The 56,433-nt window shown below is 56.9% G+C and carries 56 protein-coding genes (2 of these 56 running past the window's edge); 12 read left to right on the forward strand and 44 right to left on the reverse strand.

The window, feature by feature from the left end:
• Window positions 1-699: the 5' portion of an acyltransferase family protein gene (locus WC859_01385; GenBank protein ID MFA5974803.1), read on the reverse strand. Its footprint begins 357 nt before the window's first position; the window shows 699 of its 1,056 coding nt (coding positions 1-699); its start codon is at window positions 697-699; its stop codon lies off the left edge, out of view.
• A gap of 48 nt (window positions 700-747) precedes the next feature.
• Between WC859_01385 and WC859_01390 the strand changes: the two genes are divergently transcribed.
• Window positions 748-1,686, forward strand: a complete 939-nt coding sequence (locus WC859_01390) for a hypothetical protein (GenBank protein ID MFA5974804.1) — start codon at window positions 748-750, stop codon at window positions 1,684-1,686.
• Here WC859_01390 and WC859_01395 read toward each other — a convergent pair.
• Together WC859_01395 and WC859_01400 are read right to left on the reverse strand one after the other, a co-directional pair.
• A complete protein-coding gene (locus tag WC859_01395; protein ID MFA5974805.1) occupies window positions 1,664-2,059 on the reverse strand; it encodes a hypothetical protein in 396 nt (131 codons plus the stop codon). The genes WC859_01390 and WC859_01395 overlap by 23 nt on opposite strands.
• Window positions 2,060-2,208: 149 nt before the next feature.
• Complete coding sequence (locus WC859_01400) at window positions 2,209-3,510, reverse strand: excinuclease ABC subunit UvrC (GenBank protein MFA5974806.1); 1,302 nt, start codon at window positions 3,508-3,510, stop codon at window positions 2,209-2,211.
• A 23-nt stretch (window positions 3,511-3,533) separates the two neighbouring features.
• On the opposite strand from WC859_01400, the gene WC859_01405 reads away from it, so the two are divergent.
• On the forward strand, window positions 3,534-4,727 hold the full coding sequence (locus WC859_01405; GenBank protein MFA5974807.1) for a hypothetical protein: 1,194 nt from the start codon (window positions 3,534-3,536) through the stop codon (window positions 4,725-4,727).
• Here WC859_01405 and WC859_01410 read toward each other — a convergent pair.
• Window positions 4,717-5,607 (reverse strand): hypothetical protein, encoded by an 891-nt coding sequence (locus tag WC859_01410; GenBank protein ID MFA5974808.1) that lies wholly within the window; start codon window positions 5,605-5,607, stop codon window positions 4,717-4,719. The genes WC859_01405 and WC859_01410 overlap by 11 nt on opposite strands.
• A complete protein-coding gene (locus tag WC859_01415; protein ID MFA5974809.1) occupies window positions 5,594-6,964 on the reverse strand; it encodes a hypothetical protein in 1,371 nt (456 codons plus the stop codon). Before WC859_01415 ends, WC859_01410 begins: the two co-directional genes overlap by 14 nt.
• A gap of 250 nt (window positions 6,965-7,214) precedes the next feature.
• Here WC859_01415 and WC859_01420 point away from each other — a divergent pair, with 250 nt between their 5' ends.
• Entirely contained in the window at window positions 7,215-8,426 is a 1,212-nt protein-coding gene (locus tag WC859_01420) for a sodium:calcium antiporter (protein MFA5974810.1), read from the forward strand.
• Here WC859_01420 and WC859_01425 read toward each other — a convergent pair.
• Both WC859_01425 and WC859_01430 read right to left on the reverse strand, forming a co-directional pair.
• On the reverse strand, window positions 8,420-8,971 hold the full coding sequence (locus WC859_01425; protein ID MFA5974811.1) for an isoprenylcysteine carboxylmethyltransferase family protein: 552 nt from the start codon (window positions 8,969-8,971) through the stop codon (window positions 8,420-8,422). The two genes, WC859_01420 and WC859_01425, sit on opposite strands and share 7 nt — an antisense overlap.
• Before the next feature lie 20 nt (window positions 8,972-8,991).
• The gene (locus WC859_01430) at window positions 8,992-10,629 is read right to left on the reverse strand and encodes an NAD+ synthase (GenBank protein MFA5974812.1); all 1,638 of its coding nucleotides are present in this window, start codon (window positions 10,627-10,629) and stop codon (window positions 8,992-8,994) included.
• A gap of 286 nt (window positions 10,630-10,915) precedes the next feature.
• Between WC859_01430 and WC859_01435 the strand changes: the two genes are divergently transcribed.
• The 5 genes from WC859_01435 (at window position 10,916) to WC859_01455 (ending at window position 17,035) form a co-directional block, all read left to right on the forward strand.
• Window positions 10,916-12,763 carry a hypothetical protein gene (locus WC859_01435; protein MFA5974813.1) on the forward strand — a complete coding sequence of 616 codons (1,848 nt, stop codon included), beginning with the start codon at window positions 10,916-10,918 and terminating at the stop codon, window positions 12,761-12,763.
• 164 nt (window positions 12,764-12,927) lie between these two features.
• The gene (locus WC859_01440; GenBank protein ID MFA5974814.1) at window positions 12,928-14,082 is read left to right on the forward strand and encodes a hypothetical protein; all 1,155 of its coding nucleotides are present in this window, start codon (window positions 12,928-12,930) and stop codon (window positions 14,080-14,082) included.
• Window positions 14,083-14,095: 13 nt separating this feature from the next.
• Window positions 14,096-15,496, forward strand: coding sequence for a diguanylate cyclase (locus WC859_01445; protein MFA5974815.1), 1,401 nt, complete (start codon window positions 14,096-14,098; stop codon window positions 15,494-15,496).
• 37 nt (window positions 15,497-15,533) lie between these two features.
• Complete coding sequence (locus tag WC859_01450) at window positions 15,534-16,583, forward strand: NlpC/P60 family protein (GenBank protein ID MFA5974816.1); 1,050 nt, start codon at window positions 15,534-15,536, stop codon at window positions 16,581-16,583.
• A gap of 83 nt (window positions 16,584-16,666) precedes the next feature.
• Window positions 16,667-17,035, forward strand: coding sequence for a four helix bundle protein (locus WC859_01455; GenBank protein MFA5974817.1), 369 nt, complete (start codon window positions 16,667-16,669; stop codon window positions 17,033-17,035).
• A 110-nt stretch (window positions 17,036-17,145) separates the two neighbouring features.
• Here the strand turns inward: WC859_01455 and WC859_01460 are convergent, their stop codons facing one another.
• The 12 genes from WC859_01460 to WC859_01515 all read right to left on the reverse strand — a co-directional run bounded on the left by WC859_01460 (window position 17,146) and on the right by WC859_01515 (window position 32,503).
• The gene (locus WC859_01460; GenBank protein MFA5974818.1) at window positions 17,146-17,559 is read right to left on the reverse strand and encodes a hypothetical protein; all 414 of its coding nucleotides are present in this window, start codon (window positions 17,557-17,559) and stop codon (window positions 17,146-17,148) included.
• Between the two features lie 76 nt (window positions 17,560-17,635).
• Complete coding sequence (locus WC859_01465) at window positions 17,636-19,225, reverse strand: DUF2079 domain-containing protein (protein ID MFA5974819.1); 1,590 nt, start codon at window positions 19,223-19,225, stop codon at window positions 17,636-17,638.
• On the reverse strand, window positions 19,222-19,620 hold the full coding sequence (locus WC859_01470) for a hypothetical protein (GenBank protein MFA5974820.1): 399 nt from the start codon (window positions 19,618-19,620) through the stop codon (window positions 19,222-19,224). The genes WC859_01465 and WC859_01470 overlap by 4 nt, the downstream gene beginning before the upstream one ends.
• Before the next feature lie 122 nt (window positions 19,621-19,742).
• The gene (locus tag WC859_01475) at window positions 19,743-20,207 is read right to left on the reverse strand and encodes a zf-HC2 domain-containing protein (protein MFA5974821.1); all 465 of its coding nucleotides are present in this window, start codon (window positions 20,205-20,207) and stop codon (window positions 19,743-19,745) included.
• Window positions 20,204-20,878: a sigma-70 family RNA polymerase sigma factor gene (locus WC859_01480; GenBank protein ID MFA5974822.1), complete on the reverse strand. Its 675-nt coding sequence runs from the start codon at window positions 20,876-20,878 to the stop codon at window positions 20,204-20,206. Before WC859_01480 ends, WC859_01475 begins: the two co-directional genes overlap by 4 nt.
• A 17-nt stretch (window positions 20,879-20,895) precedes the next feature.
• Window positions 20,896-21,315, reverse strand: a complete 420-nt coding sequence (locus tag WC859_01485; GenBank protein MFA5974823.1) for a hypothetical protein — start codon at window positions 21,313-21,315, stop codon at window positions 20,896-20,898.
• Window positions 21,316-21,407: 92 nt separating this feature from the next.
• Entirely contained in the window at window positions 21,408-22,100 is a 693-nt protein-coding gene (locus WC859_01490; GenBank protein ID MFA5974824.1) for a VTT domain-containing protein, read from the reverse strand.
• Window positions 22,101-22,114: 14 nt separating this feature from the next.
• On the reverse strand, window positions 22,115-25,519 hold the full coding sequence (locus tag WC859_01495) for a UvrD-helicase domain-containing protein (GenBank protein MFA5974825.1): 3,405 nt from the start codon (window positions 25,517-25,519) through the stop codon (window positions 22,115-22,117).
• Window positions 25,516-28,737, reverse strand: coding sequence for a PD-(D/E)XK nuclease family protein (locus WC859_01500; GenBank protein MFA5974826.1), 3,222 nt, complete (start codon window positions 28,735-28,737; stop codon window positions 25,516-25,518). The genes WC859_01495 and WC859_01500 overlap by 4 nt, the downstream gene beginning before the upstream one ends.
• A 24-nt stretch (window positions 28,738-28,761) precedes the next feature.
• Window positions 28,762-29,553 (reverse strand): PTS sugar transporter subunit IIA, encoded by a 792-nt coding sequence (locus tag WC859_01505; GenBank protein MFA5974827.1) that lies wholly within the window; start codon window positions 29,551-29,553, stop codon window positions 28,762-28,764.
• 2 nt (window positions 29,554-29,555) lie between these two features.
• The gene (gene mgtA, locus WC859_01510; GenBank protein MFA5974828.1) at window positions 29,556-32,231 is read right to left on the reverse strand and encodes a magnesium-translocating P-type ATPase; all 2,676 of its coding nucleotides are present in this window, start codon (window positions 32,229-32,231) and stop codon (window positions 29,556-29,558) included.
• A gap of 86 nt (window positions 32,232-32,317) precedes the next feature.
• Entirely contained in the window at window positions 32,318-32,503 is a 186-nt protein-coding gene (locus WC859_01515; protein MFA5974829.1) for a hypothetical protein, read from the reverse strand.
• 174 nt (window positions 32,504-32,677) lie between these two features.
• Here WC859_01515 and WC859_01520 point away from each other — a divergent pair, with 174 nt between their 5' ends.
• Both WC859_01520 and WC859_01525 read left to right on the forward strand, forming a co-directional pair.
• The gene (locus WC859_01520; protein MFA5974830.1) at window positions 32,678-33,004 is read left to right on the forward strand and encodes a type II toxin-antitoxin system RelE/ParE family toxin; all 327 of its coding nucleotides are present in this window, start codon (window positions 32,678-32,680) and stop codon (window positions 33,002-33,004) included.
• The gene (locus WC859_01525) at window positions 33,001-33,327 is read left to right on the forward strand and encodes an addiction module antidote protein (protein ID MFA5974831.1); all 327 of its coding nucleotides are present in this window, start codon (window positions 33,001-33,003) and stop codon (window positions 33,325-33,327) included. The genes WC859_01520 and WC859_01525 overlap by 4 nt, the downstream gene beginning before the upstream one ends.
• Here WC859_01525 and murJ read toward each other — a convergent pair.
• A complete protein-coding gene (murJ, locus tag WC859_01530; protein ID MFA5974832.1) occupies window positions 33,324-34,985 on the reverse strand; it encodes a murein biosynthesis integral membrane protein MurJ in 1,662 nt (553 codons plus the stop codon). The two genes, WC859_01525 and murJ, sit on opposite strands and share 4 nt — an antisense overlap.
• A gap of 173 nt (window positions 34,986-35,158) precedes the next feature.
• Here murJ and rpsT point away from each other — a divergent pair, with 173 nt between their 5' ends.
• The gene (gene rpsT, locus WC859_01535) at window positions 35,159-35,449 is read left to right on the forward strand and encodes a 30S ribosomal protein S20 (GenBank protein MFA5974833.1); all 291 of its coding nucleotides are present in this window, start codon (window positions 35,159-35,161) and stop codon (window positions 35,447-35,449) included.
• Here rpsT and holA read toward each other — a convergent pair.
• From holA to WC859_01620, 17 genes are all read right to left on the reverse strand, one after another.
• Entirely contained in the window at window positions 35,408-36,439 is a 1,032-nt protein-coding gene (gene holA, locus WC859_01540; protein ID MFA5974834.1) for a DNA polymerase III subunit delta, read from the reverse strand. The genes rpsT and holA overlap by 42 nt on opposite strands.
• 8 nt (window positions 36,440-36,447) lie before the next feature.
• Window positions 36,448-37,116, reverse strand: coding sequence for an LptE family protein (locus tag WC859_01545; GenBank protein ID MFA5974835.1), 669 nt, complete (start codon window positions 37,114-37,116; stop codon window positions 36,448-36,450).
• Window positions 37,117-37,133: 17 nt separating this feature from the next.
• Entirely contained in the window at window positions 37,134-39,587 is a 2,454-nt protein-coding gene (gene leuS / locus WC859_01550; GenBank protein ID MFA5974836.1) for a leucine--tRNA ligase, read from the reverse strand.
• Entirely contained in the window at window positions 39,584-40,150 is a 567-nt protein-coding gene (locus WC859_01555; GenBank protein ID MFA5974837.1) for a TlyA family RNA methyltransferase, read from the reverse strand. Before WC859_01555 ends, leuS begins: the two co-directional genes overlap by 4 nt.
• A gap of 5 nt (window positions 40,151-40,155) precedes the next feature.
• Complete coding sequence (dxs, locus tag WC859_01560) at window positions 40,156-42,039, reverse strand: 1-deoxy-D-xylulose-5-phosphate synthase (GenBank protein MFA5974838.1); 1,884 nt, start codon at window positions 42,037-42,039, stop codon at window positions 40,156-40,158.
• Between the two features lie 114 nt (window positions 42,040-42,153).
• On the reverse strand, window positions 42,154-43,086 hold the full coding sequence (locus WC859_01565; protein ID MFA5974839.1) for a polyprenyl synthetase family protein: 933 nt from the start codon (window positions 43,084-43,086) through the stop codon (window positions 42,154-42,156).
• Window positions 43,087-43,089: 3 nt separating this feature from the next.
• On the reverse strand, window positions 43,090-43,317 hold the full coding sequence (locus WC859_01570; protein MFA5974840.1) for an exodeoxyribonuclease VII small subunit: 228 nt from the start codon (window positions 43,315-43,317) through the stop codon (window positions 43,090-43,092).
• The gene (xseA, locus tag WC859_01575; protein MFA5974841.1) at window positions 43,289-44,485 is read right to left on the reverse strand and encodes an exodeoxyribonuclease VII large subunit; all 1,197 of its coding nucleotides are present in this window, start codon (window positions 44,483-44,485) and stop codon (window positions 43,289-43,291) included. Before xseA ends, WC859_01570 begins: the two co-directional genes overlap by 29 nt.
• Window positions 44,482-45,288: a TIGR00282 family metallophosphoesterase gene (locus WC859_01580; protein MFA5974842.1), complete on the reverse strand. Its 807-nt coding sequence runs from the start codon at window positions 45,286-45,288 to the stop codon at window positions 44,482-44,484. Before WC859_01580 ends, xseA begins: the two co-directional genes overlap by 4 nt.
• A 2-nt stretch (window positions 45,289-45,290) precedes the next feature.
• Window positions 45,291-45,878 carry a 5-formyltetrahydrofolate cyclo-ligase gene (locus tag WC859_01585; protein MFA5974843.1) on the reverse strand — a complete coding sequence of 196 codons (588 nt, stop codon included), beginning with the start codon at window positions 45,876-45,878 and terminating at the stop codon, window positions 45,291-45,293.
• Complete coding sequence (locus WC859_01590; GenBank protein ID MFA5974844.1) at window positions 45,818-47,107, reverse strand: replication-associated recombination protein A; 1,290 nt, start codon at window positions 47,105-47,107, stop codon at window positions 45,818-45,820. Before WC859_01590 ends, WC859_01585 begins: the two co-directional genes overlap by 61 nt.
• A 121-nt stretch (window positions 47,108-47,228) precedes the next feature.
• Window positions 47,229-47,516: a cell division protein ZapA gene (locus WC859_01595; GenBank protein ID MFA5974845.1), complete on the reverse strand. Its 288-nt coding sequence runs from the start codon at window positions 47,514-47,516 to the stop codon at window positions 47,229-47,231.
• The gene (locus tag WC859_01600; protein ID MFA5974846.1) at window positions 47,513-47,764 is read right to left on the reverse strand and encodes a hypothetical protein; all 252 of its coding nucleotides are present in this window, start codon (window positions 47,762-47,764) and stop codon (window positions 47,513-47,515) included. Before WC859_01600 ends, WC859_01595 begins: the two co-directional genes overlap by 4 nt.
• A 32-nt stretch (window positions 47,765-47,796) precedes the next feature.
• Window positions 47,797-48,303, reverse strand: a complete 507-nt coding sequence (locus WC859_01605; protein ID MFA5974847.1) for a hypothetical protein — start codon at window positions 48,301-48,303, stop codon at window positions 47,797-47,799.
• Window positions 48,300-49,001, reverse strand: coding sequence for a hypothetical protein (locus WC859_01610; GenBank protein MFA5974848.1), 702 nt, complete (start codon window positions 48,999-49,001; stop codon window positions 48,300-48,302). The genes WC859_01605 and WC859_01610 overlap by 4 nt, the downstream gene beginning before the upstream one ends.
• Window positions 49,002-49,158: 157 nt before the next feature.
• Window positions 49,159-49,701, reverse strand: coding sequence for a hypothetical protein (locus WC859_01615; GenBank protein ID MFA5974849.1), 543 nt, complete (start codon window positions 49,699-49,701; stop codon window positions 49,159-49,161).
• Window positions 49,702-49,716: 15 nt separating this feature from the next.
• Entirely contained in the window at window positions 49,717-49,998 is a 282-nt protein-coding gene (locus WC859_01620; GenBank protein MFA5974850.1) for an SEC-C metal-binding domain-containing protein, read from the reverse strand.
• Window positions 49,999-50,197: 199 nt separating this feature from the next.
• Here WC859_01620 and WC859_01625 point away from each other — a divergent pair, with 199 nt between their 5' ends.
• Window positions 50,198-50,353: a hypothetical protein gene (locus WC859_01625; protein MFA5974851.1), complete on the forward strand. Its 156-nt coding sequence runs from the start codon at window positions 50,198-50,200 to the stop codon at window positions 50,351-50,353.
• Between the two features lie 19 nt (window positions 50,354-50,372).
• Here the strand turns inward: WC859_01625 and WC859_01630 are convergent, their stop codons facing one another.
• The 7 genes from WC859_01630 to infC form a co-directional block, all read right to left on the reverse strand.
• Window positions 50,373-50,801 carry a hypothetical protein gene (locus WC859_01630; protein MFA5974852.1) on the reverse strand — a complete coding sequence of 143 codons (429 nt, stop codon included), beginning with the start codon at window positions 50,799-50,801 and terminating at the stop codon, window positions 50,373-50,375.
• 209 nt (window positions 50,802-51,010) lie between these two features.
• Window positions 51,011-52,009: a deaminase gene (locus WC859_01635; protein ID MFA5974853.1), complete on the reverse strand. Its 999-nt coding sequence runs from the start codon at window positions 52,007-52,009 to the stop codon at window positions 51,011-51,013.
• Window positions 52,006-54,396, reverse strand: a complete 2,391-nt coding sequence (gene pheT / locus WC859_01640) for a phenylalanine--tRNA ligase subunit beta (protein ID MFA5974854.1) — start codon at window positions 54,394-54,396, stop codon at window positions 52,006-52,008. The genes WC859_01635 and pheT overlap by 4 nt, the downstream gene beginning before the upstream one ends.
• Window positions 54,397-54,399: 3 nt before the next feature.
• Entirely contained in the window at window positions 54,400-55,476 is a 1,077-nt protein-coding gene (gene pheS / locus WC859_01645; GenBank protein ID MFA5974855.1) for a phenylalanine--tRNA ligase subunit alpha, read from the reverse strand.
• A 171-nt stretch (window positions 55,477-55,647) separates the two neighbouring features.
• Window positions 55,648-56,007, reverse strand: coding sequence for a 50S ribosomal protein L20 (rplT, locus tag WC859_01650; protein ID MFA5974856.1), 360 nt, complete (start codon window positions 56,005-56,007; stop codon window positions 55,648-55,650).
• A gap of 25 nt (window positions 56,008-56,032) precedes the next feature.
• On the reverse strand, window positions 56,033-56,230 hold the full coding sequence (rpmI, locus tag WC859_01655; protein MFA5974857.1) for a 50S ribosomal protein L35: 198 nt from the start codon (window positions 56,228-56,230) through the stop codon (window positions 56,033-56,035).
• 13 nt (window positions 56,231-56,243) lie between these two features.
• Window positions 56,244-56,433, reverse strand: partial view of a translation initiation factor IF-3 gene (infC, locus tag WC859_01660; protein MFA5974858.1) — the 3' end only. Its footprint extends 359 nt past the window's final position; only the last 190 of its 549 coding nucleotides appear in the window; the start codon falls outside the window, past its right edge; it ends in the stop codon at window positions 56,244-56,246.

Raw genomic sequence — 56,433 nt, forward strand, 5'->3', positions numbered from 1 at the left:
TATTCCGCTGTTCCAGAGGGTCAAAAGAAATGTCCCCCCTGCGTTAAAAAGGATGATCGCCAACGACAGGAGAATCAGCCGGCCGGTTTTCCCCTCGAAGTAATGGGTCTGATCCAGAAAGTAACCGAGTACAAAATACCCCCCATAATTCAGAAGCGTGATCCCGGGAGCAAAACTGATATAGCCTGGGAAGAGAAACTGCAGAGTCAGAAAACCAAACCAGAGAACCAGCAGCGCCTGAATTTCTCCCGGAAGAGCGGCCTGAACCCATCGGCGCAGAAAAGGCGCAACAAGATAAAGCCCCAGGATCATGTACATGAACCAGAGGTGATACTCGGTCGGGCCCTGCAGGAACTGCAGAATGGCATGGGGCAGGGAAAAGTCGCTCCCGCGCATGCGGCATTCGTAGTAGGCGTAGATCAGGGACCAGGTGAAAAACGGCAGGAGAATCCCCGAATACCGTCTCCAGACAAAACGGAGATAGGAGTCTTCCCGGGAGGAGCCGAGGAGCAGTTTGCCGCTGATCATGACAAAGAGCGGCACGCAGGGCCGGATCCATGAATCGAGCAGGTTGAAAACCCACCACACGGAGCGGGGATAATCCATCATCGCGGCGCAGACCGGCGCGAAAACATGGCTCACCACCACCATGAGGATGGCGTATGAGCGGATCAGATCCACGTAGAAAACGCGTTTCACGGGATTTCATTTTAGATTTTTAAATGGTCCGGATGATATGCTTAGGCCATGCACCAAATGAAATGGAACGGTTTGTTATTCGCCTTGATGTTTGTGTGCGGGATGGCCCGGGCGGAAAAGGTTGTATTTACGCCTGAAGAATTGTTCCGCGTTCCTTTCGGCAGCGGCCGGGCCGAACTCGGTAAGCGGATCGAAAAAGACAATCTCATCATCCCGTGCGATTTCACGATGGATGGCGCGGGCCATTTCTACATCTACGATCCCAACAAGCACCGCATCGTCCGCTTTTCGTCCGAGGGGCGGTATGAGATGGAATTTCGCTACCTCGAAACCGCGCAGCAGATTTTCGCCCACCCGGATGACCGCCAGAATCTCTGGCTTCTGATCAGCGACCCTCGCCAGGGGCTTTTTTACGGGGTTTACGACTCGCGGGGCAAGTATCTTCGATCCGGTATTTTCTCGCAGTTCAACCGTTTCCGCTTTTATGTCGGCGACGACTATACGCTGCACGCCATCCTGTCATCCGATAAAAACCCGGCGCTTGTTCAGATGTATTTTCTGGATCCGGAAAGCCTCCGGATGAAAAAGGACCGCATGGCGCTGCCGCCTGAGGACCACCACCAGGTCCGCAAGAACGACCGGGTTTATTTCGTGGATGTGGTGCCGGATGCCGGGAAAGAGGACGCTCCGCGCGTGAACCGCATCACCGATACGTCCCGCCGCCGGCTGGCGGATATCAGGGGCACGGTGGTGTATATCACGGAACAAGGCGATGTGTACACGCGGGTGGGTGAGCGGGAGATCCGGGTCTATGATATCGGCGGGGCTTTAAAAGGAAAACTGCGTCTGACCGGGCTCAGCTCCGCCTGCGCGTCCATCCGGTTTGATTCGCAGGGGCACCTCTATCAACTCGACGGGATTCCCGCTCCGGCGGATGATCCGGTGAAAATGCCCGGCATGCGCCTTATCCGCTGGCAACGGCAATAAGGTCAGGGTGTTCCTTTTCCTTCTTCGTTTCCTCAGGAATCAATCGTAATTTCCGCTGGCTCTGGATCATGTCCAGCATCGCCCTGTCGAGCGATGACATCCGCAGTCTGTCCCCTCCGTCCCGAAGGAAGATGGCGATCCACGTGCCGATCCATCCGATGGCCAGCGTCATCACAACGCTGATCTTTAATGCCAGGAGACAGGCAAAAACCGTCAGGCCGAACAGAAAAAAACCGGCATAATCCCAAATATTTCTAGGATGTCCCCGCGTAATCAGAAAAACGATGCAGCGGGTGCAGAGAAAAGAGCCGTCACTCTGGCCGCGCGCGTGAATGGAATGAACGGGGGTTTGGCATTCTTTGCAGAAGGGCATTGATCGTTGCTCCGGTGATGCGTCTTGTACTGGTAAACAGCGTCCGCATTAAGTGGATAGTGAAATTGTACTTTTGAAAAATATGAAAATCCAGTTTTTATTGATTTTACGGAAGGATTTTCAATTCGTCGTTAACATTTTGTTTCCCATCAGGGCAGGAAGCGTTTGGCGCGTCGAAGGCGATGGAATGTGACGGCAAAACGGTGGGCCTCGTCGCGAACACGCTGGAGCAGAAGCAGCGCGGCGGAGTCTTTGGGTAAAGAGACCGGTATGTCCTGATCCGGAAGAAACACCTCTTCTTCGCGCTTGGCCAGCGCGGCCATGGCCGGCAGGGGGCCTTTGCGGAGAGCCGACCGGATAGCGTTCCGTGCGGCCGAGAGCTGACCTTTCCCCCCATCGATCAGGATGAAATCAGGCAAGGGACGTTGTTCCGCGCGCAGGCGGCGGTAGCGGCGGCCGACAACTTCGCCCATGCCCGCGAAATCATCGATCCCCCGGACCGTTTTAATTTTGAATTTCCGGTACTCGCTTTTTATTGGGACGCCCCGTTCGAAGACCACCAGAGAAGCGACCGTCTCCACGCCTTGACTGTGCGAGATGTCAAAACACTCCAGCCGCAGCGGCGGCCGCTTTAGTTGAAGCGCCTGTTGCAGCTCGGTCACTGCGCGGGAGCGGTCCACCCGGGCCACCACGTCGTCCAGATGGATCTGCCGCACCGTAACCCGTTCGTCCATGTGCCGCAGGGCGGATAGATTATCCCGCAGTTGGGCGGCTCGTTCATAGTTTTGTGTTTGAGAGGCTTCCCGCATTTCCTCTTCCCAGGTCCCGATCAGGCGTTTGTATTTCCCCTGGAAAAAGAACGCCGCCTCCTGAGCGATCCGGCGGTAATCGTCTTTTGAAATGCGTCCCACGCACGGCGCCGGGCACTCCCGGGTGTGATAGTAGAGGCATCCCCTGGCTTTCTCAATGGGGAGCGGGTGGGCTTCCGAAAAGTCATAGCGGCAGGGGCGCAGCGGAAAAAATTTATGGGTCCAGAGGTATCGCAGCAGATGGCGGATCGAACCCGTGTTCGGGTAAGGACCGAAATAGTTGGAACCGTCCCGCGTTCGCTGGCGTGTCAGAAAAAGCCGCGGGAAATCCTCTTTTGAGGTGAGTTTGACGTAAGGGTAGGACTTGTCATCGCGCCACATCGTGTTGAAATGCGGCTGGAGGCGGCGGATGAGCCCTTGTTCCATGACCAGGGCTTCGCGTTCACTGGCGGTCGGAATGTAATCGATATGATGGATCGACGCCACCAGCGCGGAAATCTTGGGCGGGTGATCGGCATTCCTGGTGAAGTAAGAAGACACCCGTTTGGCCAGGTCCAGGGCCTTGCCTACGTAGAGAATGCGCCCGGTCTGATCGCGCATCAAATAAACGCCGGGTGAGTGCGGGATCGAGTGCAGATCCATAAAAGGTAGTATACTTCCAAACAATGCGATCCACTCTTCGGATGGGGCTTATTTTCGGGGGTCAGGCGCTGATCTATGGCGGATTATGGCTGCTGGCCAAACCGCTGCCCGGGCCCGGACGGCTGAATCTGGCGCTGGCGTTCGCGACCGCTTTCGTCATCTACCGCGGGCGCTGGCGTTCGTTTGATTCACCTCCGCAAATCGTGCTGGCGGCTCTTTCCGTGGCCTGTTTTCTGCTCAATCCCCTCTTTTTCTCTTACCTTCTCTGGACGCCGGACAGCGCGGCTCTTCGCGATGCCTTTTTATCGGTTGTGTTTTGCGGCGCCCTGTTCTGGCTGGATCACTGGTCTGTTCTGATGCGGGCTGCTTTTCTGGCGGTCTTGTTCGCGGCGGCTTTGTGGCTGGGCAGTGCCGTGGTGTTCTGGATTCCGGTCGCCTTTGTCCCCTGGGTTTTATTCAATCGGCGGCCACCGCTGGCGCTGGGGTGCCTGTTCATGATCGTCGGCGGAGGCGCGGGGCTCTATAGCCTGAGCTGGGGAATTTTGGATGTGCTGATCCGGGGCCACGCTCCCTGGCCGGGCCCTTTCTTCGGGGCGATCCACCAGGAGGTTGGGCGCTGGGCTTTAGCGGTTTTATCCTCCGGATCGCACAAATATATTTTTTCCGGTGCGCTCCTGTCTCCGCTGGGATTTGCCACGTGGCTTTTCTCTCTTCCGCTGGTTCTTCTGGTTGTTCTGGTGACCGGGGTCCGGTTGATCCCCACCTTCCAGAATCGCCGGGCGGATGCGTTAACGTTTCAAATCGTTCTGATCTGGACGATCGCGCTTTTCTGGTTTTGCGATCTTTACGCGGGAGGCCCGTTTCGGGACGGCGATCTGATTTCCTGCGTGGCCTTGACGGCTTCCCTGCTGGTCCGGGTTGTCGAAGCGCGGAATCTCATTCTCAGCCGCAGTATCCGGAAAATATTAGTTGTCAGTGCTGTGATTGCGCTGGGCGTCACCAGCCTCAGTCTCTATCACACGTCAGCCGCTGTGCCGCCGCAAACGCCCTGGTTGGGTCTGGGGCTGAGCCTGGCGGGGCTTTTCCTGGCCTTTCTGGTGTCTTTTGGCATGGTGTCCGTTCAAAAGGTGAATGCGGGACTACGAGTGTCAGCGATTTTGGTCGGGTCGTATCTGGGGTTTTGTTTCGGTTTCTTCAGTCAGTTCTTCAGGCCGTAGTCAGCCGTTTCATCCACCGGCGCCACCGGGAGGGCTCCGCCGGGTACACATCTTCCACGCACTGGATCCGGTCCACGCATTCCCGCATGCCTCTCAAGTTACGGCGGTTTCCTTCGAAGAGCAGCACATCATTCAATATGCGCTGACGCAGAGAAAATAAAAAGTCATAAGTTTTTTGAAGGTCCTGCTCAATTTGTCGTCGAAAGATTTCAAAAAGGACCGGAGATTCCTGGCTCCTTTTTTCAAGGGTGATGGTGGCTTTGTAGAGCCGGCCCACCAGATGCGTGGCGGCTTGGCGCAGGGCTTGTAACTCCGACTCCAGTTGATGCTCGGTCAGAGTCTCCTGATGGACGAACAGTTCTTCCGGTTGCTTGCGGGCGCGGGACATGAGAAGGGCGCCGGCCCGTTCAGCTGTTTTGTCTTCGATGGCGCGCAGGGCGGCGGTTCGTTCCCCCAGCCGTTCCTGCCAGGTTTTGAGCGCGTCATGTAGCATATTCCGGCGGCTTTCGAGCCGCATACCTATGTCATACAGCCGTTGGTTAAACGGCAGCGCGGTTTGCGCTGCACGCTCAAACCAGTTCAGCGTTTTCCCCAATTGCTTGACGTGTTCGCCGGATTCGATCAGGCCGTCCATGTGCGATCGCCATTCGTCGATGCGGCGGAGGCGTTCGGACCAGCGGGAATCGAGCGTGGCCTGGGTTGAAGCGATGGTTTCAAGACGGGAGTGTCGTTGCTGCTGGAGCCGGGTGCGGGCATCCTGAAGATCCTGCCGGGCATACAGGAATTCGTCCGTTTTCGCTTCACACTCCCGGCGGGTTTGACGGGTTTGTGTGCACCACGTATCGAGACGGTCGTCGAGAAAAGGACTAGCGACCGGCATACGAAGGATCGAAGGGAGATTCGGTCTGGTCCGAGGCTTCGCTGATGAGAACATCCAGAACCGCGACTTGATTCTCGAGAGATCGCAGGCATTGCTCGAGGGAATTCGAGGTCAACCGGCTGGGTGAAGGGGCCGGGGTGGTTTGGATCTGGGCGAATTGAAGCCGGAGATTCGCCAGTTGCATCTTTTGCCGGGCCATTTCCGCTGCCCATTGCGCCTGTTGTTCCTGGAGCCGTCTTTGCGTTTGCTGAAGCGTGTGGACCCAGACGGCCTTGTCTTGTGCCCACAACTGCTCAAAATGCCGTTTGACGGTATCCGCGGAGTGGGTTGACGCCGCGGTTTTTTCATGGGCCAGTTGTCCGCGAAGCTGGTCGATTTCTTTTTGTTGTTGATCGCGCTGGGTTAACAGGGGGGCGATGGTCGTTTTTTCCAGAGCCCATTGCGCGCGGAGTTTTTCAAATTCTTTCTGCTGGCGTCCTCGATCCGCGAGGAGGGAGGCGGTGGCTGTTTTTTCCTGCAAAATTTGTTCGTGAAGTTGATTGACTTCTTTCTGGTGGCGTTCCCGTTCCGCGATCAGCGTGGCCGCGGAGGTCTGCTCCTGCGCCAGTTGTCTGTGAAGCTGGCCGAACTCCTTCTTGAGTTGTTCCCGTTCGGTCGTCAGCGTAGCCGCGGAGGTCTGCTCCTGCGCCAGCTGTCCGCCAAGTTGATCGAGCTCCTTCTGGAGCTGTTCACGTTCGGCGGCACGAGCGGTCTTTTCCTGGTGCAGTTGTTCGTTCAGCGCGTGGTTCTCGTTTTGGATCTGCTCCCGCTCGGCCGCCAGCGTTGCCCCTGTTGATTTTTCCTGATCCAATTCCTTTTGCAGTTGGTCGTGCCCGGCGGCCCGCACCGCGTGCATTGCTTTTTCCTGCTCGAGTTGATCCCGAAGACCCTGAAGCTCCCGCTGCAGTTGTTCGCGTTCAGCGGTCCAGGTGTTCTGCTGATTCTCAAATTCGGTTAAGCGGCGCTGCGTTTCACTGTTCCATAACAGTTTATCCCGCTGCCAGGCGTCATCCAGTTGGTTGAGCGCCTGCACCGCGTTCCGTTCGGTCTGGGTCAGTTGATTTTTAAATTGGTCTTCGAGTTCTTTGAATTTTTGTTCAAAATTCTGTTGCTGTGCCCGCCACTGGTCCTCTTCCTGCGACCAGTTCTGCTGCTTGCTTTCAAGCTGCATCTGGAGCTCTTTCTTTTCTTCGGCCAGGGTCGCTCGCCAGATGCCCATGGCCTGGTCCAGCTCCCGTTGGATGTTTTCCTGATCAGCTCGAAGTTGATCGATGGTCTTGGAAAGGTCCGCGACGGCTGGGGAGGTTTCGGTAATCATTGCGCTGACATTTAGTCTAAGAATTTCCGTCTGTGAAGTCAATTTAAAAAGGGTATAAAGGTCTCCCTCTTTTTTACCCTCACCCCAGCCCTCCCCCTCTGCAGGGGGAGGGAGTGCCAGATTTTCTACGGGGATCGTCCCCCTCTCCCTGTTGAGGGAGAGGGTCTGCCTGCCGGCAGGCAGGTCGGGGGTGAGGGCACGTGTTGTTAGAACTTAACTGATAAACAAAATCGTATAATTCCTGCGGCTTATGAATACCTCTGCACTCAAGAAGATGATTCCACTCGGGCTGGCCCTGGGGCTGTGCCTGCAGTGGATTTTTTTACGACAAATCGATCTGAATTGGTCAGCGCCCTGGCAACCGGTCCTTCCCGGGCTCGCGGTTTTTGGAGCCGCCTTCCTCCTGTCCTGGGCGGCTGAGCTGGCTCAGATGGACATCCCGCAGGCGCTGGCGCTGGCGTTTGTGGCGCTGGTCGCGGTTCTGCCGGAGTATGCGGTGGATATGTATTTTGCCTGGATTGCCGGAAAGGATCCCTCCTACATTCCATATGTGACCGCGAATATGACCGGAGGCAACCGTCTTTTGATCGGCGTCGGATGGGCCGCTGTTGTTTTCGCTTTCTGGTACAAGACCGGCCGAAAAGGAATCTCTCTTGAACCAGGGCACCGCCTGGAGATTTTCTCGCTCACCGCGGCAACGATCTATTCCTTCATAATCCCTTTTAAGAAAAATATGTCCCTGATGGATTCGTTTTTCTTGTTGATCATCTTCGCGGCTTATATGATTGCCGCGGCCCGTTCGCATATGGTTGAACCCGAACTGGGTGAAGGACCGGTGGAGTCTCTGTCCCGGTTGCCGGCACTTCCCCGCCGCATCGTCACACTCTTTTTATTTTTACTGGCGGGGTTCAGTATCATCCGCGCGGCCGGTCCTTTTGCGGAAGGCCTGCTGGCGACCGGAAAGCAGCTGGGTGTGGAGGAATTTCTGCTGGTTCAGTGGCTGGCGCCGCTGGCCTCCGAATCCCCTGAATTCATCGTGGCCATCCTCTTCGCGGTGAGGGGCAAGCCCAGCGCCGGCATCGGAACGCTCGTTTCCTCCAAGGTGAATCAGTGGACGCTCCTGGTGGGAATGCTTCCCATCGCTTACGCATTGTCTTCGCACGCGACGCATCCCTTGACGATGGATGCCCGGCAGGCGGAGGAAGTCCTGCTGACGTCTGCGCAGTCCTTGTTCGCGATCATTTTGTTGTGTGATCTGGAATTTTCGCTGTGGGACGGTGTTGTGATCTTCGTTCTTTTCGTCACCCAACTTTTCTTCACGAGTACGGCCCAGCGGCTGGCGTATTCCGGAGTCTACCTGGTGCTAGCCGCCGGACTTCTCGCCACGCGGCCCTCGCTCCGTCAGGGGCTGGCAACCACCTGCCGGGAAGGTTTCCGAAAAATCAACTTCTTCCGTCAATAAACGAAGGGAATAAAACGGCGGGTGCGGGACATGTACTGCCGGTAGGCTTCGCCAAAACGCGTCAGGTTTTCCTTCTCTTCCACCTTGGCCGTGGCAATCAAAGCGATCGTTACCACGAGCATGAGTCCAACACTCCAAAGGGATAGGTTTTTTAGTCCTGAACCCCACGCCAGATAAAGCAGTGACGCATACATTGGATGACGGATCCACCGATAGACGTCGGTGGTGACAAGTTGGGTAGTATTTTCAAATCCAAGGGTTGTGGCGTTCGGCGAGGTCGCGGCCACAGGCTTGCCGCGTTTGATGAGAAAGTAAAAACTGCAAATGGCCAGGACAAGCGACGTGATCAGAAATAGCCTTGCCAGAATTTCCATCCAGCCCCCCATGCCGAATCCCCAGAAAGCGGAGTTCATTACGATCAAAAAGAGGATCGCTTCAAATGCGAAAAAGCGGTAAAACCCGTGAACCGTTGGTCGAAGAAGTGAGCGTTTCGATAGCGTCAAAATGACCGCCGTCCCGAGAATAATGACAAGGATTTTGCTCATCTTTTCCTCCTGGTAAATTGTCAGGACCGAAAGTCGCCACGGGCGATAGGCATGCGGCGGCCGATGCCGAAGGCTTTCGGCGAGATGCGTAGGCCCGGCGGCGCCTGTCGCCGTTTGTATTCGTTGCGGTCGATCGTGGCCAGAACTTTTTCAACCAGCCGTTTCGGGTAACCCGTTGCGGCGATCTCCTCCACATCTTTCCCCTCTTCAACGTACGACTCGATAAGTGCGTCCAGAATATCGTAAGGCGGCAGGCTGTCCTGGTCGGTTTGATTGGGGCGCAGCTCGGCCGATGGCGGTTTTGTAAAACAGGGCTCAGGGATGACCGTGCGAGGCTTGTTGAGAAGACGGCCAAGTTTATAGACCAGCGTCTTGGGAACGTCCGAGATCACCGCCAGTCCGCCGTTCATGTCGCCGTACAGGGTGCAATAGCCCATGGAAAGCTCTGACTTGTTGCCGGTGGTGAGCAGAAGCATCCCGAATTTGTTGGAAAGCGCCATCAATTCCATGCCCCGTATGCGCGCCTGCAGGTTTTCTTCCGTCACATCTGCGGGACGTTTGCCAAAAGCCGGTTTCAAGGCCCGTTTAAATTCCAAGAAAATAGATGTAATAGGGATCGAAATCAGTTTAATGCCAAGGTTCTTAGCAAGGGACCTCGCGTCATTAACGCTGCCCTTGGAAGAGAAGGGCGACGGCATGGATACGCCCAGTACATTTTGAGCGCCCAGAGCCTTCACCGCTAACGCTGCCGTGACCGCGGAGTCGATTCCCCCGCTCAATCCGAGCACCACTTTTGAAAAACCACATTTCCGGGTGTAATCACGCAGGCCAAGGATCAGCGCGTCCCGGACCTGTTTAATGTCCGAGTCTTCTGTCCATATCGCTTTTCCGCTGGCATTGGAATCAAAAATTAATAAGTCTTCTTCGAAGCTCTTGGCCTGGCCCAGCAGGCGGCCTTCGGCATCGACGGCAAAGCTGTTGCCGTCAAAGATGATCTCGTCATTGGCTCCAACCTGATTCACAAAGAAAAAGGGGCGCCGCGATTGTTGCACGTGGCGGCGAACGAGGTCCAGCCGTGTGCGGGTCTTGCCGCGATGAAAAGGCGAACTGGAGATGTTGATAAACAGATCAGCCCCCTGCCGGTGCTGATGTTGAATGGGATCGGCCGAATAGGGGCGGCGCGGCCAGAAAGCCGCGTCGTTCCACATATCCTCGCAGATGGTCAGACCCATCGAATGGCGCAAAAAAGGAACCGGCGCGTTCCGGTCGGCACAGGCGAAGTACCGGGTTTCATCAAAAATATCGTAGGTCGGCAAAAGCATCTTGTGGCGTACGGCAATAACGTGTCCGCGGTGCAGGAGCGCCACCGCGTTGCAGAGCGGGTTTCCCGTTTTTTTTGGGTTGTCGTCAGCAAATCCGACGATCATGGCCGTGTGCCGGGTCTGCCGGGCGAGATCCTGTACCGCTCTCTGGTTTCGCTCGATGAATTGGTGGTGATCCAGCAAATCGCGCGGCGGATAACCGGTAATGGAGAGTTCTGGAAAAACGACCAGGTCGGCTTTTCGCGCGGCCGCGCGTGCCGCAAAGGCCTGAATGCGGCGCACGTTCCCGACGATATCTCCGACAGTCGGGTTGATTTGGGCCAGAGCGATTTTCACGGTGAAGAAATTATACGAAAACAGACGTCGAAAGGGGGATGTATCAAGATTCAGATTTCACTTGCAATTACGGCGTGTTTCCTATAGGAAAATATCGCGCCCTTCGACTTCGCTCAGGGCTATGGTGAGTGGAGTCCTTCGACAGGCTCAGGGTGCTGAGCGAAAGTCGAAGCACGGAGCGGAATCGAACCATGCCCTTCGACGTTGCTCAGGGCTATGGTGAGTAGAGTCCTTCGACAGGCTCAGGGTGCTGAGCGAAAGTCGAAGCACGGAGCGGAATCGAACCATGCGTTATTGGATCTATTGGAATGATCTTGTCCAGGGGCCCTTTGAACTGGACGAACTGGTTTCACTGCATTCCTTCAGTGTTGATCTTCTGGTCTGCATGGAGGGCCGGCTGGAATGGCTGCCGGCCAATCGTATCGCCGAGCTGGCGCCGTCGATTGAGTTGCTGAAAAGCCGGAGTTATCCGCCGCCCTTGCCTCCGCCTCCTCCGACGCAAGCCCCCGCGGTGGAGCCTTTGCAGGGTGAATTTTTCAGCAGTCCCCCGGAGCAGCAGAGTCTCTTTTCTGATTTAAGTCATGACGACAGTGAACTCTACTCGTATTGCCCTCCGAGGATGGATCACGGGTCGTCTGCGGATAACGTCTTCGCCACGGTGACGATGCCCATTCGATTTGTCGGGCAACTGATCGCTACGGGCGATCAGGTCGCCAGACGTCTGGCGACCGCGCCTCAGGAAGCGCCGGTGATCGAGCCGGTCCGAGCCCCTCTCGAGATTATCGAAGCCCCCGGCGTCGAGCCGGTGGCCGCCCCGGCCGTGGAGGAATCCCCGGCTCCGGCGATCGTCCCCGAAGAAGAACCGCCGCCTCTTCAACTATCGGCCGCTCCCCGGGTGGAAGCCATCGCTCCTCCGGTTGAGGAGGAGGCTCCTCTCCCGGCAGAACTCCCCGTCCAGGAGTCTCCGCAACCGGCCGCGCCGGTCGAGGAACCCCCGCCAGCGCGCCCCGCCATTCCTTTACGCGTTTATCCGGAAGAACCCGCGGCCCCCGCGCCGGATGTTCCGGTTCCCAGTATCCCCGAAGAACGTCCTCAACATGCCGCAAAAGAAAGAGCCGCGATTGTCAGCGCAGGAATTCTAACGCCGGAGTCAACGCCGTCCCGGCCATGGCAATGGATTCCATGGGTCGTTGGCGCTCTTGTATTTTTGAGTTTGATCGGGAGCTTTTCGTATTGGATGATGGATCATTTTTCGTCCCGTTCAGCGATTGCAGAAGCGACTCGCCAGATGGCAACCGTTGTCGCACCAGCGCCCGTTCCTGCTCCCGTCGTTCAACCGCCCGTTGTGCTGGTTAAAACACCCGTCACGCGGAAAGCGGCTCCGGCGCCCCAGACTTCCAAACCTAAACAGGTTGCGCCAAAGCAAGTGTCGCCCAAGCCGGCGGTCCCTAAGCTCACAGCGCCTGTTGTGGCCGCCTCTCCGACTCCTGCGCCGGCGGCGACCCGTGCGGATCTTTGGATAGGCCGACAGATGGAAGCCATCAGCCTTGTCATGAATTACCCCCTCTTTAACAAGAAGCGCACCATCGGCAGCCATGCGAAAGCCCTGTTGGATGAAATGCACGAAAAAGAGTTGTTGCATGCCGCGGACACCGGAGAACGATTATACCTGCCGGATAAGCTGTCCTGGTCGTCCTTGCGTGAAGAGGGATCGATCTACCGCGTGTACCTGAATTTTTCAGCGCAACGCGCCAATGGCGAACGCGTCCAGACCAATTCGTATCAGTTCCGGGTGGATTTAAAGGACCATCGTGTGATGAGCGATGACAGCGCCGCGCGCCAGGACTTTTTGCAAGCCCCTTCCCCCGCCGCTCATGTCAGCAACCCGATGGCCAACGATATCGAGTCGATCCTGAGCGCGGTGGACCTGATGAATAAACAGAAGCTGCGGATTTTGATTGGAGGCAAGGGCCGAAGCAAAAATGAACGGAAAAATCGGCAGACCGCCGTCGATACGGCGCAGGCCAAAGTGCAACGAACCCTCGTTTATTTTCGAACGCGATATCCCGAGAAAATACTTCAAAATATTGCCCGGGCTTATCTCTTTTCGGCGTTACTGAATGCTCATGGATAACTCGAAAGACGTCATCCCCGAGTGCCCCTGTCGGGGATCCATGGATTCCCTGCACCGTCCACCCGCTGAATCAAACGGTCGGTGCGGCCCCGTCAATGAGGACATCGACAGGGGGTCGGGGCTGCTAGCGACCGCAGGGAATGACGAAGGTAGGGTGTTACGAAATGGCTAGGTACTGGGTTTATCTCAACGATCACGTGGTCGGACCTTTCGATGTGGAACAGCTCATCCGGCTGCGCGGTTTTTCACGTCAAACACAGGTCTGCATCGACGACCATTCCGGAAAACCCGGGACATGGATCAGTTCATTCGAGATCCCTGAACTCGCGCACATTTTCAAGGCGGCCGGCGAATGGAGCGAGTCAATTCCAGCGCCTGCGCCAATCCCCCGGCAGGCTCCGAAGCCTCCGGTGTCCCGTCCCGTGCCTCGACCGGCTCCGGCAATGATTGCGTCCAGACACCGGCAAACGCATGGGGGTTGGTTATGGCTTATCCCCCTGCTGGCTGTTCTGGCGGCGGGTGGATGGGCCTGGTTCCGTTATCAGGACCAGCGGGCGCGGCGCAACGATCAGATTCTGGCTCAACAATTAGTGGAAACCACTCTGCTCCCGAAGGGTAGCCTTTACGGTTGTTTGCGGGATTATCTGGCGGAAAAGCGTCTGCAACGCCGTTGGGATTTTGAACGGACTCCAACCGGCTTATGGAACGCCTCGGTGTCGGTTTACGGAGGCCCCAGTGCCATGACGCTCTATGCGTTTGAAGTCAACCTGCAGGCGCAGACGGTCCGGCCGCTGAATACCGCGGCGGCTCATTTGCTGGCCGAGGGATTTCGGTCACCGGTTTCCACTTCGATCAAGAAACCTCCGTCTCCGCCGGCTCCTTCGCCCGTGGAACGGAGCAAGGCGGGTTTAACGGCTTATCAGAAGTCGATTGAAAAAGGCGACTTTGCGGAGGTGTGGCGAAGCTTCAGCGACCATAAGCGTTCTGAAATGCTGAAAGCTGGGATCAGTCAGGACGGTTTTGTCCGCGTGCAGTCCCTGACGCACGGGCTGGAGTCCGGACTTCACTACACGCTCTTGAAAACCAAACAGGAATCTGAAAAACAGATACTGGTTTTATGGCGTCAGAGCCAACCCAACCACCCCGACCTTTTCCTGAAACAACTCTGGGTATTCGAAAACGATGAGTGGAAGCTGGAAGACGAACAAAAACGGTCGGCGGAAACGACGCCATCGCCTGCGGCGAAACCCCCGTCGTCAAACCAAGCCCCTTCTCCGTCCAAACAGCCGCTTCTTTCTTTGCCCGGCCTGTCAAATTAATTATGATGTTCATATGACGTTTTTCCTCCAAATGCGCGAGCGTTTTCGACGATGGATCCGGCCCGGCTGGGATCAAATCACCCGTTTCTGGAGCGTTTTCAGCATGCGCGCCAAATTGTCGTTTGTTTTCAGCGGGCTGATCCTGGGGATGACGGTTTTTTTCTATGTTTTTGCGGTTTTTCAAACGACCCGTGAAATCAAGATCAGCGCCATCTATAAAGGGCACGCCGTTGCTGAGGCGCTGAAAGGCGAGGTCGTCTACGCGCTTCAGAGCAAGAATTTTCCCAATCTGGATTTTACGTTTCACCGGCTGGCGTCCAGCAAAAACGATATCGCTTATGTGATTCTTCTGGATCCCAGAGGCGTTATCCTGTCCGGCAGCGAACCGGAACAGGCGGGCCAGACCCTGGCCGATTCGATCACCCGCCAGAGCCTGTCTTCGGCGGGGGCGCGTGTGCAGTTCAAACGGCGGGACATCGAGGGGCAGGGCTTCAGCGAGTTATGCGATGTGTCCGTTCCGATTATCTCGCGCGGCAAGCGCGTGGCCACGCTGCGGGTGGGGATTTCGCTGACCCAGTACCTGCTGGCCAACGCCCCCCGCATCCGTTGGACGATAGCGCTTTTCGCGCTTCCGTTCGCCTTCTTGTCGATTTTGATAGCCATGAAACTCTCGCAGTCCATCACCCATCCGCTGAGAGCGCTCACCCAGGCGGTCTCCGAAGTGGGTCAGGGGAATTACAGCGTCCAGCTGCCGCTCAGCCGCCACGATGAAATCGGCGAAGTGGCTCAGATCTTCAATAAAATGGCGTTGAATTTGAAGGAGAATTTCTCAAAAGTGTCCGATATGGCGAACCGGGATGGACTCACCGGTCTCTACAATGCACGTTTCTTTCAAGAGGCGCTGGCGCACGAGCTTGAGCGCGTGAAGCGCAACGGCCAACCCTTGTCGTTGATTATTCTGGACGCGGACCGCTTCAAGCGGGTCAATGACCGTTACGGCCATCCGGTCGGAGACCAGATCCTGCAGCATGTGAGCCGGATGGTGCGTTCGGTTCTGCGCGGTTATGATGTGCTGGCCCGTTACGGCGGCGAGGAGTTCATTGCGCTTCTAACGGATACGGCCGCACCGCAGGCGCTCATTTTAGCCCAACGCCTGCGAAAAACAGTGGAGCAGCACCCCTATGCTTTGAAAGAGGGCGGCGTCATCAAGGTCACGATCAGCATTGGCGTGGCGCAATCCCGGCCTCCTCACGAACGAAAAGAGGTGATCAGCCAGGCGGATCAGGCCCTCTACCGTGCCAAGGAAACCGGCCGGAATAAAGTCGTCCTGTTTAAATCCACAGACGCGGCTGAACTCCCGGACCAGAAATCATCGCCTGCCCCTGCCGCCCCCACGACACCGACCTTTCTTTAGTATTGATTTTCCGTCAAAACCCATTAACCTTATCGGGATGGCTTACTGGATTGAAGAAGACCTTCTTCCCGAAGATATTTTATCGGTTGACGAGCCGGCCGAGCGGCCCTTCCGGCGGCTTTGGCAAGCGCTGCGTCATTTAGTAGACTGGCCAAAGCAGGTGCGCCGGTGGTTCCAGGAGCAGGTTCGGGGCGAGGTTCGAACGTTTCAACAGATTCGATGGGATGACCATTTGAGTGTTCGTAAGGGATTTCTGGTTGGGGTCTTGATCGGTTTCTCAGCTGTTGGGTCAACGTTGTGGGCGCTTTCCTCCCTGCCGTATTTCACCGGGCGTTCTCCCGAACCGGTTCTTTCGTCTCATCAAATCCCGATTCCGCGTTTCGCCGTGCCCACAGAGCTCTCCTGGTTCTTTATCCAGTTTCCTTATGTGTCCCCCTCCTCCGTGATCCGTCAGAAAAATAATCACACGTTTATCATCAACGATAAACCGCACCGCCGGGAATACGTCATTGTGGTCGGGCAGCAGTTCCGGCGGGTTGAAATTTACCGATCGGATGACGGGACACAGTCCCGGCAAGTTCAGGTCTTTACGCCGGGGGCCAAAAAGATTGTCTGGTTTAACGGTCCGAAAGTGGTGGGGCAGTCTCAGGCGACGGATGGTAATCTGTGGATGTGGCGGGGGCCGCTCTGGAACGCGCACCATTTGAAGATTTACGGATTAGCCGATAGCTGGCTGTACGCACCCTACAAAAAGTACTCCTGCGCCGGATTTGTCCACCGATTCCTTTTTGAAGCCGGTATTCGTGTTCCGATTCTGGATGCCTGGGATTTGGCGCGCCAGCCGTGGAAAGCCATTTCGCGCGAGGAGATGGAGCCGGGAGACATCATCACCATCCGGGCCGCTAGCCGGGCGCATCAGCGGTTCTGGCGCCACCGGATTACGCACGTGGGGGTGTATATCGGCAACGGCAAGATGATTCACGCTTCCTCGGACCGGCGTTCGAAACGCGCATGGGTCCGCATCGCCAATCTCGACGACTTCCGCGGCCGCCTCGATAAAATTCTCCGCCCGCCTGAACTCCTCTAACGGCAGTTCCAAGTTCCAAGTTCCAAGTTACAAGTTACGAGATCCAAGATTGAATATTTTGCTTACGACTTGCTCTAAGAGGCATGGGTGGTTTTCATGCGTTTGAGGATATTCAAGCTTGGGGTCGGGCGAGGGAACTGGCCCGGCAGGTTTATTTGGTTTCCAACACCGATGATTTTCGCAGAGACTACGGTTTACGAGACCAAATACGAAGAGCAAGTGTCTCGGTTATTTCAAATATTGCCGAGGGTTTCGAAAGAGATGGGAATACTGAATTCGCAAGATTCTTGACGATGGCCAAGGGTTCCAGCGGAGAAGTCCGGGCGCAGGTCTATATTGCTCTGGATCAGGGGTACATTAGTCAGGATCAAGCGCAGAAGTTGATCTCATTAGCCCAAGAAGTAAGCCGAATGATCGCCGGCCTTATCGCCTATCTCCGTTCCCATCATTAGATACTTCGAGTCATAGTTCCAGGTTACATGCCGGAGATGTTTGTCGTGTGTGAGATCGTTTGAGCGGGTTTTTAAAGGTGTTTAACTTGTAACTTGCAACTTGTTACTTGTTACTGACTCTTCGGGGTTTGGATGACGCGAAGGGGAATGGCTTTGACCATGTTTCCTTCGACGAGGATCTCGATGGAGTAATGGCCGGGCTGCTGGAAAGGGACGTTAAAAAATCGCAGCGGCAACATGACGGTCTGTTTCCATCCCTGCGGCGAATCAGGAGACTTCGGAACCACCAGTTCCCCCTTGGCCGAGGCGATGTGATGCGCGTCCGCATCCAACAGGAGAATCTCAAGATTTTGTTTGCGGTCCAGGTCATGCGGTCCCAGGAGCAGCCGCACCACCACCGCCAGAACCGGGTGGGTGGCTGGAAAGGCGGGTACATGAATCGTGTCGAACGCTCCGCCGAGAACAAACAGCTTCCCCAGCGACACATCCGCGGCATCCGCTAAAAACGCAAAATCCAAATCCATGGATCGGATTCTAGCAAATAGCGATCAGGGTTGTTGTCGCCGGGGTTGGCATGACGGGCGGTGACAATCGATTCGTTTAGAGGAGACGGCGAAAAAGAAGTACCCCGCGATTCTGACTCTGCAGCCGGAAGTTGTTCGCTTCCAGGTACTGATTCAACCGGGCCTGGGTTTCCGGCCCATCGCGCAGCAGGTCCTGGACATCCACCAGGATCACGTCAGGGATGAACGAAAACGCATCGGCTTCATACTCTTCGTTATACAGGGCGATCTTCGGTCGAAAAGAGAGAGCGGGCGCAAAAGCGGAAGAGGTCCAGACTGATTCGTTCGGGCCGATGCTCAACAGGGCTGACCAGGCCGCCTGCAGTTTCTGCGGGGACAAGTGTATGAAAGCGACATGGACCGCCATCCGGTAACAGCCAATGCTGGTTGTCGCCAGAACAATGGCCACCAGGTAAGGGCGCAGCCGTTTTTTCCACGTCCAGGCTCTCGCCAAACCATGAACCGTTCCCCAGCACAGGAGCGGTACCAGATATGACGAATAATTAAAAACCAGAAGCCAGTACAAGTTGTAGTCAGGAAATGCGATCTGATGCGGGGCATTCGTTAGAAGCACCGCCAGAAAAGCGGGTGGAAAAAATAGGATAAGACCCCCGGTTGAATAGAGGAGTGACAAAAAGGGTGTGAATCTTTGCGGCGGCCAGGCCCAACGTTCGATCAGCTGAAGGGGATGAGAAATCACTCCCAAAGCCGTGGGCGGTGGATCCCCGCTGGCGCCCCCGGTGAAGTATCTCCATTTCGAGGGGAGATCCTGCTGGAAGTGGCCCATGATGCTCAAGGAGACCAGCCATCCACCCAGGCCTGTCGCCAGGAGGATCAATCCGAGTTTTCGTTTATGGGGAAGACAACAAGAGGCGATGCCTAAGGCTGCCAGCGCGATCCCGGCTTCTTCTTTCGTCAATAAGAGTCCCATAGACCAGAGCACCATCGCTCTCCATCGATCTTTCTCCCAGGACAAAAGCACCATTAAGAATAAGGGTATCGCCAGGGGCGTGGGATAAAAAGCCGTGCTCAAGCATCCCTGGAAAAAAGGATTCGTCAAAAACCATGCGCTGATCAGATAGCCCCATCCCCGGCTCAACCCCACGCGGCGGCAGAGATGCCACACGATAAAAATACTCGACAAGATCAGGAGCCCATGAACACAGATGACCAGTAGAGGAGAGCCCGCCAGCCGCGCCAGGGGCGTGTAGAGGACGGTCACGGGTTCAAAATGGTCACCCAACTGCGTGCGCAAATGAAGGAAGGAGTTCGGCAAAAACCCTGCGGCGCCCGTCTGCCAGATCATCGACAGATACATCGAAACATGATGCATGCTCTGGAGAACCAGGTACTGGCACGTCTTGAGAACCAGCATCCAGCCCGCGAAGAACACCAGGAGAATGCCCCCCACCCATCGAATAATCCGAGGAGGTTGTTCGGCAGAAATCCAGGATTGAATCCGCTTCCACCCCCGAGGGGTCAGGACGTAAACCGCCGCCGCGCCAACAGGCACGGCCAGCATCTTGCAGAGGGTGGAATAAAACACCGGCAGCCACATCGCCAGAACGATTCCGTGAATGTGAAGGGACGCCAACTGCAGCAGGAGTCTGCCTGAATAGGTTGTCAACGGCTTTCGCGGAACGTGCGTCGAGCGTTTCGGAGGTGGTTGCGTGCGTCGAGGGCCTGGGGGCTGTCCGCGCCGTATTGAGCGACAGCAGCGCGGTAGTCCGCGCGGACCTTCTCCAGATTACTGTCGAGAGGGGGCGGCATCGGTCCCCCGGGCGGCGGGCCAAAATGGTCCATCGGGGGAGGACGGTGAGCATGCCGGCGTCGAATTTGTTCGAAGCGTTGCCGCTGCTCGGGGGTCAGAACCTGCTGGATGGCCTGAACGGAATCCCGGTGAATCTCCGAGAGATCCCAGGAGACTTCTTCATTGACCTGGCGCGCGCGTTCATGGGCCTTCTCGAAAATCGTCCGGATGGAGGCTTTCTGTTCCGGGCTTAAATGAAGATCTTTGCTCATGCGGTTCATGCGATGTTTTTCGAAAAAGGCGGGTGACATCCTGTGCCTTAAAGGGTAAGAACCACAAACCACCCCCGCGACAAATCCTAAACCAAACATGGCGGCTAGCAGCAAAGAAGCCTTTAATTTTCCACCCATGATTCTCCTCCTAAAACAAGACCGGTGTGATTCGGATTTGTTGTGACGGCCGAAACCAATTGGATCGCTTCCTGTTGAGTTGTCCCGCCTTCCAGCAAGGTGTCCAGCGATGGGGTGGCCGTCTGGAAATAATAAGCGGATGTGAGAATAACAAAGAGGCTTGCCGCGGCGGTGATCTGGCTCATCCAGCGCCACTGCACCCACCAGGGATCTTTCTGCAGGGCCTCCCGATCTTCGATCCCCGCCAGAACGCGGGTCCACAGAAAAGGAGGAGCCTGGACCGTTTGATCCGGGAATAGTTCAGTCGATAAATGAACCCATTGGTCCAGTTCTTCGCGGCAGGTTGGACAGGTCGCTAAATGAGTTTCGAGCGCCTGCCGTTCTTCGGGCACGCATTCGTGATCATAATAGGCTTCCAGAGAAGCTCGAACTTGGTCGCAGCGGATCATGGTTTTTCCTCACCCTGTAAGACGGTTTTGTCACCGGAAATGTTCCCGCCTTCGCCAAGGCTACGGCGGGCAGACCCATATTTTCGAGCAAAAACGGTTTTCAGCGCCTTCCGGGTACGGTTCAGTCGGGACTTGATCGTGTTAACACCGCACTTCATAGCCACAGCCAGTTGTTCGTACGAGTACCCCTCCACTTCGCGCAGAGTCAACAGGAGGCGTTGATCGGGGTCCAGTGTGTCCAGCAGATGCGTCATGTCCGTCATGTTACTGGTTGTCTCGATGGATTGTCCCGGCAATTCGTGAGTCGGGGCTTTGAGATTTTCCACGGCGGTTTTGTCACTTTCGTCATGGAGAGGTTGATCGAGAGAAATCTCAACCGGCCGGCGCTTGCGGAGATGATCCAGACAGTGATTGGAGGCGATACGAAAGAGCCACGTATAGAAGGCCGAATCTCCCTGGAAGGAAGGGAGGGCGAAGTACGCCTTGATGAAAATTTCCTGGGTAAGATCCTCGGCCAGTTCTTTCCTGGCGACCATCGAGATCACCAGGCGAAAAAGACGGTCCTGATAGCCTTCCACCAGGCAGCGATAAGCGTCTTTATCGCCTGCTTGCGCCCGCTGGATATTCGCGCGTTCCTCTGGCAGAGAATTTCCCTGGTGTGGATGGCTCACTTTTGGATTATAGGAGATTAATTGAGTCCAACGCGTTGGCGGGCGGCTAAGGCGTTAACGGCGTAGCGGAACATTTTCGGCTCATCCCCGTGCAGGAGGACGTCCACCTGAAGATGGTTCTTCTGCGAAGAAAAAGTCAGGGCCATTTCTTCCATGTCTCCTTCAATGGACAGGCTCCCATCCTCAATCTCCCAGGTGCTGCGGCCTCGTCCCAGGTCGTGATCGCATTTCTGAAGCGAGCGATGCGAGATACCGACACAGAAAAGAACCCCGTCCGGATCATCGGACACCTGCAGGTTTAAGGTAGCCCCCAGGGTCGTTTCTTCAAACCAAAGCCGGTCAGCGATGCTGATGCAGTTCATGCGCTCTCCGTTTCTCTCTTGAGAAGTAACGCCATGCAGGAAGAAATGCAACCGTGAAATAAGGGTGCAAATCATTGCTAAATCATCTCGGTGGATCGGTAGGGGTGGTTAAATCAGGCTGAGTTTTAGAACAGATATTTTTTGTGACGCTAACGGTTCTTAAGAGATCAGGTGGGTGTTTGGGGGCAATTCGCGGTTTCGGTCACCGGAAGAAGGCGGTGTCGGAGACGGGATAAAAGGAACCAGGCGGAGAGGACAAAAAGGCCCAGGTAAACCCAGTTCAGGGGTTGGGGGTGACGCAGCGTCTGGATCAGACGCTCGCCAAAAATACAGACCACAATAATGCCGGGTGAAACGCCGAGGACCGTGCCGATCAGAAAATCACGAAAGCGGATATGAGAGGCCCCGGCGACAAGATTCAGAATGCTGAAAGAGGCGATTGGGAAAATGTGCAGGGTGACGATGGTGATCACCCCATGCCGTCCCAGGGATCGACTGAGGCGGTCCCAGGAGGAGCCGGCCAACCGGTGCGCGAAATCCTGGCGCAGAACCCGTCCGACGCCGTAAACAGCCATTCCGCTCAGCAGCGATCCTAATTCAGCGTAAACAAAGGCGGTCATCGGCGGGAAGGTAAAGGCCGTTGCCCAGATGAGCAGGGCGTGCGAAATAGCCAGCAGTCCGGCTCCAACGTAAATTAATGGAACGATGACCGGTGTCCAGCGCAGGCTTCGGAGATGTTTCCCCCAGAGGGTCAGAGAGTCCAGATCAACCCAGTGATGGAGCGGAGTCCATTGCCACGCCGCCGCCAGGACGATGAAAAGCGTTAAGACCAGGATAAAGTAATTGCGCGGTTCTTTCATCGTTGGCACATATTCTAAATGGTAATCGCCGAGCTTGCACGCAAAAAAATCAGCTTCGTCAACGTCTTTTCGCCGAGAGCGCGCTGGATGGCTTCCCGATAGATGGACACCTGCGGCTGGTAGCGTGCGGCCAGGGAAGCGGTCTCCCGGTCTTTTGGAAGCCGATCGGTTTTATAGTCCGCAACAATCAGTGTACCGTCGGGGAGGCGGTAGAGAAGGTCGATGGAGCCGCGCATCAGCCCGTTGTCTGGTTGTGCATAAAAGAAGGGGATTTCCCGACCTAGAATCGTTGCCGTTTTAATTTCGTTGTAGGATTCAGAGCCGACAAACCCGTCCAGAATAACCTGTGCTTCTTTCTCGACCGCGGCGGAGGACGGTGACGTGAGCGGGAGTCCCGCGGAAGCGAACAGGTTCCCTATGACTTGGCGAAGGCGCGCGGGGATCTCGCTTTGAGTCTTGCTGAAATCCCACTGTTCCAGAAACCGGTGGATCAGTGTACCCAGTATTTTCGCTTCATCCGGAAGGAGGCGTTTCTCGTCATCGTTAGGGAACACCACAAACTCGTCATCCTCCGCGGACTCTGGCGGCCCCGCCCTCCTGTCGATGTTCTCATAGACGGGGCCGCACCGACTGATGGATTCGACGGGTGGACGGTGCGGAGGATCCATCAGTGTCGTACGGCCTGATAGGTTCCCCGCCAGTAGCTGCGGGGAATGACGGAGAGAGTTGTCGATCGCGCTGGGGCGCAAGGTCTGTTTCCTGGCGAGGGTTTCCTGACAATGTTTAGCACGTTCTTGCCACCGGTTAGCAAAAGATTGGTTTGAGAAATCGACTGGCAGGACGCGCAGGGCTGGCCGGCGTGCGGGTTCATCCCGGCTGCTTTTTTCGATAAAAGAAATCTGCAGCTGCGCGGGTCCCCGTTCCATCGAACCGGGGGTTACACGATCCAACGGGAGTTCCCAGGCGATCCCCAGCCATTCGAGGTAACTGTCGCTGGCCGGCTTGATCAAATGGATGCCTCCGGAAAGCATGAGTCGTTCCCGGGCGCGCGTCATCGCGACATACAGCACGCGCTTTTCCTCTTCCCGTTCGCGCTCCTGAGTTTCCCAATCCAGAACGAATTTTTCCAGGTTTTGCAGACCCGCCACTCGAAGGCCGAGGCGTCCCGTGCTCCAGTCGTAACTGAGCGCTTCGAACGCGCCGCTACGCCGGCCGCTGTGCAGGGACGGCAGGATGACGACCGGGAACTCCAGACCTTTGGACTTGTGCGCGGTCAGAAGGCGTACGGCGTCGTACGTCTCGTCCGCCAGAGGGCTTTCTCCCTCCAGCCGGTCTTCTTCCATAAAAGACTTCACTTTGGCCAGAAGCAAGCGGAACGTGGTGACGCCTTCTTCGGCGAAACTTTCCAGCAGCCGCTTCAACTTCAAAATGTTGGCGATGGTTTGATCGCGATGGTACGAGCGCGCGGCCAGCTCCAGTACGAAGGATTCCTCGAAAATGTGCTGCAAGAGCGCCTTCAACGGCTCGCGCCCGACACGCGCATGCAGGTGTTGCAGCAGCTCCCAGATTTGAAGCTGGGGTTTCGTGAACGAGGGTGGCAGCGGATGCGTGGCGTTCAGGCTGTCGGTTTCCTTCAGGTCGAGGATCTCGGCATCGGTAAACCCGCCCAGGGGTGAGCGGAGAAACCCGACGAGCGCGATCCGGTCGCGCGGGTTTTCAATGACGCGCAGGAAATTGATTAGGTCCTTAACTTCCGGGGTGGAGTAGAAATAACGTTCTCCTTCCACGACAAAGGGAATATCTTGAGCGCGCAGCGACTCGAGAAAGGTCCGCATCGCCGGGGTGGACCGGAAAATGAGGGCGATGTCTTTGTACTGAAGCGGCCGCCGGTTTCCCTGTTTGTCGAGGCATTCCCAGGCGCCCACGTTCTGCGCGATCCAGAGGGCAACGTGGTCCGCTTCCTGTTTATTAGCGTCTTCGCTGCTCTGGGGTTCTGGTGAGTTGGCCAGACAGAGTTCGACAGTCTGCAGGGGCAGTCCGGCCAGCGGGCGCTGCGGTTCCAGCGGCACGTAGGCGGGAGAGATGGGTTTGCGTTCCTGAATGATCCGGCTGAAACTCCGGTTGATGACGTGAATGATCTGTTCGTGGCTGCGCCAGCTCTTCTGCAGGGACGTGCTCAAGCCCCCCTGCGCCAGGATCACGTCGGTGATCTGTCGGTAAGCGCTGATGTCCGCTCCACGGAAGCGGTAGATAGATTGTTTCGGGTCCCCCACCACAAACAGTTTTCCGGGTTCCAGCTGGACGTTCGTCCACCGGGTGGCGCGGCCTTTCATCTGCTCCGCCAGAAAGAGCAGGAGTTCGCCCTGCAGGGGATCGGTGTCCTGGAACTCGTCGATCAGAATCATCCGAAACTCTCGCTTCAAGGTCTCTCGAATGTCGTGACGATCGCGCACCAGTTCGCAAGCCAGCGCCAGAAGCGCGTCGTTCGACAAATACCCTTGCGCCAGAACGGTGGAACGGAATCGCTCCACAAAGGGACGCAAAAGCTGTGTCAGCAAAGCGACTTGATGGTCCCCTCCGTCGAGCAGGTTGTGGGCCAATTTGCGGAAGAATTTGATCTCGCGCAGTTCCTCTTTACTCCAGCTCTTCGGGGTTCCCGGTTCAAGCCGGACATCTTCGAGGAGTTCCGCCGGAAGCTCGGCCAGAGATGCTCCTTTGGCCGCGCGGCCCAGCACCGCTTCGCACGCCACCGCCAATCGTCCGGTTTTGTCCTCGGGCGAATGATCCGCCGCCAGTTCCTTTAGTCGCTTGTCATGCGGTTGGAGGCGTTTCGGAAGATCCGTTTCGGAAACCGGGAGCGCTTGCAGGGGCGTCCGAAAATCGCTCAACAGGCGGGCCGCGTCTTCGATATCGGCGACGGAAAACCGGCTTAAGACGTCCATCCACTCTTTTTCTCGCGGCGAACCCAGGCGCAATTCCGCGGTCAGCCACCGCGGCCATTCCAGGTCAAAGATATCGGCATAACGAAGACCTTTTTCATCCACTTCGGCTTCAGGATTGATACCGGCCGCCAACGGGAAGCGTTTCAAAAGTGAAAACGAAAACGAGTGAATGGTGCTGATCTGGGCGCGATCGATCTGTCCCATCGCCGCACGCGCCAGAGTTTGCAATTCCTCCAATCGGTGACCCCAGGCGCGGGTTTCTTCCGACTGGGTCTTTGCCGCCAGAATCTTGCGCAATTCATCGGCTACGCGCTCTTTCATTTCTCCGGCGGCTTTCTTGGTGAAGGTCAGGGCCACGATGCTGGTGAGCGGGAGGCCTTTCTGGAAGAGCGCCTGCAGCAGCGCCTGGACCAGGTTGTAGGTTTTCCCGGTTCCTGCCCCGGCCTCGATGACATGATTTCGCGAAAGGTCAATCATTCGGCCTTCCTCGACAATCGTTGGTCATTCGCGCGGCGAATCGGGCTGGAAAGACTTCGCGACGCGCTGGGTTTGTGGTCTTTCCGGCAAATCTGGGAGAATTCGCACCAGTCGCAGTAGCCCTGATCGTCACTGGGTCGGATGTAAAAAATCCCTTTTTCGACGAGCGCCAGGAGCCCCGCCAGATTTTCGGAAAAAGCTTTCCTGCAGGAAGTCCAGAATTCCGGTGTGATTTGCGGCGAAGGCTGCCCTTTTTCCCAATCCGCCAGGTTATAAAAGGCGGCGCCTACAGGCCGGACCGGTTTGCCGAGCTTCTGTTTCAGCCAGGGGCCCACTAAACTGAGATACACCGGGAGCTGAAGGTAGTTGCCGCGAAGGATCTGCGTCTCTGTTTTTGCGCCCCGGCGGGAAGGCCGGCCGGTTTTGTAATCCACAACCCGGTAAGCGATTATTCCCTGATCTTCCCGGAGATCGATACGGTCAACGCGTCCGCGGAAGCGAGTGCTAGCCACCGGCGGAGTCAATTCAGCCATTTCCCCTTCGATGCGTTCCTCAAAATAGGTTGGCTTAAATCGACTCTCCGATAATTCTTCAAGGTCCTTGTTGATAAATTGGCGCAGCCGTAGCCGGATCTTCTGTTGGCTGGCAGCCCAGGCAATCGGATAAAGGTCTGCCGCGGTGTCTTGAAACAGAGTGAAAGTTTCCTTGCATGCCAAATCCAATTGTTTGAGAAATAGGACGTCATCCTCCGCGGACTCTGGCGGCCCCGCCCTCCTGTCGATGTTCTCATAGACGGGGCCGCACCGACTGATGGATTCGACGGGTGGACGGTGCGGAGGATCCATCATTGTCTTACGGCCTGATGGATTCCCCGCCAGTGACTGCGGGGAATGACGTTTGTAGAAGGTTTCCAAAATGTGGTGGATCAGTTTCCCTGAGGCATCGGCCGCCAAGTCTCCTCGGCTCGCTGTGTCTTCCCTAGCCCTTAGTTTTAGGACCTTTCCGGCATAGTAGCGATAGGGGCATTCCGCTAAATCGGTTAAGGAATCTGGCGAAAATCCTCTATCAGCAATCTTTCTCGTTATTGGTTCATGGCCAACCAGTCCATCCCGCTGACCCAGAGGATTCTGGAAGCTTTCGAGCTGTTCCTGGGCCTGCCGGAGTGAGTGGTAAAGCGCATGGTCATAGCCCAGGGCGCGATAACAATCACCTGGATCCAGGTTTTCACGGTTCAAGAAGACAGAAAGTTCTTTGGGAGTGAGATCGGAAAAAGGAACCTGGCGCCATTTTTCTCCAAGAACCCGCGCCAGATGGTGTCGCGGGGTGTCGGCGCCGATCATCTCATGCAGGTAGAGCGACGGCACAAGCGCTTTCCCTTCCTCGTCCGAGCGCTGGTACGAAAGATGAAAATGCTTTTCAGCCATTTCCTTGGCCAGCGCGAAGAGAAGGCGTTCTTCCTGGTAACCGTCCAGTTTGCGGTTTAAGCGGCATCCCAGCGTTCCGGCCAGAGCGGAGCGGGCGTTGTCGGAGAGAAAGGGGTCTTCACGGATCAGGCGCGGGAATGATTTTTCATTGAGTCCCAGCAGAAAGACGGCTTCAAAGGAAAGTCCCCGGGCGGCCATGACGTCCAGCACCTGAACGCCGAAGTTGTTGGAAGGCGCCAGTTGGACGGTCAGTTTGTCCAGCTTGTCCTCCCACACTTCCAGGAAGCGCGCCCGGCTGACCGGATGATCCAGCGCGTCCAGCGTAGCCAGCGCGCGAAGCGCTCCGAGCAAGCCCTCCCATAAGTGTTTTTCCTCGTGGGTGGCATCCGGAGGCAGGCGCAGCCATCGACGGAAAAGTTGTTCCGCCCATCGGACGTGGTGGCTCCAGGGGTGCCGGCCGTCCTGTTCTGCGGTCAGGTCTTGGCGCAGTTCCGAGAGCTGCTTCAGCAATAGACGCGCTTGTCGCCGCGCTTCGGCGGGAGCGAGGGATTCCAGCAATTCTTCCGGAGCATCCTCGGCGGACCAATGCCGCAGGCGTTCCTCCCACGAATCCCATCCGGAGACGATGCCGGCCTGACGGGCGATGAGTTCCCATTGAGAGTCCTGCGAAGCGGAGAAATAGGCGGATTTGAGGAGATCGAACGTGCTTCCGATCGGGAAATCGTTCTGGGCCAGAAGCAGGAGTTGCCGTGCGGTTTTAATGAGCGGATACGCGCCGGCTGGTTCTTCCTGTTCCATGGCGTAGGGGATCTGGTGAACCTGGAAAATGTCTCGGAGGGTGGAGAGATAGGGACCCAGGGCGCGGGCGCTGAGCAGCATGTGCGAATAGGGGATCCCTTCGCCCGCCAGCCGGAGAATCTTTTTGGCCGCCAGCCAGACCTCGTCGTAAAGGCCGGAGCAGTTCCAGATTTCCGTTGCAGGGTTGACGCTCTCTTTCCCCCCGGCGGTGGATAAGGTCTGCCCGATCTTGCCCGTCAATGCCGGATCCTTCAGCAGCCGTTCGGCAAAGGCGTAAGCCGGGTCTCCGGCGATGCAAGGCGCGTAGAGCCGGGCGTCCGGATGTTGGCTGAACGCGAGAATGAAATCCAACTGGACCCCTGTCAGGTCGTAGAACCCGTAGAGAAAAACACTTTTCTGATTCCGGATCCAGGTATTTGTAGAAAGTTGCTGGGTCGCCCGGCGCAGCTGGTCCGCGTGGGTCCGTAAGCCGCGGCTGTGAAGCACATCGTAAACGCGGGCATAGAGTTCGAGGGCCGGCGCGGCATCTTGGGCGGTTTCGCCCAGGTGGCCTTCCAGAGCCGCGTGCAGCGCGTCCACCACGCGGGCCCCGGAGTCGCGTAGGTCGCGCAAAGTGGAGGCCAGCGCTGCGGGAAGCCCCCTGGAGAGAGGCCGGTTCTGCGGGTGCAGATGGCGACGGAGAACAAACTCAACATTGCGGTTTCCTTCGAGTAGTTCCCTGATGAGTTCCGCGTAAAGCGCCGGGTCGGCCACCAGTTGATCCGTTGGTTCTGTTTCCGACAACAACCGGTCTGCCAGACCGTAAAAGCTGAGGAAATGGATGTTCAAACAAGCCGGGTGTTGTTTGGCAAACTCGCTTTGCAGGCGGGTGAGCATGTGGCCCGACGGAGAAAGGACCAGTAAGGAAGTCAGCGGATCCGTAGTTCTCCGCTCTCCAAGGTCCTTCAGGAGAGCCTTTTCAATCGAACGGAAAGACCCGGTGGTGAGCGTCAGCATATGGGAGATGGGCCGGACACCTCTTTAAGAGGTTTTCTTAACGGCGAGAAACTCGGAGAGGGCCCGTCCCTGCGTATACGGCAGGGACGATCGGAAGACCAGTTGATACGACCCGTGACTGAACTGGCCCCGCTGCCGGATCAACAGTTCAAGGTTTTCCTGTTTTTCAAGGTCGGAGGCAAGCGCGGTGTCCTGGCACAAAATAATGGGCGGCTGGCCCGGCAGCGTCACGATGGTCACCGGAATGATCGATAAAGCGGAAGGGGACGCGGAGACGTCGGCGCCGACGGCGACCGCCGCCTGGCGCGCTTCCAGGCGGACCATGCGCGCTTTGGTTTCAGGGATCCCGGCGTCGATGGCGGCAGAGACCCAGTTCAAAAGCTCCTCACGCACCGAAGCGATATCTTCGGCTTTGGCGATCGACTGGATGCTGCCTTCTTTCTTGATGGCGCTGGCCAGCGCGGAAATTTCTTTTAAGTAGGTGTTCTTGTCCGAGTCCGGGATGTAATACATCACCACGAGGTGAACCTTTTTGCCGTCCTTGGAGCCGTAGTCGATTCCCGACGGGCTCCACCCGACCGCGCAGAGAAGCTCGCCATTGCCGGCCGCTCGCACGTGGGGGCAGGCGACCCCAAGACCGATACCGGTATTGGCCGAATTTTCACGGGCCATCACGTCTTCATCGAGACTGAGATTCCCCCCCAGTTCCGGGACCGCTTCGATCAAGTGAGCCAGATAACGCAGAGATTTTTCTTTGTCGTTGTCCGGCAGTTCCACCAGGCGTCCGTCTTTTAATGCGTTAAGCAAACTCTTCATGATTAGTCAGCTCCATAACGTGAATAAAACCAAGTCTTGACGGTGTGAGTCAAGCCGCAATACAGGAAGAGAGTGAGGGCCATCCAGGCCCAGAAAACAGGCGGCAATCGCACAAATCCTAATGTTCCGGCTACAGGAGAGTAAGGCAGGTAGACGGCGGCCGACATGACTGCGAGCGTGGTCACTAAAAGCCCGGCACTGGGACGGCTCTGGAAAAAAGGAATGCGCTGGGTGCGGATCATGTGCACGATAAGCGTCTGGGTCAGAAGCGACTCGACAAACCAGCCGGTGTGGAACAAACTCGCGTAGTACGTTTTCATTTCCGGAGAGGTGGCCGGCAGTTTGAAACGCCAGCATCCGAAAAAGAAGAGCATCAAAAAATACGTGGTGTAATCGAAAATGGAGCTCATCGGGCCGATGAAAATCATGAATTTCGTGATGCTGCCAATGTTCCACTTACGCGGCTTCAGGAGATATTCGTCGTCGACACGGTCGGTGGGGATCCCAACCTGTGAAAAGTCGTACAGGAGGTTGTTGACGAGCACTTGGATCGGCGCCATCGGGAGAAAGGGCAGAAAAAGGCTTCCGCCGAGCATGCTGAACATATTCCCGAAATTGGAGCTGGCGCCCATCTTGACGTATTTGATGATGTTGCCGAAAACCTTGCGTCCTTCGATGATGCCGTCTTCAAGTACCAGTAGGTTCTTTTCGAGCAGGATAATGTCCGCCGATTCCTTGGCCACATCCACCGCTGTGTCGACCGAGATGCCGACATCCGCTGTTTTCATGGCCGGGGCGTCATTAATGCCGTCGCCGAGAAATCCGACCACATGCCCACCGCGCTGCAGGGCCCGGATGATCTGCTCCTTCTGACTGGGCGAAAGCCGCGCAAAAACCGTTGTTTTCTCGGCGACGCGCGTGAGCTCTTCGTCCGAGAGGTTTAACAATTCATTGCCGGTGACCAATCCTTCCATCTTCAAGCCCACATCTTGGCAAACCTTCTGGCTGACCAGATCATTGTCGCCGGTCAAGATCTTGGGGCTGACACCGGAATTCTGCAGGACTTGCAGCGCCTTGGCCGCCGACTCCTTGGGTGGATCGAAGAACGCGATGTAGCCCAGAAGGACCAGATCCGCTTCATCGACGGATGAAAAAGTTTCCTTGGTCTGCGGGTATTCCCGGTAGGCGATGGCCAGCACGCGGTAGCCTTCCGTGCTTAACCCCTGATACTCTTCAAGCAGGTCATGCTTCAGGATGTCGATCAGCGGGTAAATTTCGTCGTCGACCTGGTAGCGGTCGCAGACACTGAAAATCTCCTCCACCGCTCCTTTGCAGATCAGCACGTGGTCGCCTTCGTAGTCGATAATCACCGACATGCGGCGCCTGGAAAAATCAAAGGGAATTTCGTCGACTTTGCGGCAGCTCCGCTCCACATCGAGGTCCGAGTGCGACAGGATCGCGTTGTCGAGCAAGTTGCGCAGGCCGGTCTGGTAATAACTGTTCATGTACGCGTAGCGCAGCACGTCGTCGCTTTCGCGGTTGGTCACATCGACGTGACGTTCGAGCACGATGCGGTCCTGCGTGAGCGTGCCGGTTTTGTCCGTGCACAAAATGTCCATGGCGCCGAAGTTTTGAATGGAGTTCAAGCGCTTGACGATCACTTTTTTGCGCGACATGGCCAGCGCGCCCTTGGAGAGATTCACGGTGACGATCATCGGGAGCATTTCCGGCGTCAGCCCGACGGCGATCGCCAGTCCAAAGAGCAGCGCGTCCATCCAATTGTGTTTGGTCACGCCGATAATGACAAAAACGACCGCTACCATCACGACCATGAAACGGATCATGAGCCACGTAAACGAATTGATGCCTTTGTCGAAGCTGGTCAGGACATGCTGGGCGGAAACCTTCTGGGAAATCGATCCGAGATAGGTTCGGTTCCCCGTGTTGATGACTAGCCCACGGGCCGAACCGCTCAGAACGTTGCTTCCCTGAAAGCAGGCGTTGGCCAGATCAAAATCGCCTCCGGCGGCAGTGGCGGTGAGAGTGGCTTGTTTTTCCACCGGCATGGATTCGCCGGTCAAGGCGGACTGGCTGACAAAGAAATCTTTGGTGCTGAGCAGCCGCAGGTCCGCCGGAATAATGGATCCCGCTGTCAGGACCACGACATCGCCGGGAACCAGCTCGTTCATGGGGATTTCCACTTCTTTGCCTGAGCGCCAGGCGGTGCAAGTGGTCTGGACCATGGCGCGCAGTTTCTCGACGGCCAGGTTGGACCGCGTTTCCTGGAAGTACGCCAGAAAAACGCTGAGCACAATCATGCCGCCGACGACGGTGGCGGACCGCAGGTCTCCCATAAAATAGGAGACGGAGGCGATCACCAGAAGCTGGATGACGAGCGGGTTCTTGCAGCGCTGGAAAATCTCGCCGATGAAGCCCAGTTTTTTGCGCCGGGCGATTTCATTGAGACCGGCCTGGGCGCGGCGTTTTTCAATCTCCGAAGGGTCCAAGCCCCGGTCACTGGCCCCGAGCCGCGTCAGAGCCGCTTCAGGCGGCAGCGTACAAATCTCCGCGAACTCTCGGGTCAGCCGCCCGTTCGCGCTTCCGGCCGAGGGCTTATCCTCCTCCTTCGGACGAAGAAAAGCCGGCAATGGAATTCTCTCGAGAATTTTCAAGCTCATAATTCAAACCATTATAGTTGGAAAACAACAGGACTGTCGAAGATCAGCCGGAACAGGTGGGAACGATCAGGCCGCTTGTTTAGGTTTCACCTGAATAATAAGGCCGGCGGCATGTTACGCATCACCATTTCCCGGCACTCCGGGCATTCCATGATCATTTGTAAAAACGCCTGTTTTGCGTAGTCGGGGGCATCGGGGTCGTGGCCGATGAGGCCTCCGTTCGCCCGCAGAATCGCTGTTACCGCTTCAATTTGTTCATCCAGTGGGTTCATAATCCACCTCCTCATAGTGTTAGAGGGGATTGGCAGGATTTTATTCAAAAGAATCTATTTGTCGGTGAATGAATAAAGTTTAGGAATTTCCCTCTAACTAGTAGAAGTTTCAATTTAATCGCTGACGGACGGCAGCGAATTCCCTTGACGGTAAGTCAACTATAGTGTACGCTTATGACGAAGAGAAAATCAGCCATATATAAGACCGCGTGGGGTGACGAACCATACACTGGCTACGTGGATGCTCTCCGGGACCGTCAGGGTGCAGCTAAAATCAGGATTCGTGTCACACGCGCTGAAATGGGCAACCTCGGCGATCATCGGGCCGTCGGCCAGGGAGTTGTCGAGTTAAGGATTCATTATGGCCCCGGCTATCGTGTCTATGCAGCTCTTTGCGGGGATGAGGTCATCGTCTTGTCATGTGCTGGGGATAAAGGATCTCAGGACAAAGATATTGCTAAGGCTCATGCGTACTGGGAGGATTACCGAAGGAACTTATGAGAAAATACCGAACCCATGATGATTACCTCACGCATTCACTGAAGAATCCGAAGGAAGCGGCGCTCTATTTGAATGCCGCCGCGGAGGAGAACGACCCTGCTCTTCTGCTGGAGGCGCTCGCTCAAGTGGCCCGGGCCCATGGGGTCACTCATATGGCCAAACGCGTTTCCCTTTCGCGAATGGGGTTGTATAAAACCCTTTCCAAAAAAGGAAACCCCGAATTCAAAACATTTGTCGGAATTCTCAAAGCCTCAGGACTTCAACTAGCCTTCAAGCCCATGCCCCAGCCGGCTAGACATTATCCCCTTTATAAAAATAATTAGTCGTTGATGTCGGAGGCGACGGGTTTATGGGAGAGCTGGGACCAGAAGGGTTCCCATTCCTCCATGCGCAGGAGACGGGCAACGGCCAGGTAAACGCCGGCGCCGCCGGCAATAGCGACCAGCAATTCGAAGGCCCGCGCGATGCGCAGGTGGCTGGCCGCGAGCGGAAGCTCCGTCAGACGCAGGTGCAGGACTCCCCAGCAGAAGAGCGTCATCGCCAGACACCCGATCCCGGATTTGAGGATCGTGCGCAGAATGCGACGGCCGCCGAGAAGCCCGATTTTCCTCCTGAGAAGAATAAACAGAACACTGGCATTCACCCAGGAAGCGATCGATGTTGACAGCGCCAGGCTGGCCACGCCGATCCGGCCATTGAGTGCCTCGGCCCACTCCGGATGCTGGGAACTGAGCACTGTCCGTGCCCACAGTGCCGTCAGATTCAGCGCGATGTTGAGGGCCACACAGCCGCTGGCCACGATCACCGGAACCCGTGTGGTCTGGTGGGCGTAAAAGGCGGACGCCAGAATCTTGACCGCGGCGTAAGCGAGTAGCCCGATGGAAAAAGCCGTCAGCGCCCAGGTTGTGACCGCGCTCGCGTTCGCGGAGAAGCGTCCGTACTGGAAGAGCGTCTGAACAATCGGATAACCCAGCAGGATCAACCCGGTGGTCGCGGGCAGAATCATGAACAGCGTCAGACGCAGGGCAAAATTAAGCGTTTCCTTGACCTCGTGCGTGGCTCCCCGCGCCACGCTGGCGGACATCGTGGGGAGCGCCACCTGCGAAAGCGCGATGCCAAAGAGCGCCAGCGGCAGCTGCATGACGCGGTTCGAATAGTAAAGCGCGGTGACCGACCCGATGCTCAAGAATGAGGCCATCATCGTATCCACAAACGCGTTCAGTTGATCCGCCGATACCCCGAGCGTGGCCGGCAGCATCAGCCGTTCGACACGGCGGACCGCTTCATGCTTCGGCTCCCAGCGCAGCGACAGGGAATACCCCCGCTGCATCAGCGCGGGAATCAGAATAAAGAATTGGCTGAGTCCTCCCACGGTCACGCTGACCGCCAGCCCGACAATCGCATTTTGCCCGTTGATGTGGGCCACCCAGAGGAATCCGAGATAAAGCATTTCCGCGACGCTCAGACACGCCGGTGCCAGCGCGGGCAGGAAGAAGGAATGAAAGGCATTCAGGACGCCGGTAATGAGCGCGGCCAGCGAGATAAACAGGATAAACGGGAACATGTAGCGGGTCAGGATCACGGTGAGCGCGAAGCGTTCGGATCCGGGCTCAAAACCGCGCGCGATCAGTCGCGTGAGTTGCGGGGCGAAGACCATGCCTAGCAGGGTGAGGATCGAGAGCAGGACCAGAAGCGTTGTGAAGATCGTGTTCAGGAAGCGCTGGGTTTCCTCTTTGGACCGTGTCTGGGTGTACTCTGAAAAGACGGGAACAAAGGAGGCGGAGAGCGCCCCTTCGCCCAGCAGGCGGCGCAGCAGATTGGAAATGCGAAAGGCGGTATAAAAAGCGTCCGCCGCGGCGCTGGCGCCAAAAAAGGCCGCGACCATCGTATCCCGCAAATACCCCAGGATACGGGACAGCAGGGTGGCGCCGGTAAAAATACCGGCGGACCTGGCCAAACGATGATGCGGTTGTGTTGACATGACTACCGTCAATCGGATACGATACCACTTCCTAAATTTCGACGCAATTTTTAGAGATAACTGATCGTCATCCCCTGCGGTCGTAGGCAGGGGATCCAAACATAACGATTGCAGGCTGGATTCCCCGCCAGTACCCGCGGGGAATGACGAAGTAGAATAAAGGAGAGATTTTTATGGCGAAATTAAAGACAGGACGGCATACATCCGCACTCAAAACCCATCGGCAGTCGGAACGTCATGCCGAGGCCAATCTCAATGTGCTCAGCCGCATTCGGACCATCGCTCGGAAGGTGGAAGAAGCGGTCGCGGGCAAGGATGCGAAATCCGCCAAGGCGCTTCTTCAGGAAGCGTTCTCCGCCTGGGACAAAGCCGCGAAAACAGGGTTGATTCACGATCGGGCGGCGTCGCGCAAAAAATCCCGATTAGCCGGGCGCGTCAGCCGTTTGGAGACTGCAAAGGCTTAAGGTCAGCAGCGTCAGTGCCATTTCCGGAGTTTCTTTCCCCGTTTTAATCCTCTGTTCCGTTTCGACGCACCGCTGCAGGCCCATAGTCAGTTCCGTTTCATCCCAAAGCATCAATTCCTGAGAAAAGCGATTTTCTTCCCCCCTGCGAATATGAAACCGCATCGCCAGCACCGAAGGGTTTTCCCCGGAGGCTTTGGCGCTGAGCCAGTCCCGTAAGGCGCGCTCAACGAGCGCCAGAAGGTGCAGCGGTTCTTCCCCTTCCTGCAAGAGGTGGCGAAGTACCTGGAGCGCGGGACGGTGGTGTTTCTGCCGGAGCGCCGTCACCCAGTCAAATGGAGAACTGGCTTTTTGATAGCCAAAGGAAGCCTGCAGGTCTTCGAGTGAAATACCGGGTTTTTCACCGACGTAAGCCGTGCACTTGGCGATCTCCTGATCGAGCAGGCGCAACCCTTCCCCCGCATGCTGCACGAGCCAGGCGGCGGCGTCCGGAGCCAGCGTCTTGGCATAAAGAGTCTTGGCCCGCTGCACAACCCATCGCTGGGCTGGTTCGGGAAAAAGCGGCCAGAAAATAATAACCTGACCCAGCCGGGAAACCGCTTCAACGAGGGGTTTGCGGCTATCGTCCCGCCGCCATTCCTTCCCCCAGATGAAGATCATCCGGGTTTCCGGCGGCAGCCTGGAAAGGCTTTCCGCCAGGCGCTCCTGGTCGCTCGCCGAAAATCGAGAAGCGTTGTCGATCTGGATCACACGAGTGGTGGCGAAGAACGGGACCGTCTGGACGACCTGAATAATTTCTTCAGCGGAGTGGTTGTCGGCGTCAAAGCGGTCGCGGTTCAGTCCGCTATCGTCGGCCTGGAGCCAGTGGGCCATCGCCTGATGAACGGCCTGTTCAATGAGGAAGTCTTCCTGTCCGGCAAAAAGGTAAAGAGATTGCCAGTGCTGACGAGACCAGGCCTGGAAGAGCTCGTCGGCTTTGATCGGCATCGGCATGAGCGGCCTCAATACGGGTTCGCGGGCGGGGGCGACGACGGATTTTCAGGCGGCGGGGGCGGAGGCGTTCCTTCGCGGCCCTGCGGCAGGGGAGCGACGGTGTTGTATTGATCGGGCGATGATTTAGGGACGGCCTTGTCGGAGGCGCCGGTAATGGTGCCGAAGCCTTCAAACGTCCGGGTGCGGATATCGCGCGACAGTTCATCCCAGATCGTCTGCCGGGCTTCTTCTTCGGTCTGGGCTCCGGGGAGTCCCGACGAGGCCACGTAATAGCGCAGCTCTCCCTGCATATTGGGTTCTTTCCAGAGAGACTGCTGCTTCACTTTATCGTAAAACGTGACATCGGCGATGATCCAGAGCTTGTACTGGGTCGGGACATGGTTCACGTCATAACTGAGCGGTTCCAGAATGTAACGGGTAATGTCTCCGATCAACACGCCGTCGGCCTGATCTTCCGTGGTGATGGCGTAGCGGCCATCCCGGTTAAATTCGTTCTGAACTGCCAGGGTGAGCTTGTCTTCGAGTCCGTACTGCTGGGTGTGATTGGCAAACGTTCGGATCGCGATCTTCTGGATATAGGACGGCAGCACCTGCGGCGCCGGATTGTAGTAGTACTTCGAACACCCGCCCAAAACCACCATCAGCGTCAGCAACCCCAGCTCGCGTAATCGTTTCACCTGTGCGCTCCTTTGATTTATCGTGCCACGATGTTGACCAGTTTGTCCGGGACAACGATGACTTTGACGACGGTCTTGCCGTCTAGCCCGGCGTGAATTTTGGGCAGGGCCAACACAGCTTTTTCCAGCGATTCGTTGGGTGTTCCCGGGGCGATCTGGATCCGATCCCGAAGTTTACCATTAATTTGAACGACGATTTCGACCGTCTCAGCCTCCAGCCACTGCGGGTCGGCCGCTGGCCAGGCGGATTCCGAAGCCCGTCCGGACCGGCCCAGGGATTCCCAGAGTTCTTCCATGAGATGCGGTGCTACCGGGGACAGAAGCTGGATCACGGTTTGGACCGCCTCCTCTGAGGCGCAGTCCCCCAACGCGTCGTAGACATAGAGGACATTGACCAGTTCCATGACCGCTGCGATCGCGGTGTTGATCTGAATTTCCTTGCTGTAGTCACGATCGACTTTAGCGATGGCCCAATGCGTCTTGCGCCGCAGCGCTTTGGTCTTCTCTTCGACGACTGGCGCCGGACCTGTTTTTTTCTTTTCAAGGAAGTTGTCCACCAGACGCCAGACGCGGTTCAGGAAGCGCCAGGCGCCTTCCACGCCGGTGTCAGACCATTCGAGCTGTTTTTCCGGCGGTGCGGCGAACAAGATGAAAAGCCGCGCGGTGTCGGCCCCGAATTTTTCGATGATGGCGTTGGGATCCACCACATTGCCGCGAGACTTGGACATCGCGGACCCGCCGAGGGTGACCATGCCCTGCGCCAGAAGGCGCTCAAAAGGTTCGGGCGATTGAACCAGCCCCAGGTCGCGCATGGCTTTGTGCCAGAAGCGCGAATAGATGAGATGCATGGTGGCATGTTCGATGCCGCCGATATACTGGTTCACGGGTAGCCAGGGGTTCACGGTTGCCGCGTCAAAGGGGTTCTGGTTGTTGCGCGGGTCGCTGTAGCGCGCGTAGTACCAGGAGGAATCCACGAAGGTGTCCATGGTATCGGTTTCGCGGCGCGCGTTTCCGTGACACGTCGGGCACTTCACCTGCTGGAACGAGGCGGATGTTGCCAGCGGAGATTCCCCTTTGCCCGTGAATTCGACGTCCGTCGGTAGCAGGACCGGCAAATCCTTTTCCGGGACCGGGACGATACCGCAGTCCGGACAGCTGATCATGGGAATGGGTGTTCCCCAATAGCGTTGCCGGGACACCAGCCAGTCGCGGAGTTTGTAGGTAACTGTCGCCTTCCCGGTCCCGCGCTTTTCAAGCCATTCAGCGACTTTCCGCTTGGATTCCGTTGAAGGAATACCATTGAATTCACCGGAGTTGATCAGGACGCCTTCCCCTTCGTAGGCCTGGGTCAGCGGTAGAGCCAATGGCTGTTCGTGAGGTTGGATGACCTGGTTGATGAACATCCGGTACTTGGTCGCGAAATCAAAGTCGCGCTGATCGTGCGCCGGGACCGCCATAATCGCGCCGGTGCCGTATTCCAGCAGAACGTAATCCGCCACCCAGATCGGGATCCGCTGGTTGTTGACAGGGTTGATGGCGTAAGCGTCGAGGAAAAATCCGTTTTTATCAGCGGACTCCTGCCGGTCGCGCTTGTTGGCGCGTTGCGACGCGGCCAGGGTATTAAGTTCCTGGATCGTACCGTTTCGTTCGGCGAGTTCGCGCGCCAGCGGATGCTCCGGGGCCAGCGCCATATAGGTGGCGCCGAAAAGCGTGTCCGGCCGGGTTGTGAAAATAGTGAGCTTCTTGGTTCGGCCTTCGACGCCGAACTGCACTTCCGCGCCGTCGCTGCGGCCGATCCAATGCTCCTGCATGACCAGCACTTCGTTCGGCCATTTTCCTTTGAGAAGCGCATTATCTTTAAGGAGCTGTTCGGCATAGACGGTGATTTTGATGAACCACTGCTCGAGTTCTTTGGCTTCCACCGTGAAGTCGCAGCGCCAGCACTGGCCCGACGCCGACACCTGCTCATTGGCCATTACCGTCTGGCAGGACGGGCACCAGTTCACCGCGGCTTTTTTCTTGTAGACGAGGCCCTTTTCGTAGAACTTCAGGAAAAACCATTGGTTCCAGCGGTAGTACTCCGTGTCGCAGGTGGCGAACTCCCGGTCCCAGTCATAGGAAATTCCAAGGGCTTGCAGCTGGCCGCGCATCGCCGCGATGTTCTGTCGCGTCCATTTCTCCGGGTGGACTTTGTTCTTAATGGCGGCATTTTCCGCCGGAAGCCCGAAGGCGTCCCAGCCGATCGGGTGCAAAACGTTTTTGCCCTTCATGCGGTGGGTGCGGGCCACGACATCGCCGATGGAGTAGTTGCGGACGTGGCCCATGTGCAGGTTGCCGGACGGATACGGGAACATCTCGAGGCAGTAATAGCGCGGGCGCGGATCGTTTGGCTTGGCGGCAAAAACCTTCTGTTTTCGCCACGTCTCCTGCCACTTCTTCTCTATGTTTTTAAAGTCGTAGACGTCTTTCATGGTTTTATTAAGTGAAAAAATGTCTCCTGGTTGCCTTTCCGGCCGGCCAGGACTGAATCCGAAACCGCCTTGATCTGAAATTTGGCCTGCTCCGCCATCGCACGGACCCGCGACAAAATGTCCTGGCGGGTAGGCTCGTCCTTCACAAAGCCTTCCGGCGCTTCCTTGGGAGTTCCCTCGAACTGCGGTTTCACCAGAACGACAATGTCCGCGCCGGACGGTGCGACCTCGTAGATTTTAGGAAAAATTTTAGAGAGAGAGATAAACGAGACATCAATGGTAATCAGTGTGGGAATTTCTTTCAGGACGGAGGATTCCAGAAAGCGGAAATTTGTTCGTTCCAGGATGTGAACCCGGGGATCCTTCCGCAAGTTGTAGTCAAGGAGACCATACCCGACATCAACGGCCCAGACGGATTTGGCGCCGGCTTGCAGGAGGCAGTCGGTGAACCCGCCGGTGGAAGAGCCGATATCCAGGCAGACTTTGCCTTCGGGTGAGATCTTAAAGGCGTCAAGCGCGCCTCTCAGTTTGGTGCCGCCGCGGGAAACGAAGCGGGTTTCCACGCCGGCTAGCGGGCCGACGGGGCGCGCGTCTTTCCGCGGAGGAATCTCAACGTGGACTGGGCGATTTTCTCGTATGAAAGACCGACCATATCGCGCAGCACGTTCTGCGGTCCGTGTTCGATGAAGCGATCCGGAATGCCTAGGCGGTGGATGTTGGCATCCGTACCTTCCAGGGCTTCCATGACCGCGCTGCCGAATCCGCCGGGTAGGACATGCTCTTCGACGGTTACGAAGTTTGTGGTTTGCCGGAGGAGCTGCTGAAGAAGTTCAACGTCCAAGGGTTTGACGAAACGCATGTTTACGACGCCGCAGGAGAGGCCTTCTTTTTCAATCATCGCAGCGGCCCGCAAGCTGGGATAGACCATGGATCCGATGGCAAGCAGAAATACGTCGTTGCCCTGCTTCAGGACCGAGCCGCGTCCCACCGGCAGGACGTGAAAATCGGTGTCCAGCGCAACGCCTTCTCCGGAGCCGCGGGGGTACCGGATAACCGTCGGGAGATTGAGCGAAAGCGCGGTTTTGAGCATGTGCTGCAGCTCGTTCTCGTCGGACGGCGCCATGACGATGAAGTTTGGAATGATCCGGGAGAAGGCAAAATCAAAAACGCCGTGATGCGTGGGACCATCCTCCCCCACGAGTCCCGCGCGGTCCATGCAGAAAACCACCGGCAGCTTCTGGAGGCCTACGTCATGCTCCATCTGGTCAAACCCGCGCTGCATGAAAGACGAGTAGATGGCGCAGACCGGCTTGATGTTTTCGCAGGCCATTCCGGCCGCAAAGGTCACCGCGTGTTCCTCCGCCAGGCCGACGTCGAAGAAACGGGACGGGAACTCCGCCCGGAAAAGATCGGTGCTGGTCCCTTCGGGCATCGCGGCTGAGATGGTGACGATCCGTGAATCCGTTCTGGCCAGTTTCACTAGCGCCTGGCCAAAAACCTTTTGGTACGTCGGGGGCGGGGTGGTGGAGGAAGACTTGATCATGGTGGCGGTTTTAACGTCGAATTTCCCCGGGCCGTGCCAGGTGATCGGATCTTTTTCCGCCGGTTCATACCCTTTGCCCTTTTTTGTGATGATATGCAGGAGGATCGGTCCTTTGAGTCCTTTGATGTTTTCCAGGATTTCGGTCAAGCGGGGCAGATCATGTCCGTCTACGGGTCCAAAGTAGGAAAATCCAAGCTCTTCGAAAAGCATGCCGGGAAACAGCAACACGCGCACACGCTTGGCCACCCGCAGCAGGCCGGAGCCGTAAAACTGGATCCGTTTCAGGAATTTCTCCACTTCGTTTTCCAGCTTTTTCGCCAGGCCGCCGGTGAGCATTTTGGTGAGGAAGGCGCCTAAGGCGCCGACGCGGTTGGAAATAAACATCTGGTTGTCGTTCAGGATCACCAGCAGGTCGGTGCCAATGTGCCCGGCATTTTGAAGCCCTTCGAAGGACATGCCGCCGGTAATACAGCCGTCGCTCACAATGGCGACCACGCGGTGGTCCTCGTTCTTCTGATCGCGCGCCACGGCCATGCCGAGAGCCGCGGAGATGGCGGTAGAAGCGTGGCCCGCGCCAAAGGCATCGTAAATCGACTCGTCTCGCCGCAGGAACCCGGAAAGTCCGTTGAGTTCACGAATGGTGTCGAACCGGTCCTGCCGGCCGGTCAGAAGTTTATGGCCGTAGGTTTGATGGCCGGTGTCCCAGACGATCTTGTCTTTGGGGGTGTTGAAAACATAATGGAGCGCCAGGGTGAGTTCCGTAGTGCCGAGGGACGAGCTGAGGTGCCCCCCCTTTTTGGAAATGGTTTCCAGGATCCGCTCACGCATTTCCGCCGCCACCGCCGGCAACTGCTCTCGCTGGAGCTTTCGGAGGTCGCTCGGATCTTTAATCTGTTCTAGGATGCCCATGGTCAATTTCTCCTTCTGCTTAAGCCGTCATCCCCCGCGGACACTGGCGGGGGATCCAAAGATACTGTTCATGATAGATTCCCTGCCAGAGACCGCAGGGAATGACGAAAGTTATCAGTGGTCTCTTTCCACAATATAATTAGCCAGCTGTTTCAGGATTTGTGCCTGCCGCTTAAACGGTTTCAGCGCGGCTTTGGCTTCTTCCACAAGCGTTTGCGCTTTTCGCCGAGAGGCTTCCAATCCGTAGATCGCCGGGAACGTCAACTTCTTGTTTTTGGCATCACTGCCGCTTTTCCCGAGCTTCTTCTTGTCGGCCACCACATCTAAAACATCATCAGCAATTTGAAACGCCAGGCCGATCTTTTCCCCATAATCACCGAAAGCCGAAAGTTGCTTTGGGGAAGCGCCCGCTAAGAGGGCGCCTGCTTGAAGGCTGGAGCGTATCAGCGCGGCGGTCTTGAGCCGGTGAATCGAACGAAGAAGCTGCTCAACTGAGGCCTGGGTCCGGGGGAGGCCGTTGTGCTTCTTCCATTGCCCCCCATCCATCTGGATGTCGAGGACTTGTCCTCCCACCATTCCGAAGGTGCCGGCCCCGTGTGCGATTAAGTGGACAACTGCAGGAACAGCCTGCGCACGGACGCTATGAATTTTAGCATTTTCCGAGATCAGCTCGAAAGCCTTGGTCAGGAGGGCATCCCCCGCCAGAATGGCGATCGCTTCGCCGTAAACCTTGTGGTTGGTCGGGCGGCCGCGGCGCAGATCGTCGTCGTCCATGGCCGGGAGGTCGTCATGCACCAGGGAGTACGTGTGGATCAACTCCATCGCGGCGGCGGTGGGAAGCGCGATCTCCGGCTTTTTCCCGCAGCACTCGGCCGCGGCCAGAACCAGCACCGGACGCAGGCGTTTGCCGCCGGCAAAAACCGAGTAGCGCATGGCTTCATGGATGATCTCAGGTTCCGAGATCGTTTTGTCCATGTAGTGGTCGAGGGCTTTCTCGACCAGTTTCCGACGGCTTTCAAAATAGGAGTGCAGGGGTTCCGGCATCATGAATTATTCTCCATCCTTGAACGGTTCTAATTTCCCGGTTTCTTTGACTAAAATTTCGACTTTCTTTTTCGCCTCTTCAAGCTTCTGCTGGCAGCCGCGCGCCAGGCGGATCCCTTCTTCAAACAGCTTCAGGGATTCCTCCAGGGGAGCTTCTTTGGTCTCCAGCTGCTCGACAATCAACTCGAGCCGTTTCAGGCTCGTTTCAAAGTTCAGTTCTTTCGACTTCGGCATAAATCCGTCCTTCGTGTAATTGTACTTCAATCCGGTCCTTGGCTTTAACGTCAGCGGCCCGTTTAAGAAGTTGGTGTTTCGGCAGGGTCCACGTGATCGTATAGCCGCGAGAAAGGGTAGCCAAAGGTGAGAGCAGATGCAACTTTTCCATCAGATGGCGGAGTGTTTGGTCTCCTTGTTCAAGACACCGGCTGGTGTTTTGGATGAGCTGCTCGCGCAAGCCATCGATGGCCAGCAGGTGTTCTTCGAATAATACGAGCGGGCGCTGCAGCATCCGACTGGCGAGCGCATGGATAAGACGCTGCTCCAGTTCGTTCAGCTGATGGGTCATGCGGGTCCGCAGGCGGGACGTCCATTGGTGGAGCTGCTCCGCGAGTTCGGTTTTGGCGCGAGAAACCAGTTCCGCGGCTGCCGAAGGCGTCGCGGCCCGCAAATCCGCCACGAAATCCGCGATCGTGAAATCCGTTTCATGACCCACGCAGGAGATGACCGGGATGCGGGAGGCCGCGATCGCACGCGCCACCGTCTCTTCGTTGAATGCCCAGAGGTCTTCGAGGGAGCCTCCGCCGCGCCCCACTAAGAGCGCGTCCAGTTTCGGGAAATCACGATTGAGCTGGCGGATGGCCGCCGTGATCTCCTCGGCCGAGCCTTCTCCTTGAACTTTAACGGGACAGACCAGGACTCGTACGGCGGCCAAACGCCGGTCCAGAATCGTCAGGATGTCGTGCAGCGCCGCGCCATCGCGCGAGGTGACCACTGCAATCCATTCCGGCAGGGTCGGGATCGGTTTTTTGCGGGCCGGATCAAACAATCCTTCTTTGTCCAGTTTGGCTTTGAGTTGTTCAAAGGCGAGTTGAAGACCGCCTTTGCCTTTGGGTTCCATGGCGCCGGCCACCATCTGGAACCGTCCTTGCGGCGGATAAATGGTCAGCCGCCCGTTCACGAGGACTTGAAGCCCGTCTTCGAGTTTAAAGGGCAGCCGACTGAAGTCGTCGCGGAACATCACCACGCTCAACGAGGCACCGGGATCCTTCAGAGAAAAGTAGCAGTGGCCGGAAGAATGGCGGACCAGGTTTGAAATTTCCCCCTCGACCCAGAGATCGGGATACATTGCTTCCAGAGAGGCTTTGGCATCCCGTACGATTTCGCTGACCGAGAAAATCTTCATGAGTCTTCGGGCAGGGTAGCGGGGAGTGGAACCATTTCCTGAATGCGCTGGATCGAGCGCGCTTTGCCGGTGGCGTCGTCGATGTCCACAACGCAGGCGCAAACCAGAGCGTCTCCGCTCGCCACGCCGAGATGGCTGTGAAGCCCGGTCAGAAAACGATCGGTGGCCGGCCGGATTTCCGCTCCAATGACGCTGTTGTATGGGCCGCAGGCGCCGATGTCTGTGATATAAGCTGTCCCGTTGGTGAGGAGACGCTCATCCGCGGTCTGCACGTGCGTATGGCTGCCAATCACCGCGCTGGCGCGGCCGTCGAGGTGCCAGCCCATCGCTGCTTTTTCCGCGGTAATTTCCGCATGCATGTCCACGAGAATAATGCGGGTCTCTTTGGACAATTTCTCGATTTCCTGGACAACGGCCCGGAAAGGGTCATCGGTGAGCGGCATGTAGACGCGCCCCATGACTTGGATCACCGCGACCGAGAGGCCGGAACGGGATTTGAAAACCCCGGAGCCATGTCCCGGAACGCCCGGCGGATAGTTCAGCGGCCGGATCAGGCGCGGATCGTCAAGAAGGGTTCTGATTTCTTTGCGGTCAAACGAATGGTTTCCCAGGGTGAGAACGTCGGCGCCCGACTTCCAGAGTTCCTCCGCGAGCCGCGGGGTGATGCCTTTGCCGTGCGCGGCGTTCTCCGCGTTCACAATGACAAACTCAGCGTCATATTGTTTCTTGAGACCGGGCAGGATGTCGGAAAAGGCCTGCCGTCCGGCGCGGCCGATAATGTCGCCAAAGAAAAGAATTCGCATCGTCAGGGTTTCCTCGTTTCCATCAGCCCTTGTTCCGTAATCAGAACGTGCATTCGCATGTCATGGGCCTCCTTCGGGAGCGGGGCCGGATAAATCTGAATCGAAAAGGCCAGGCCCCAACGGGGCGCCTGAGGCATTTTGGGTAGAAGCCTGTCGAAATAACCGCCGCCAAAACCGATGCGGCCGCCGCGCTTGTCAAAGACGACGCCCGGCACCAACGCCAGCTCCACTTCCGACGGATCCACCAATTTCCGAAACGCCGGTCCGGGTTCTAAAACCTTTTTAAAGGGGCCCGGGAACAATTCGCTGAACCGGTAAAGCTCCGAGACGAGCGTTTCATTCTTGTCTGAGGAGATGAGCGGGACGATCACGCGTTTTTTCTGCTCCAACGCTTCCGTGATGAGCCGGTGCGTAGCCACTTCGGAACCGCACGACACATAGAGGAGGAGAGTCCCGGCCTCTTTCCAGGCCGGGTGCTGGAGGATGCACTCGCGGATCTGTGCGCTCTCCTGCTCCCGGACGGCAGGGGCTAGCTGATTTCTTTTTTCGATGTAGCGGGCGCGGATTTCGGTTTTGGTTGAGATGCCCATAGTTGAAGCCGTCTCTGAATATCACTTTCGTATCCGAGCGAGGTGGGCTCATAAAGCGTCACCGGCTGCGGCCAGTAGTCCTGCGCAACAAAGTGTCCGGGGAAGTCATGCGGATAAAGATACCCTTTTCCATGACCCAGCGCCTCGCGGTCCAGGTTTGCATCTTTCAAATGGTTGGGGACCTCCCGCCGCGGGCCCTGTTCGACTTCCGAAAGGGCTTTTTCGACCGCCAGGTAGGAGGCGTTCGACTTGGGCGCTGTCGCGATGTAAACGGCGGCCTGCGCCAGAGGAATGCGCCCTTCCGGCATGCCGACGAACTCGACCGCGGCCAGGGCGGCGTGCGCGATCAGCATGGCCCGGGGATCCGCGTTGCCGACATCTTCCGAGGCCGAGATGATCAGCCGGCGCGCGATAAAACGGGGGTCATCTCCGGCGGCCAGCATCCGGGCCATCCAGTACAGAGCGGCGTCGGGACTGCCGCCGCGCAAAGACTTGATAAAAGCGGAGGCGATATCGTAATGCTGGTCTCCGGATTTGTCGTAAGTCAGGGCCCGCTTCTGGACGCACTCTTCCGCCACTTTCAAAGAAATGGAAATGACGCCGTCGGCCGACGTCGCGGTGGTGAGCGCTGCCAGTTCGAGCGCGTTGAGCACCCGCCGGGCGTCTCCGTTGGCCTGAGTGATTAGATGGGCGCGTGCGTCCGGCTCCAGACGGATAGGTTTCTGCCCCAGACCGCGTTCCTTATTCTGCAGCGCGTTGTCGAGGATTTTTTCGAGCGCTTCGGAAGAGAGGGCCTTGAATTCAAAGGCCTGCGCGCGGGATAGAAGCGCCGAGTTGACGTAGAAGAAAGGATTCTCAGTCGTCAGGCCGATCAACGTGAACAGGCCCCGCTCTACATCCGGCAGGAGGGCGTCCTGCTGGGCCCGGTTGAAGCGGTGAATCTCGTCGAGAATCAGAAGCGTCTTCTGGCCGTCCATCGAGCGGCGTTCTTTCGCCCGGTCGATGACGCCGCGAACATCGGCGACACCGGCCGTTACCGCATTCAGTTCTTCGACGACCGCGCGGGTTTTCTGAGCGATCAAACGGGCCAGCGCGGATTTACCGCATCCCGGAGGGCCAAAAAAAATAGCGGAGCTGAGGCGGTCCGCTTCCAGCGCGCGCCGGAGCAGTTTTCCCTCCCCCAGAATCTCGGCCTGCCCGGCCCATTCGTCAAGCGAACGCGGCGACATGCGCAGGGCGAGCGGTGCGTCAGCGGCCAGAGCCGCTTCACCGCCGGGCGGATCAAAGAGGGACGGTGTTGAAAAGGTTGATTTTCTTGTCATGAAAGAAGGGCATTACCACGCGACAGGGTCAATTACTCAGGGCACTGTCCAGCAGCTGCACGAGTTCGTCGGCTTTGGTTTCGAACGATTTGGAGGAAGACCCCTTCGCATCCTGTAAACGAAAAAGCTCATCCGCGATGTTCATCGCCGAGACAACCGCGAGTTTATAAGAGTCGATGATCTTGGACTCTTCTTTGATCTGCAGCATCTTCTCTTCGACAAACTGCGCCAGGCGGTTCACGTACAGCTCATCGCCGGGGTTGGCTTCCATCGGGTATTCGTGTCCCATGATTTGGACGTACAGGACGTGTTTCATGAGGGCCTCAAGGTATTCAGGGAATGGAGCGCCCGTTCCACGCGGTGCGCGACTTGCTCCTGTTTGTGTTTGAGATGTTCGTAGTCGGACAAAATGTGCTGGACTTTGCTGTTCTCGCTGTTGAGGAGCGTCAGATGCGCCTTGAGGGATTCGTATTCGGTCCGGAGCTGCTGGTTTTCCTTCTTAAGGGCCATCAATCGGTCGACGACAGCGCGCGTTTTTGCTTCAACCTCTTCGATTTTATTCACAAATCGATCATACTACTTGAGTTATCCATTTTTCAAACAAACTCATCGGGGTGAGGGATGCGGTTGAAGGGAATGCGGGTGGGGGCCGCTTTCCGGTAGGGCTGGAGGCCTGCCACGGAGATGGCTTCCTTCCCGTAGCGGGCGTTGATACGGTCCATGGCTTTCCCAAGTCCTTCCCGTTTGGGCGGAACAAATAAGGAAAACTGATGCCGGTCCTCGGGAACCAGATCCAGACACGTCACGCCGGTCAGGAAGGGTTTCCCCGGAGGGCATTCGTCCCAGAGCGAGCGAAGCGTTTTCAGGAGCAGGAGGGTGTCCTGCGTTTCGTCCACTTTGGCGGTTTGTTCCCAGTAGGGGCCTTGAGCAAATTTCACCTGAACCGCTAACCGCCGCGTGAAAAATCCTTCCCGGCGCAGGCGGGCCGCGGCCCGGACCAGGAGTTTTTTAAGAACCCCCCACGCGCCTTCGCGTGTCCGGAGCTCCGGTTCCAGAACATGCTGATGCCCGATGCTTCGGTGAATCGTCTCCGGGAGCTTCACGTCTTCCCCGCGCAGCCAATGGTAATAGCGTTCCCCGACCACGCCTCCCAGAGTTGGCGCATCGGAGTCCTGTCCAGCCGGCAGAGTGCCTGGACGGAGAAAATCCCGTGCTCCTGAAGACGTTTTTCCATGCGGGGCCCGATGCCGGGGAGATCCCGCAGCGCCAGCGGATAAAGCGCTTCCGGCAGGTTTTCCTGCAGAAAAATCGTGAGGCCATCGGGTTTGTTCCGGTCCGAAGCCACTTTGGCCAGGTAGCGGTTAGTGGCCAGACCGATCGAACAAGTGAGAATGGCCCCGACCCGCTCACGCAGGACGTGTTTGATTTTTCGGGCCAGGGCGACGGCATTGGGGATCTGCTGTTGGGACCCGGTTAATTCACAAATCATCTCGTCGACTGAAAGAACGGAATCAATGGGAAGACAGGTCTCGACGGTTTCCACGATCCGTTCATGATAGCGGGTATAGAGACGGTGATGCCCTTCGACGAAAACGATATTGGGGCAGCGGACTCTGGCGTCGGCGACCAGCGTTCCGGTTTTCACCCCAAACGCTTTGGCCTGGTAACTTGCCGCCAGGCAACAGGTGGTTTCCGCTTGAAGCGGGATCACCGCGACGGGTTTACCCCGCAGTTCCGGATGCTCCTGCTGCTCGCAGGATGCAAAATAACTGTCTAGATCCAGGAAGAGCCAGTGGATCATACATGTGTATGGTAATACTTCGCTAACGGCGGAGCAAGCCAGAAACGTCAGCGAGCAAGCGAGTAAGTGAGTCAGGGGCGCACCGCTGCCTGCGCTTCCGCAATTTCTTATAGCGCGCTGGCACCGCGGTCGTATGCGGTGTGCGCCCGAGGATGCATTAGGTTTTTTGTCGTCGCCGAAGGAGGAGGAGAAAATACGCCACGGCCAGGCCGGTGTAATTAAGCAGCATAAATGATCCACTGCCCCAGGGAGCGCCGTTGACGAGCGGTGTGGGAAACGGCCAGAAAAATGGTGTTGGAAAGAAATGCATGGAGTGCGTTGGAATATCGCAGAGAATATGCAGCCCCCAGGCGCCCATAGGCCACAGCGTTTGGAGACTGTAGGGGTGGGTTTGAAACCCGCTCCTCCTGCGCCGCCAGGCCAGGAAAATGTAGGCGGCTGTGACCACCGCCGCCCAGACTACCAGGCTGTGGGTGATGTCGTAAGTGTGGTATACGAAAGGAGGAATGGTCGCGGGGTCAGGCGGACCCATGTGGTGATGGGCCCAGCGTTCCTGAAGATCGCTCAGATGCGTGACGAAGAACAGGCCGAAGGAGAAGAAATCCGGTGCCAGGCCAATGACGAACGCCTGACGCCACTGCCGGGCGTCCTTCTGTCCAAAGGCCGCTCCTCCCCACAGCCCGTGCGCCAGCGTGTCCATCGGGGATCGCCCGAATCAGCCGCCTCCGGATTTTCGGGGCATGCTGTACTTCGGCGTGGTCACGGTTTGATGCTTGTGTACGGTGATGGCGGGTCCTTGCGGGTTATGATGAGCCTGAGCGGGTTTCCCCTCCTGCTGTTTTTCCGCTTCTTTGTTTTCCTGTTCTTTCTTCTTCGCGGCGGCCGCCCACTGTTTTTCCAGGGCCTCACGTTCCTTGGCCTCGTTTTTAGTTTCGCAGCATTTCTTATATTTTTTGCCTGATTTGCAGGGGCAAGGGTCATTGCGTCCGATATCCATAGTAGTCCTTTCTCGTTATATCCCTTCTCCCGACACGACGGTCGGGAGAAGGGTGGGATGAGGGCACATCTTTATAGGGTACCTGCCCTCACTCTGTACCCTCTCCCGCCTCCCGGCGGGCGAGGGAATTATGGTAATGATTATAAACACTTTTTGTTTTGGTATGCTTATGTCCAGACAATACAAGGAGATCAAATTTATGGGAAGCAGCAAACCAAAGTGGTTAACGAAACAACTCCGCAAGCACGCCAGCGACGCCCGTCGTATCGCCCGCCTCAAAAACCCCGGGACGAAGAACCTGGACGTGGTCCGGGTCGCCCGTCACGGTGGCAATTACAAAGCCGCTCATCCGTAAACCAGAACGTCTGTCGGACTTATCCGTTTTCTGTTTTGTAACGGACGGTCATTTGATAGAAGAGTTTGGCCCCGCAGGGAACCCGGGGGTCTGCGTAAGAGGCGGCCTCGCAGAGGCTCAGCCCCTCGGCCGTTTCCTTATTGGACGCCAGCGCATTTTCCATGGCTTCCATGAGGTCAAAATGGCCGTTGCCGCAGGCGTTTGGACAGGGCACATCAAGTTGGAAGGGTTCATCGGGATCAATCACACGCTGCACGTGTTCTAAAATGGTGCCGGAAGGCGCTTCCATGCGGAGATCCATCTCAAGACGATCGATTTGTGGAAACCGTTTGCGCAGAGTCCCTGCACGGGTTTTCTCTAATTCTGCTTTTTGGGAACGAGCCGACCGGAGCTCGTTTTTGCTGGGTCCATGCGTGATTCGCCGTTTTCGATAATTGGGAAAGGCCAAGGGGAACTATTTCGGGATGGACATCGGAGGCCTTTTCTTTGGCCTGGTGGTCGGAAGACAGACGCAGCCGGTGAAGCCGCATCCCATGCAACAGTAAACCTTATCTCCGATCCGGAATCCTTTGGACGAGGACCAACGACTTTTTTTTAAACGGCAGTTTGGGCAGTTACTCATGACTCATTCTAGCATTTCCCTCGGTGTTTTGAGGGTTAAAGATTTATTTTATGGAGTTTAATGCCGGCTTCGCGCAGGAGAGCTTTGGCCTGAGTGGCGAGCGGGTAATCCTGATTGTAGATGACTTCCACAATCCCGCCGTTAATGATCATCTTGGTGCACTGCAGGCAGGGTGAGAACGTCGTGTAGAGGCTCGATCCTTTGATTGCGATGCCGTGATAGGCGGCCTGGACGATGGCGTTTTCTTCGCCGTGGGAGCAGACGCACTCGCTTAAGCTCTGTCCGGAAGGCCCGATGGTGTTACAGCGCGGACAGCCCCCCTCAAAGCAGTTCTTCGTGTTACGAGGCGTCCCATTATATCCCGTCGATATAATACGGCCGTCTTTTACGATGACCGCGGCCACTTTACGCTTTAGGCAGTTGGAGCGGGTGGCCACGTTCTGGGCGATGTTCATGAAATAAGAATCCCAGCCTGGACGTTTCATCTGTTTCAAAGCAACGCGAAGGAGCGTTGTGGTACGCTCGTGGAGTTGGTCCAGAGTTCCATTGTTGGGAAGGGTGGCATCCGCCAGTTTTGCGCAGGCCTCCAGTGATTGTTTGTTCGGATCGGTGTTATGGGCCTCGCGCCTTTCGACGATCTTAAACGCCGCCAACGTTTGAGGATCGTTCTCCCGGGCGCGCGCTTTGATGCGTTCGAAACGCGCTTCAGGAGAGGCGGTAATGGCCCATAGCCTGAAGTCCGGACGCCGGCGGAAGGCTTCCACTTCCCCTGGGTTGCGGAAAGAATCGATCACATAGTTTTGATTTTCGCCGAGGGTTTTCAGGATCCGTTCCGCGAGGATGGAAGGCCCGTATTTCAGGCGCAGCTCGTTGCCCACCCGCGTGAGGTGATCCCGGGTCGGCGTCATCTTGCGGCGCTGGAGTTCTTTTCGGAGAATGTCCGACAGCGAGGCGAACTGGAACCCGCGCTCCTGCAGGAACTTCGCGACTTCCCCTTTACCCGATGCGTTTTTCCCTGTCAGACCTATGATCATTTTCTTAATACCGCCTCACATTTTTTCTCGAGGTCTGTGATGATCTTCTGCATGACTTTCTCCACGTCCGCGTCGTCCAGAGTCCGGTCGCGGTGCCGGAAGAGAAGCGAAACCGTCAGGGACCGGCGGTCTTTTCCGATTTTTTCTCCCTGGAAGAGATCGATCAGCGAGACGGATTCCAGAAGGACGCCGCCGGAGGTGCGCAGCGTCTGGGCGATTTTTTCGTAGGGGACGGAAAGCGGGGAGGTGACCGAGAGATCGCGATACACCGCCGGGAACGGGTTCAGCGGTTTGTAGGTGACGGTGGCTGGAAGGATCTGTCGGAGCGCGGCCAGGTCCAGCTCCGCGGCCACGAGCGTGTTTTCCGTATCCAACTCCTGCACAAGTTCCGGATGCAGCTCACCGAACCAGCCGATGACGGTGCTGCCGGAGACGATCATGGAAGAACGCCGGGGATGAAATGACGCGATTCGGCAGGGGGTGATCTGAATCGGCGGCAGGTGCAGCGCGTTCTGCAGGGACGTGAGGAACCCGGTGAGATCAAAATAATCCGCGGACCGCTTTTTCCCGCGCCAATGGTGGCTCACGATTTCCCCGCCCAGGACGATGCCGAGCCGGCGCTGTTCATGGAGACCGTCATGGTCCTTGTAAAAAATGCGTCCAATCTCAAAAAGCGAAACGCCGGGCATCTGATGGTGAAAATTGAGAACCGCATTCTGCAGAATGGCTGGCAGAAGGCAGGTTCGCAGCACCGCCTGCTCCTGAGAGAGCGGATTGGCCAGCCCTACCGGTTGAGCGTCCGGGGATTGTCCAAGCCCGGGGATAAAGGGGAACGCCTGTTTCTGGCTCAAAAACGTATAGTTGACCACTTCGTTCAGCCCGAAGCCGGACAGAAGCTTGGAGATCCGCTGTTCAAAAGACCACCACGGATCTTCGGGAACGCCGGTGATGCGAATAGCCGGCGCGCGCGCCGGAATATTGTCGTAGCCATGCAGCCGGGTCAATTCTTCCATGAGATCGGCTTCCGTGGTGATGTCCAGCCGCCAGGATGGAGCATTCACATGGAGTTGACCGGTGCCCATGTTGATCTCGCAGCCGAGGCGCCGCAGAAGCGCGGCCGCCGTCGCTTCTTTGAATTCGATTCCGAGAAATTGACGGATGCGCTCGATGCGAAGCTTGATGGTTGGCTGAATCGGCGGTTGTGCCGAGATTTCCAGAGGCTTAAACCCAAGACCCCCGGCCAGTTCCTGAATCAGCTGGGCGGCACGCCGTGAGGCAAAAGCCACCATGTTCCAGTCGGTTCCCCGTTCGAAACGGTAAGAGCTTTCGGAGCTGACCCCCAGGGTTTTGCTGGCCTGCCGGACCGCCGGCGCATAAAAAGCGGCGCTCTCCAGAATCACTTCTCGCGTTCCCGCGTCGATGGCAGAAGCTTCCCCGCCCATTACCCCGGCCAGAGCCGCCGGAGAGGACTCATCCGCGATCACCAACAAGCCTTCCTGCAGTTCAACGGTCTGGCCGTCCAGGAGCAGCATTTTTTCCCCGGCTTTAGCGCGGCGGATCTGGATGTGACGGCCTTTCAGTTTTGCGGCGTCGAACGCATGAAGCGGTTGTCCCAGTTCGAGCATGACGTAATTCGTGGTATCGACGATATTGTTGATGGACCGGAACCCGCAGCGCGTGAGGCGCTGAATCATCCATTCGGGAGAGGCCCCGACCTGGATGTCCCGGATGGCGCGGGCGATATACCTTGGGCATAAATCCCGGGCGTCGTTGGACAGCGTAACCGAGTTGGCGATATCCAGCTCTCGCACCCGGGGTTCCGGCATTTTGAGTGGGAGGGAGAAAGCGGCCGCCAGTTCGCGGGCAACGCCGAGAATACTGAGCGCATCGCGCCGGTTTGGGGTCACCTCAATTTCAATCAGAGTGTCGTCCAGCCCCAGAATCGGGCGGATGTCCGCTCCTAAAGGGAGGACCGGATCCAGTTCCAGAATTCCCTCAGATTTTTCTTCAAGACCCAGCTCTGCGCGTGAACAGATCATTCCCTGGGATTCCACGCCACGGAGCTTGGCGGCTTTGATCTGAAGTCCATTGGGCAGCACCGCGCCGATGCGCGCTAGCGGAACGCGTTGACCCTCTTTCACATTGGGGGCGCCGCAGACCACCGAAAACTCATGTTGGCCGTCAAAGACCTTGCACAGCGACAAACGATCCGCGTTGGGATGTTTCCCCACCTCGCGGACTTCCGCTGTGACGACGCCTTCCAGCGGGCCTCCAAAGGTTTGGACCGAAGCGACTTCAAACCCAAGACGGGCCAGCGTATCCGCTGTTTCCTGAGGAGAAATCTCCAGCGGGACAAATTCTTTAAGCCAGTTGTAGAGCAGTTTCATCGTTTAAAATTGCCGCAGGAATCGCAGGTCATTTTCATAAAAAAGCCGCATGTCATCAACGCTGTATTTCAGCATGGCCAGGCGTTCGACGCCCATCCCGAAGGCGAATCCGGAGTATTTCTCCGGATCAATTTTAACGCCATGCAGCACATAGGGATTCACCATGCCGGAGCCCAGCAGTTCCAGCCACCCGGTATTTTTGCAGACCCGGCAACCGGTTCCCCCGCAGAAACACGAGACATCCATTTGTGCTGAAGGTTCTGTGAACGGGAAAAAGGTGGGCAAAAAACGAGTTTTCGTGCTCGGTCCGAAGAAAGCCTGTGCAAAATGCGAAAGGGTTCCCTTTAAATCAGCGAATGAAATCCCTTCATCCACCAGAAGCCCTTCGATCTGGTGAAAAACCGCCGAATGCGACGCATCCACCGCTTCGTGGCGGTAGACGCGGCCTGGGGCGATGATCGCGATGGGCGGCGGATATTTCTCCATGACGCGGACCTGTACGGGAGAGGTGTGGGTCCGGAGTAAAACCGGTTCGTGACGGGCCTGTCCGTCCTGTAAATCTGGCAGCGGCAGCTGCCGGCGGCTCATCTGCAGATAAAACGTGTCTTGCATGTCGCGTGCGGGATGGTTGTCGGGAATGTTCAGGGCCTCGAAATTGTAGTATTCACTTTCGATCTCCGGCCCGTCGGTGGTGACAAACCCCAGCGAACGGAAAATGCCGACGAGTTCGCCCATGACCTGGTCGAGCGGATGCAGATGCCCGAGCGGGTAAGGCGTTCCCGGCAGCGTGGTATCCAGAAGGTCCTGTTCGAGAGTCCGGGAGCGTTCGGATTTTTTTAGTGCTCGTTCAGCGTCGGTTAGAGAGGTTTCAAAGGCCGCTTTCAGGCTGTTATAAAGGGGTCCATAGTTCTTCCGTTCTTCCAGGGTCATTCCCGGAAGCTGCTTCAGGAGGGTTGTCAGGTGTCCTTTCCGGCCCAGCCAGGCTACCTTAACAGCTTCCAGTGCCTCCAGAGTTTTTGTTTTCTCCAGTTGGGATTGGAATTCAGAACGCAGTGTTTCGAGATCGGGAAGAGAGCTCATGAGTGCGTATTTTAGAATAAAAAAGGCTCTGAGCCGAAGTCCGCCGAATCAGAGCCTTTAAACATTTTCGTCATTCCCCGCGGTCGTAAGCGGGGAATCCAGTCATAAGCTTTGCCGCTTGGATCCCCCGCCAGAACCTGCGGGGGATGACATCTTTAAAAGAGTGCTGGCTTAAGTGCCGGCGGCCGCCTTCGCTGTTTCGGCCAGTTCCTTGAAAGCGCTCTGGTCCACAACCGCCAACTCCGCCAACATCTTGCGGTCTAACACCACGCCAGCCTTCTTTAAGCCGTAAATCAGCTGGCTATAGGAGAGGTTGTGCATCCGGGCGGCGGCGTTAATCCGCTGAATCCATAGGGCGCGGAACTCGCTTTTGCGGTCTTTCCGACCCACGTAGGAGTAGCGAAGAGAGCGCTCCACCTGCTGAATAACCTGCCGCCACCGGCTGCGTTTCGAGGCGTACGAGCCTTTGGCGATTCGAAAGATCTTCTTTTTGCGCTGACGCGTCGTTTTTCCGCTTTTTACACGAGCCATGAATTAATCCTGTTCTTAAGAAATATCAATTATAAGGGAGGAGCGCCTTAATCGTTTTTCCATCGACCTTGTTGAGGTAGTGCGCCTTTCGCAGATGGCGTCCGCGATTGGCGGACATGCCGATCAATAGGTGGCGCAGGCCTGGTTTTTTGTGCTTGACCTTGCCGTGCGCCGTGATGTGAAACCGTTTTCCTGCTCCGCGATGTGATTTTATCTTTGGCATATGTTCTCTCTCGTCATTTTTTCGGGGCAAACAGAAGGCTTTTGCGGTTGCCATCCATTCGACCGTCCTGCTCTAAAACCGCGACATCCTGAATTCGTTCCTTCACGCGCTCGATCAGCGGGTTGGCTAGATCGGTATGCTCCATTTCGCGTCCGCGGAAGACAAAGGTCAAACGCACTTTGTCGTGTTCCTCCAGAAACTCA

Source organism: Elusimicrobiota bacterium, assembly GCA_041660185.1.
Classification (GTDB): domain Bacteria; phylum Elusimicrobiota; class Elusimicrobia; order 2-01-FULL-59-12; family 2-01-FULL-59-12; genus JBAZWU01.

What these genes read in the sequence shown, in the direction of transcription:
- dxs (MFA5974838.1), bottom strand. Translation starts at nt 42,039, where the DNA reads ATGGGCATCCTAGAACAGATTAAAGATCCGAGCGACCTCCGAAAGCTC.
- WC859_01625 (MFA5974851.1), top strand. Translation starts at nt 50,198, where the DNA reads ATGGGAAGCAGCAAACCAAAGTGGTTAACGAAACAACTCCGCAAGCAC.
- WC859_01505 (MFA5974827.1), bottom strand. Translation starts at nt 29,553, where the DNA reads ATGAAGAGTTTGCTTAACGCATTAAAAGACGGACGCCTGGTGGAACTG.
- pheT (MFA5974854.1), bottom strand. Translation starts at nt 54,396, where the DNA reads ATGAAACTGCTCTACAACTGGCTTAAAGAATTTGTCCCGCTGGAGATT.
- WC859_01570 (MFA5974840.1), bottom strand. Translation starts at nt 43,317, where the DNA reads ATGCCGAAGTCGAAAGAACTGAACTTTGAAACGAGCCTGAAACGGCTC.
- WC859_01395 (MFA5974805.1), bottom strand. Translation starts at nt 2,059, where the DNA reads ATGCCCTTCTGCAAAGAATGCCAAACCCCCGTTCATTCCATTCACGCG.
- holA (MFA5974834.1), bottom strand. Translation starts at nt 36,439, where the DNA reads ATGCCGATGCCGATCAAAGCCGACGAGCTCTTCCAGGCCTGGTCTCGT.
- rplT (MFA5974856.1), bottom strand. Translation starts at nt 56,007, where the DNA reads ATGGCTCGTGTAAAAAGCGGAAAAACGACGCGTCAGCGCAAAAAGAAG.
- WC859_01425 (MFA5974811.1), bottom strand. Translation starts at nt 8,971, where the DNA reads ATGAGCAAAATCCTTGTCATTATTCTCGGGACGGCGGTCATTTTGACG.
- WC859_01525 (MFA5974831.1), top strand. Translation starts at nt 33,001, where the DNA reads ATGAGAAAATACCGAACCCATGATGATTACCTCACGCATTCACTGAAG.
- WC859_01585 (MFA5974843.1), bottom strand. Translation starts at nt 45,878, where the DNA reads ATGGGCATCTCAACCAAAACCGAAATCCGCGCCCGCTACATCGAAAAA.
- WC859_01590 (MFA5974844.1), bottom strand. Translation starts at nt 47,107, where the DNA reads ATGTCGCCGCGTTCGCTTGACGAATGGGCCGGGCAGGCCGAGATTCTG.
- pheS (MFA5974855.1), bottom strand. Translation starts at nt 55,476, where the DNA reads ATGAGCTCTCTTCCCGATCTCGAAACACTGCGTTCTGAATTCCAATCC.
- WC859_01400 (MFA5974806.1), bottom strand. Translation starts at nt 3,510, where the DNA reads ATGGATCTGCACTCGATCCCGCACTCACCCGGCGTTTATTTGATGCGC.
- WC859_01470 (MFA5974820.1), bottom strand. Translation starts at nt 19,620, where the DNA reads ATGAGCAAAGATCTTCATTTAAGCCCGGAACAGAAAGCCTCCATCCGG.
- WC859_01405 (MFA5974807.1), top strand. Translation starts at nt 3,534, where the DNA reads ATGCGATCCACTCTTCGGATGGGGCTTATTTTCGGGGGTCAGGCGCTG.
- WC859_01475 (MFA5974821.1), bottom strand. Translation starts at nt 20,207, where the DNA reads ATGATCCGCTGCGACCAAGTTCGAGCTTCTCTGGAAGCCTATTATGAT.
- WC859_01490 (MFA5974824.1), bottom strand. Translation starts at nt 22,100, where the DNA reads ATGAAAGAACCGCGCAATTACTTTATCCTGGTCTTAACGCTTTTCATC.
- WC859_01520 (MFA5974830.1), top strand. Translation starts at nt 32,678, where the DNA reads ATGACGAAGAGAAAATCAGCCATATATAAGACCGCGTGGGGTGACGAA.
- murJ (MFA5974832.1), bottom strand. Translation starts at nt 34,985, where the DNA reads ATGTCAACACAACCGCATCATCGTTTGGCCAGGTCCGCCGGTATTTTT.
- WC859_01440 (MFA5974814.1), top strand. Translation starts at nt 12,928, where the DNA reads ATGGCTAGGTACTGGGTTTATCTCAACGATCACGTGGTCGGACCTTTC.
- WC859_01500 (MFA5974826.1), bottom strand. Translation starts at nt 28,737, where the DNA reads ATGCTGACGCTCACCACCGGGTCTTTCCGTTCGATTGAAAAGGCTCTC.
- WC859_01610 (MFA5974848.1), bottom strand. Translation starts at nt 49,001, where the DNA reads ATGATCCACTGGCTCTTCCTGGATCTAGACAGTTATTTTGCATCCTGC.
- mgtA (MFA5974828.1), bottom strand. Translation starts at nt 32,231, where the DNA reads ATGAGCTTGAAAATTCTCGAGAGAATTCCATTGCCGGCTTTTCTTCGT.
- WC859_01455 (MFA5974817.1), top strand. Translation starts at nt 16,667, where the DNA reads ATGGGTGGTTTTCATGCGTTTGAGGATATTCAAGCTTGGGGTCGGGCG.
- WC859_01595 (MFA5974845.1), bottom strand. Translation starts at nt 47,516, where the DNA reads ATGAAACACGTCCTGTACGTCCAAATCATGGGACACGAATACCCGATG.
- WC859_01635 (MFA5974853.1), bottom strand. Translation starts at nt 52,009, where the DNA reads ATGATCATAGGTCTGACAGGGAAAAACGCATCGGGTAAAGGGGAAGTC.
- WC859_01410 (MFA5974808.1), bottom strand. Translation starts at nt 5,607, where the DNA reads ATGCCGGTCGCTAGTCCTTTTCTCGACGACCGTCTCGATACGTGGTGC.
- xseA (MFA5974841.1), bottom strand. Translation starts at nt 44,485, where the DNA reads ATGAAGATTTTCTCGGTCAGCGAAATCGTACGGGATGCCAAAGCCTCT.
- WC859_01450 (MFA5974816.1), top strand. Translation starts at nt 15,534, where the DNA reads ATGGCTTACTGGATTGAAGAAGACCTTCTTCCCGAAGATATTTTATCG.
- WC859_01415 (MFA5974809.1), bottom strand. Translation starts at nt 6,964, where the DNA reads ATGATTACCGAAACCTCCCCAGCCGTCGCGGACCTTTCCAAGACCATC.
- WC859_01445 (MFA5974815.1), top strand. Translation starts at nt 14,096, where the DNA reads ATGACGTTTTTCCTCCAAATGCGCGAGCGTTTTCGACGATGGATCCGG.
- WC859_01580 (MFA5974842.1), bottom strand. Translation starts at nt 45,288, where the DNA reads ATGCGAATTCTTTTCTTTGGCGACATTATCGGCCGCGCCGGACGGCAG.
- WC859_01435 (MFA5974813.1), top strand. Translation starts at nt 10,916, where the DNA reads ATGCGTTATTGGATCTATTGGAATGATCTTGTCCAGGGGCCCTTTGAA.
- WC859_01420 (MFA5974810.1), top strand. Translation starts at nt 7,215, where the DNA reads ATGAATACCTCTGCACTCAAGAAGATGATTCCACTCGGGCTGGCCCTG.
- WC859_01565 (MFA5974839.1), bottom strand. Translation starts at nt 43,086, where the DNA reads ATGATGCCGGAACCCCTGCACTCCTATTTTGAAAGCCGTCGGAAACTG.
- WC859_01495 (MFA5974825.1), bottom strand. Translation starts at nt 25,519, where the DNA reads ATGATTGACCTTTCGCGAAATCATGTCATCGAGGCCGGGGCAGGAACC.
- WC859_01620 (MFA5974850.1), bottom strand. Translation starts at nt 49,998, where the DNA reads ATGGATATCGGACGCAATGACCCTTGCCCCTGCAAATCAGGCAAAAAA.
- WC859_01390 (MFA5974804.1), top strand. Translation starts at nt 748, where the DNA reads ATGCACCAAATGAAATGGAACGGTTTGTTATTCGCCTTGATGTTTGTG.
- WC859_01615 (MFA5974849.1), bottom strand. Translation starts at nt 49,701, where the DNA reads ATGGACACGCTGGCGCACGGGCTGTGGGGAGGAGCGGCCTTTGGACAG.
- WC859_01485 (MFA5974823.1), bottom strand. Translation starts at nt 21,315, where the DNA reads ATGATTTGCACCCTTATTTCACGGTTGCATTTCTTCCTGCATGGCGTT.
- WC859_01460 (MFA5974818.1), bottom strand. Translation starts at nt 17,559, where the DNA reads ATGGATTTGGATTTTGCGTTTTTAGCGGATGCCGCGGATGTGTCGCTG.
- rpmI (MFA5974857.1), bottom strand. Translation starts at nt 56,230, where the DNA reads ATGCCAAAGATAAAATCACATCGCGGAGCAGGAAAACGGTTTCACATC.
- leuS (MFA5974836.1), bottom strand. Translation starts at nt 39,587, where the DNA reads ATGAAAGACGTCTACGACTTTAAAAACATAGAGAAGAAGTGGCAGGAG.
- WC859_01515 (MFA5974829.1), bottom strand. Translation starts at nt 32,503, where the DNA reads ATGAACCCACTGGATGAACAAATTGAAGCGGTAACAGCGATTCTGCGG.
- rpsT (MFA5974833.1), top strand. Translation starts at nt 35,159, where the DNA reads ATGGCGAAATTAAAGACAGGACGGCATACATCCGCACTCAAAACCCAT.